Annotated in this window: 56 protein-coding genes and 1 pseudogene (1 of these 57 only partly in view); 19 read left to right on the forward strand and 38 right to left on the reverse strand. The window is 71.1% G+C overall.

Features of this window, described 5'->3' with window-relative positions; genetic code table 11:
• Together ACIA73_RS30080 and ACIA73_RS30085 are read right to left on the reverse strand one after the other, a co-directional pair.
• Window positions 1–71: the start of an SDR family oxidoreductase gene (locus ACIA73_RS30080; RefSeq protein WP_399441974.1), read on the reverse strand. Its footprint begins 850 nt before the window's first position; 71 of the gene's 921 nt are visible here — the first part of the coding sequence; the start codon lies at window positions 69–71; its stop codon lies off the left edge, out of view.
• Between the two features lies 1 nt (window position 72).
• Complete coding sequence (locus ACIA73_RS30085; protein ID WP_399441975.1) at window positions 73–837, reverse strand: SDR family oxidoreductase; 765 nt, start codon at window positions 835–837, stop codon at window positions 73–75.
• A 67-nt stretch (window positions 838–904) separates the two neighbouring features.
• Between ACIA73_RS30085 and ACIA73_RS30090 the strand changes: the two genes are divergently transcribed.
• From ACIA73_RS30090 to ACIA73_RS30110, 5 genes are read left to right on the forward strand one after another with little or no spacing between them, the layout of a single operon-like run.
• The gene (locus ACIA73_RS30090) at window positions 905–1,750 is read left to right on the forward strand and encodes an enoyl-CoA hydratase family protein (RefSeq protein ID WP_399441976.1); all 846 of its coding nucleotides are present in this window, start codon (window positions 905–907) and stop codon (window positions 1,748–1,750) included.
• Window positions 1,747–2,598, forward strand: coding sequence for a CoA transferase subunit A (locus ACIA73_RS30095; RefSeq protein WP_399441977.1), 852 nt, complete (start codon window positions 1,747–1,749; stop codon window positions 2,596–2,598). The genes ACIA73_RS30090 and ACIA73_RS30095 overlap by 4 nt, the downstream gene beginning before the upstream one ends.
• Window positions 2,595–3,353 (forward strand): CoA-transferase subunit beta, encoded by a 759-nt coding sequence (locus tag ACIA73_RS30100; RefSeq protein ID WP_399441978.1) that lies wholly within the window; start codon window positions 2,595–2,597, stop codon window positions 3,351–3,353. Before ACIA73_RS30095 ends, ACIA73_RS30100 begins: the two co-directional genes overlap by 4 nt.
• Before the next feature lie 53 nt (window positions 3,354–3,406).
• On the forward strand, window positions 3,407–4,474 hold the full coding sequence (locus ACIA73_RS30105; RefSeq protein ID WP_399442047.1) for an NAD(P)H-dependent flavin oxidoreductase: 1,068 nt from the start codon (window positions 3,407–3,409) through the stop codon (window positions 4,472–4,474).
• Window positions 4,475–4,505: 31 nt separating this feature from the next.
• Window positions 4,506–5,468, forward strand: coding sequence for a tyrosine-protein phosphatase (locus ACIA73_RS30110; protein WP_399441979.1), 963 nt, complete (start codon window positions 4,506–4,508; stop codon window positions 5,466–5,468).
• 133 nt (window positions 5,469–5,601) lie between these two features.
• Here ACIA73_RS30110 and ACIA73_RS30115 read toward each other — a convergent pair whose 3' ends face one another.
• Window positions 5,602–7,332, reverse strand: coding sequence for a DEAD/DEAH box helicase (locus ACIA73_RS30115; RefSeq protein WP_399441980.1), 1,731 nt, complete (start codon window positions 7,330–7,332; stop codon window positions 5,602–5,604).
• Window positions 7,333–7,458: 126 nt separating this feature from the next.
• Window positions 7,459–7,662 (reverse strand): cold-shock protein, encoded by a 204-nt coding sequence (locus tag ACIA73_RS30120; RefSeq protein WP_003969786.1) that lies wholly within the window; start codon window positions 7,660–7,662, stop codon window positions 7,459–7,461.
• Between the two features lie 379 nt (window positions 7,663–8,041).
• Between ACIA73_RS30120 and ACIA73_RS30125 the strand changes: the two genes are divergently transcribed.
• On the forward strand, window positions 8,042–8,677 hold the full coding sequence (locus tag ACIA73_RS30125) for an SIMPL domain-containing protein (RefSeq protein WP_399441981.1): 636 nt from the start codon (window positions 8,042–8,044) through the stop codon (window positions 8,675–8,677).
• A 125-nt stretch (window positions 8,678–8,802) separates the two neighbouring features.
• Here the strand turns inward: ACIA73_RS30125 and ACIA73_RS30130 are convergent, their stop codons facing one another.
• From ACIA73_RS30130 to ACIA73_RS30145, 4 genes are read right to left on the reverse strand one after another with little or no spacing between them, the layout of a single operon-like run.
• A complete protein-coding gene (locus ACIA73_RS30130) occupies window positions 8,803–9,960 on the reverse strand; it encodes an acetyl-CoA C-acetyltransferase (protein ID WP_399441982.1) in 1,158 nt (385 codons plus the stop codon).
• Between the two features lie 28 nt (window positions 9,961–9,988).
• Window positions 9,989–10,606, reverse strand: coding sequence for a TetR/AcrR family transcriptional regulator (locus ACIA73_RS30135; RefSeq protein ID WP_399441983.1), 618 nt, complete (start codon window positions 10,604–10,606; stop codon window positions 9,989–9,991).
• A 33-nt stretch (window positions 10,607–10,639) separates the two neighbouring features.
• Window positions 10,640–11,422 (reverse strand): SDR family oxidoreductase, encoded by a 783-nt coding sequence (locus ACIA73_RS30140; protein ID WP_399441984.1) that lies wholly within the window; start codon window positions 11,420–11,422, stop codon window positions 10,640–10,642.
• Entirely contained in the window at window positions 11,419–12,567 is a 1,149-nt protein-coding gene (locus ACIA73_RS30145; RefSeq protein ID WP_399441985.1) for an acyl-CoA dehydrogenase family protein, read from the reverse strand. The genes ACIA73_RS30140 and ACIA73_RS30145 overlap by 4 nt, the downstream gene beginning before the upstream one ends.
• Window positions 12,568–12,616: 49 nt before the next feature.
• On the opposite strand from ACIA73_RS30145, the pseudogene ACIA73_RS30150 reads away from it, so the two are divergent.
• The 6 genes and pseudogenes from ACIA73_RS30150 to ACIA73_RS30175 form a co-directional block, all read left to right on the forward strand.
• Window positions 12,617–13,480, forward strand: a pseudogene (locus ACIA73_RS30150) (enoyl-CoA hydratase); the annotation flags it as partial.
• Between the two features lie 157 nt (window positions 13,481–13,637).
• Window positions 13,638–14,783: an acyl-CoA dehydrogenase family protein gene (locus tag ACIA73_RS30155; RefSeq protein WP_399441987.1), complete on the forward strand. Its 1,146-nt coding sequence runs from the start codon at window positions 13,638–13,640 to the stop codon at window positions 14,781–14,783.
• On the forward strand, window positions 14,783–15,721 hold the full coding sequence (locus ACIA73_RS30160) for an acyl-CoA dehydrogenase family protein (protein ID WP_399441988.1): 939 nt from the start codon (window positions 14,783–14,785) through the stop codon (window positions 15,719–15,721). Before ACIA73_RS30155 ends, ACIA73_RS30160 begins: the two co-directional genes overlap by 1 nt.
• A 294-nt stretch (window positions 15,722–16,015) precedes the next feature.
• Window positions 16,016–16,726: a phosphatase PAP2 family protein gene (locus tag ACIA73_RS30165; protein WP_399441989.1), complete on the forward strand. Its 711-nt coding sequence runs from the start codon at window positions 16,016–16,018 to the stop codon at window positions 16,724–16,726.
• Window positions 16,727–16,735: 9 nt separating this feature from the next.
• Complete coding sequence (locus tag ACIA73_RS30170; protein WP_399441990.1) at window positions 16,736–17,131, forward strand: VOC family protein; 396 nt, start codon at window positions 16,736–16,738, stop codon at window positions 17,129–17,131.
• Window positions 17,132–17,176: 45 nt separating this feature from the next.
• On the forward strand, window positions 17,177–17,404 hold the full coding sequence (locus ACIA73_RS30175; protein WP_399441991.1) for a hypothetical protein: 228 nt from the start codon (window positions 17,177–17,179) through the stop codon (window positions 17,402–17,404).
• Window positions 17,405–17,473: 69 nt separating this feature from the next.
• On the opposite strand, the gene ACIA73_RS30180 is transcribed toward ACIA73_RS30175, so the two are convergent.
• The 4 genes from ACIA73_RS30180 to ACIA73_RS30195 all read right to left on the reverse strand — a co-directional run bounded on the left by ACIA73_RS30180 (window position 17,474) and on the right by ACIA73_RS30195 (window position 21,861).
• A complete protein-coding gene (locus ACIA73_RS30180) occupies window positions 17,474–18,079 on the reverse strand; it encodes a HutD family protein (RefSeq protein WP_399441992.1) in 606 nt (201 codons plus the stop codon).
• The gene (locus tag ACIA73_RS30185) at window positions 18,076–18,792 is read right to left on the reverse strand and encodes a vWA domain-containing protein (protein WP_399441993.1); all 717 of its coding nucleotides are present in this window, start codon (window positions 18,790–18,792) and stop codon (window positions 18,076–18,078) included. Before ACIA73_RS30185 ends, ACIA73_RS30180 begins: the two co-directional genes overlap by 4 nt.
• 76 nt (window positions 18,793–18,868) lie before the next feature.
• Entirely contained in the window at window positions 18,869–20,107 is a 1,239-nt protein-coding gene (locus ACIA73_RS30190; RefSeq protein ID WP_399441994.1) for an acyl-CoA dehydrogenase family protein, read from the reverse strand.
• Window positions 20,104–21,861 (reverse strand): AMP-binding protein, encoded by a 1,758-nt coding sequence (locus ACIA73_RS30195; RefSeq protein ID WP_399441995.1) that lies wholly within the window; start codon window positions 21,859–21,861, stop codon window positions 20,104–20,106. Before ACIA73_RS30195 ends, ACIA73_RS30190 begins: the two co-directional genes overlap by 4 nt.
• 314 nt (window positions 21,862–22,175) lie before the next feature.
• On the opposite strand from ACIA73_RS30195, the gene ACIA73_RS30200 reads away from it, so the two are divergent.
• Window positions 22,176–22,715 (forward strand): flavin reductase family protein, encoded by a 540-nt coding sequence (locus ACIA73_RS30200; protein WP_399441996.1) that lies wholly within the window; start codon window positions 22,176–22,178, stop codon window positions 22,713–22,715.
• An 80-nt stretch (window positions 22,716–22,795) separates the two neighbouring features.
• Here the strand turns inward: ACIA73_RS30200 and ACIA73_RS30205 are convergent, their stop codons facing one another.
• Window positions 22,796–23,347, reverse strand: a complete 552-nt coding sequence (locus tag ACIA73_RS30205; protein ID WP_399442048.1) for a helix-turn-helix transcriptional regulator — start codon at window positions 23,345–23,347, stop codon at window positions 22,796–22,798.
• 214 nt (window positions 23,348–23,561) lie between these two features.
• Between ACIA73_RS30205 and ACIA73_RS30210 the strand changes: the two genes are divergently transcribed.
• From ACIA73_RS30210 to ACIA73_RS30225, 4 genes are all read left to right on the forward strand, one after another.
• Window positions 23,562–24,713, forward strand: coding sequence for an LLM class flavin-dependent oxidoreductase (locus ACIA73_RS30210; protein ID WP_399441997.1), 1,152 nt, complete (start codon window positions 23,562–23,564; stop codon window positions 24,711–24,713).
• Window positions 24,714–24,715: 2 nt separating this feature from the next.
• Window positions 24,716–25,438 carry a glucose 1-dehydrogenase gene (locus ACIA73_RS30215; protein WP_399442049.1) on the forward strand — a complete coding sequence of 241 codons (723 nt, stop codon included), beginning with the start codon at window positions 24,716–24,718 and terminating at the stop codon, window positions 25,436–25,438.
• 47 nt (window positions 25,439–25,485) lie between these two features.
• Window positions 25,486–26,340, forward strand: a complete 855-nt coding sequence (locus tag ACIA73_RS30220; protein WP_399441998.1) for an alpha/beta hydrolase — start codon at window positions 25,486–25,488, stop codon at window positions 26,338–26,340.
• 158 nt (window positions 26,341–26,498) lie between these two features.
• Window positions 26,499–28,034 (forward strand): MFS transporter, encoded by a 1,536-nt coding sequence (locus ACIA73_RS30225; protein ID WP_399441999.1) that lies wholly within the window; start codon window positions 26,499–26,501, stop codon window positions 28,032–28,034.
• A gap of 179 nt (window positions 28,035–28,213) precedes the next feature.
• On the opposite strand, the gene ACIA73_RS30230 is transcribed toward ACIA73_RS30225, so the two are convergent.
• The 3 genes from ACIA73_RS30230 to ACIA73_RS30240 form a co-directional block, all read right to left on the reverse strand.
• Window positions 28,214–29,674, reverse strand: a complete 1,461-nt coding sequence (locus tag ACIA73_RS30230) for a glutamate synthase subunit beta (protein ID WP_399442000.1) — start codon at window positions 29,672–29,674, stop codon at window positions 28,214–28,216.
• Entirely contained in the window at window positions 29,667–34,238 is a 4,572-nt protein-coding gene (gltB, locus tag ACIA73_RS30235) for a glutamate synthase large subunit (RefSeq protein ID WP_399442001.1), read from the reverse strand. Before gltB ends, ACIA73_RS30230 begins: the two co-directional genes overlap by 8 nt.
• Window positions 34,239–34,707: 469 nt before the next feature.
• The gene (locus tag ACIA73_RS30240) at window positions 34,708–35,436 is read right to left on the reverse strand and encodes a VIT1/CCC1 transporter family protein (protein ID WP_399442002.1); all 729 of its coding nucleotides are present in this window, start codon (window positions 35,434–35,436) and stop codon (window positions 34,708–34,710) included.
• A 236-nt stretch (window positions 35,437–35,672) separates the two neighbouring features.
• Here ACIA73_RS30240 and ACIA73_RS30245 point away from each other — a divergent pair, with 236 nt between their 5' ends.
• Window positions 35,673–36,569 carry a ribokinase gene (locus ACIA73_RS30245; protein WP_399442003.1) on the forward strand — a complete coding sequence of 299 codons (897 nt, stop codon included), beginning with the start codon at window positions 35,673–35,675 and terminating at the stop codon, window positions 36,567–36,569.
• 107 nt (window positions 36,570–36,676) lie between these two features.
• Here ACIA73_RS30245 and lgt read toward each other — a convergent pair whose 3' ends face one another.
• The 11 genes from lgt to hisI form a co-directional block, all read right to left on the reverse strand.
• Window positions 36,677–37,744, reverse strand: coding sequence for a prolipoprotein diacylglyceryl transferase (lgt, locus tag ACIA73_RS30250; RefSeq protein ID WP_399442004.1), 1,068 nt, complete (start codon window positions 37,742–37,744; stop codon window positions 36,677–36,679).
• A gap of 126 nt (window positions 37,745–37,870) precedes the next feature.
• Window positions 37,871–38,719: a DsbA family protein gene (locus ACIA73_RS30255; RefSeq protein WP_399442005.1), complete on the reverse strand. Its 849-nt coding sequence runs from the start codon at window positions 38,717–38,719 to the stop codon at window positions 37,871–37,873.
• 99 nt (window positions 38,720–38,818) lie between these two features.
• Window positions 38,819–39,634, reverse strand: coding sequence for a tryptophan synthase subunit alpha (gene trpA, locus ACIA73_RS30260; RefSeq protein WP_399442006.1), 816 nt, complete (start codon window positions 39,632–39,634; stop codon window positions 38,819–38,821).
• Window positions 39,631–40,929: a tryptophan synthase subunit beta gene (gene trpB / locus ACIA73_RS30265; protein ID WP_399442007.1), complete on the reverse strand. Its 1,299-nt coding sequence runs from the start codon at window positions 40,927–40,929 to the stop codon at window positions 39,631–39,633. Before trpB ends, trpA begins: the two co-directional genes overlap by 4 nt.
• 99 nt (window positions 40,930–41,028) lie before the next feature.
• On the reverse strand, window positions 41,029–41,181 hold the full coding sequence (trpM, locus tag ACIA73_RS30270) for a tryptophan biosynthesis modulator TrpM (protein WP_399442050.1): 153 nt from the start codon (window positions 41,179–41,181) through the stop codon (window positions 41,029–41,031).
• On the reverse strand, window positions 41,178–41,987 hold the full coding sequence (gene trpC, locus ACIA73_RS30275; RefSeq protein WP_399442008.1) for an indole-3-glycerol phosphate synthase TrpC: 810 nt from the start codon (window positions 41,985–41,987) through the stop codon (window positions 41,178–41,180). The genes trpM and trpC overlap by 4 nt, the downstream gene beginning before the upstream one ends.
• A gap of 116 nt (window positions 41,988–42,103) precedes the next feature.
• Window positions 42,104–42,598, reverse strand: a complete 495-nt coding sequence (locus ACIA73_RS30280; RefSeq protein ID WP_399442009.1) for a DUF2752 domain-containing protein — start codon at window positions 42,596–42,598, stop codon at window positions 42,104–42,106.
• Window positions 42,599–42,770: 172 nt separating this feature from the next.
• Window positions 42,771–43,022, reverse strand: coding sequence for an HGxxPAAW family protein (locus tag ACIA73_RS30285; RefSeq protein WP_399442010.1), 252 nt, complete (start codon window positions 43,020–43,022; stop codon window positions 42,771–42,773).
• Between the two features lie 96 nt (window positions 43,023–43,118).
• Window positions 43,119–43,799, reverse strand: coding sequence for a TIGR02234 family membrane protein (locus ACIA73_RS30290; protein ID WP_399442011.1), 681 nt, complete (start codon window positions 43,797–43,799; stop codon window positions 43,119–43,121).
• A 6-nt stretch (window positions 43,800–43,805) separates the two neighbouring features.
• Window positions 43,806–45,302, reverse strand: coding sequence for an anthranilate synthase component I (locus ACIA73_RS30295; protein WP_399442012.1), 1,497 nt, complete (start codon window positions 45,300–45,302; stop codon window positions 43,806–43,808).
• Between the two features lie 11 nt (window positions 45,303–45,313).
• Entirely contained in the window at window positions 45,314–45,730 is a 417-nt protein-coding gene (hisI, locus tag ACIA73_RS30300; RefSeq protein WP_399442013.1) for a phosphoribosyl-AMP cyclohydrolase, read from the reverse strand.
• 83 nt (window positions 45,731–45,813) lie between these two features.
• Between hisI and ACIA73_RS30305 the strand changes: the two genes are divergently transcribed.
• Window positions 45,814–46,446: a TIGR03085 family metal-binding protein gene (locus ACIA73_RS30305; protein ID WP_399442014.1), complete on the forward strand. Its 633-nt coding sequence runs from the start codon at window positions 45,814–45,816 to the stop codon at window positions 46,444–46,446.
• A gap of 110 nt (window positions 46,447–46,556) precedes the next feature.
• Here ACIA73_RS30305 and ACIA73_RS30310 read toward each other — a convergent pair whose 3' ends face one another.
• The 11 genes from ACIA73_RS30310 to hisD all read right to left on the reverse strand — a co-directional run bounded on the left by ACIA73_RS30310 (window position 46,557) and on the right by hisD (window position 55,664).
• Window positions 46,557–47,819, reverse strand: a complete 1,263-nt coding sequence (locus tag ACIA73_RS30310) for an MFS transporter (protein ID WP_399442015.1) — start codon at window positions 47,817–47,819, stop codon at window positions 46,557–46,559.
• A 97-nt stretch (window positions 47,820–47,916) separates the two neighbouring features.
• Window positions 47,917–48,522 (reverse strand): helix-turn-helix domain-containing protein, encoded by a 606-nt coding sequence (locus ACIA73_RS30315; RefSeq protein ID WP_399442016.1) that lies wholly within the window; start codon window positions 48,520–48,522, stop codon window positions 47,917–47,919.
• 85 nt (window positions 48,523–48,607) lie between these two features.
• Entirely contained in the window at window positions 48,608–49,723 is a 1,116-nt protein-coding gene (locus ACIA73_RS30320) for a cytochrome P450 (protein ID WP_399442017.1), read from the reverse strand.
• Between the two features lie 216 nt (window positions 49,724–49,939).
• Window positions 49,940–50,695 carry an imidazole glycerol phosphate synthase subunit HisF gene (hisF, locus tag ACIA73_RS30325; protein ID WP_399442019.1) on the reverse strand — a complete coding sequence of 252 codons (756 nt, stop codon included), beginning with the start codon at window positions 50,693–50,695 and terminating at the stop codon, window positions 49,940–49,942.
• Window positions 50,692–51,090: a RidA family protein gene (locus ACIA73_RS30330; protein WP_399442020.1), complete on the reverse strand. Its 399-nt coding sequence runs from the start codon at window positions 51,088–51,090 to the stop codon at window positions 50,692–50,694. Before ACIA73_RS30330 ends, hisF begins: the two co-directional genes overlap by 4 nt.
• The gene (priA, locus tag ACIA73_RS30335; RefSeq protein WP_399442021.1) at window positions 51,087–51,812 is read right to left on the reverse strand and encodes a bifunctional 1-(5-phosphoribosyl)-5-((5-phosphoribosylamino)methylideneamino)imidazole-4-carboxamide isomerase/phosphoribosylanthranilate isomerase PriA; all 726 of its coding nucleotides are present in this window, start codon (window positions 51,810–51,812) and stop codon (window positions 51,087–51,089) included. Before priA ends, ACIA73_RS30330 begins: the two co-directional genes overlap by 4 nt.
• Window positions 51,812–52,453, reverse strand: a complete 642-nt coding sequence (hisH, locus tag ACIA73_RS30340; protein WP_399442022.1) for an imidazole glycerol phosphate synthase subunit HisH — start codon at window positions 52,451–52,453, stop codon at window positions 51,812–51,814. The genes priA and hisH overlap by 1 nt, the downstream gene beginning before the upstream one ends.
• Window positions 52,450–52,617 carry a hypothetical protein gene (locus ACIA73_RS30345; protein ID WP_399442023.1) on the reverse strand — a complete coding sequence of 56 codons (168 nt, stop codon included), beginning with the start codon at window positions 52,615–52,617 and terminating at the stop codon, window positions 52,450–52,452. Before ACIA73_RS30345 ends, hisH begins: the two co-directional genes overlap by 4 nt.
• 4 nt (window positions 52,618–52,621) lie before the next feature.
• The gene (gene hisB, locus ACIA73_RS30350) at window positions 52,622–53,215 is read right to left on the reverse strand and encodes an imidazoleglycerol-phosphate dehydratase HisB (protein ID WP_362414881.1); all 594 of its coding nucleotides are present in this window, start codon (window positions 53,213–53,215) and stop codon (window positions 52,622–52,624) included.
• A complete protein-coding gene (locus tag ACIA73_RS30355) occupies window positions 53,212–54,318 on the reverse strand; it encodes a histidinol-phosphate transaminase (protein WP_399442024.1) in 1,107 nt (368 codons plus the stop codon). The genes hisB and ACIA73_RS30355 overlap by 4 nt, the downstream gene beginning before the upstream one ends.
• On the reverse strand, window positions 54,315–55,664 hold the full coding sequence (gene hisD / locus ACIA73_RS30360) for a histidinol dehydrogenase (RefSeq protein WP_399442025.1): 1,350 nt from the start codon (window positions 55,662–55,664) through the stop codon (window positions 54,315–54,317). The genes ACIA73_RS30355 and hisD overlap by 4 nt, the downstream gene beginning before the upstream one ends.
• Between the last annotated feature and the right edge of the window lie 39 nt (window positions 55,665–55,703).

Consider the following 55,703-nt stretch of genomic DNA (forward strand, 5'->3'; position numbering starts at 1 on the left):
GCGCGGCCCAGCCCCCGGCCGGCGCCGGTGATCGCCACGACCCGTCCCGCACAGAGCAGTTGCTCGCTCATCTCAGACCTCCTTGTTGACATTTGCCGCATCGAGAAAGGCGGGGCGCTCGCCGCCGCCGTGGACCAGGAGCGAGGCTCCGGTGATGTACGCGGCCTTTGGCGAGGCCAGGAAGACCGCCGCGTCGCCGATGTCGGAGGGCTCGGCCAGCCGTCCGGCCGGGACGGTGCGGCCGACCGCCGCGATGCCGTCCTGGTCGCCGTAGTGCAGAGGGGAGAGTTCGGTCCGCACCATGCCCAGGACGAGGGTGTTGATCCGTACCTCCGGGGCCCATTCCACCGCCATCGAGCGGGCCAGGTTCTCCAGCCCCGCCTTGGCCGCCCCGTAGGCCGCCGTTCCGGGCGAGGGCCGGGCACCGCTCACACTGCCGATCATCACGATCGATCCGCGCGACTCCCGCAGATGCCTCAGCGCGGCCAGCGAGGCGGTCATCGGTGCCACCAGGTTCAGCGCCACCACCCGCGCGTGCTGCGCGGCCGCACCCTCACCGAGGAGCCGGTACGGCGTGCCGCCCGCGTTGTTGACCAGGACGTCCAGCCGCCCGAGATCGGCCACCACCCGGGCGAAGAACTCCTCCACCGCCTCGGCGTCGCGCAGGTCGACGGCCCTGAACCCGGCCGTGCGGCCGTCCAGTTCGACCGGTTCCTCCGGTGGCCTGCGCGCGCAGACGACGACCTGCGCGCCCGCCGCGAGAAAGGCCCGCGCGATGCCCGCGCCGACCCCCCGGGTGCCACCCGTGACGACGACTACCCTCCCGTCGAGTTCCATTCGCTGCTACCTTCCTGACACAACACGCACCTAACAAATGTTTGGTGGAAAGGTAGCTGATCCGCTCATGGGTGTCTCCACCTCCAACCCCTCCGGTTCCCACAAGGGCATCGCCGTCGTCACCGTCGACTTTCCGCCGGTCAACGCGCTGCCCGTGCAGGGCTGGTACGACCTGGCCGACGCGGTCCGCGCCGCGGGCCGCGACCCGGACGTACGCTGCGTCGTCCTCACCACCCCCGCCGGCTCGCGCGGCTTCAACGCGGGCGTGGACATCAAGGAGATGCAGCGCGAGACCGCTTCCGGCGGCGGTCACCAGGCCCTGATCGGTGCCAACAGCGGCTGCGCCGAGGCCTTCGCGGCCGTGTACGAGTGCGAGGTCCCGGTCGTCGCCGCGGTCGCCGGATTCTGTCTGGGCGGCGGCATCGGCCTGGTCGGCAACGCGGACGCCATCGTCGCCTCCGACGACGCCACCTTCGGCCTCCCCGAGCTGGACCGGGGCGCCCTCGGCGCCGCCACCCACCTCTCGCGGCTGGTCCCGCAGCACCTGATGCGTGCGCTGTACTACACCTCGCGGACCGCCACCGCCCAGGAGCTGCACCACCACGGCTCGGTCTGGAAGGTCGTCCCGCGCACCGAACTCCTGGACGCCGCGATGGAGTTGGCGCACGAGATCGCCCGGAAGGATCCCCATCTGATCCGCCTCGCCAAGGCCGCCATCAACGGCATCGACCCCGTGGACGTACGGCGCAGCTACCGCTTCGAGCAGGGCTTCACCTTCGAGGCCAACCTCAGCGGCACCGCCGACCGGGTCCGCTCCGCCTTCGGCCGCACAGCCGGCGGCGAGGAGAGCGCCACCGGGAAGAGCACCACCGGGAAAAGCGCCAGCGCGAAGAGCAAGGAGAACCCGGCATGACCGACAAGACGATGACCCCGCAAGACGTCGTCCAGCGGCTGCGCAGCGGCATGACGATCGGCATCGGCGGCTGGGGCTCACGCCGCAAGCCGATGGCCCTGGTCAGGGCGATCCTGCGGAGCGAGCTGACCGATCTGACCGTCGTCTCGTACGGCGGCCCCGACGTCGGCCTGCTCGCCGCTGCCGGGAAGGTCCGCAAGGTGGTCACCGCGTTCGCCACGCTGGACACCATCGCCCTGGAGCCGCACTTCCGCACCGCCCGCCAGTCCGGCGCCCTCGAACTGACCGAGGTGGACGAGGCGATGTTCATGTGGGGGCTGCACGCCGCCGCGAACCGCCTTCCCTTCCTCCCGGTGCGCGCGGGCATCGGCTCCGACGTGATGCGGGTCAACCCGGGTCTGCGGACGGTCACTTCGCCGTACGAGGACGGCGAGACCTTCGTCGCGATGCCCGCCCTGCGGCTGGACGCGGCCCTGGTCCACATGAACCGCTGCGACCGGCTCGGCAACGGCCAGTACCTGGGCCCCGACCCGTACTTCGACGACCTCTTCTGCGAGGCCGCCGACGAGGCCTACGTCTCCTGCGAACGGATCGTCGACACCGCCGAGCTGACCAAGGAGGCGGCGCCGCAGTCCCTGCTGCTCAACCGGACCTCCGTCACCGGCGTCGTCGAGACGCCCAACGGCGCCCACTTCACCACCTGCACCCCCGACTACGGGCGCGACGAGGCCTTCCAGAAGCTCTACGCGAGCACCCCCTGGCCCGAGTTCGCCGCGCGCTTCCTGAACGGCGACGACGAGGCGGCGTACCAGAGCGCCGTGAAGACCTGGCACGAGGAGCAGAGTTGAGTACCTCCACCACCCCCGCGGCAAGCACCGTCACCCGCGCCGAGTACTGCGTGATCGCCTGCGCCGAGGCTTGGCGCGACAACGGCGAGGTGCTGGCCAGCCCGATGGGCCTGATCCCCGGCATCGGCGCCCGGCTCGCCAAGCGCACCTTCGCCCCCGACCTGCTGCTCACCGACGGCGAGGCGCTGATCGTCGGCCTGGACGGCACGACGGAGGGCTGGCTTCCGTACCGCCGGCACCTGACCATGGTGACCGGCGGCAAGCGGCACGTGATGATGGGCGCCAGCCAGATCGACCGGTTCGGCAACCAGAACATCTCCTGCATCGGCGACTGGCAGCAGCCCACCCGCCAGCTGCTCGGCGTCCGCGGCGCCCCGGTCAACTCCCTGAACAATCCCACCAGTTACTGGGTCCCCAAGCACTCCACCCGGGTCTTCGTCGACAAGGTCGACATGATCTGCGGGGTGGGTTACGACAGCGCCGCAGCGGCCGGCCCCGCGGCCACCCGCTACCACCGGCTTCCCCGGGTGGTCAGCAACCTCGGGGCCTTCGACTTCGAGACCCCCGACCACTCGATGCGGCTGGCGTCCCTGCACCCGGGCGTCACCGTGGACGAGGTCCGCGAGGCCACCGGCTTCACCCTCGCGATCGCCGACGACGTGCCGTACACCCGCGAGCCGACCGCCGAGGAGCTGCATCTGATCCGCGAGGTCGTGGACCCCACGGGCACCCGCGACCGCGAGGTGAAGCCGTGAGCGAACCCGCCGCCGCGCCCCGGGCCGTGAGCGAACCCGCCGCCGCGCCCCGGATGGAGACGGCCCTGACCAGGCTGGTCGGCATCCAGCACCCCGTGGTCCAGACCGGGATGGGCTGGGTGGCGGGCCCCCGGCTGGTCTCCGCGACCGCCAACGCGGGCGCGCTGGGCATCCTCGCCTCCGCGACGATGACCGTCGAGCAGCTGCGCCTCGCGGTGCGCGAGGTCAGGTCCCGTACCGACAAGCCCTTCGGGGTCAATCTGCGGGCGGACGCCGGGGACGCCCGTGACCGGGTACGGATCATCATTGACGAGGGTGTGAAGGTGGCCTCCTTCGCGCTGGCCCCGTCCCGCGAGCTGATCGCCGAGCTCAAGGACGCCGGGGTGGTCGTGGTCCCGTCCATCGGGGCGCGGCGGCACGCCGAGAAGGTCGCGGCCTGGGGTGCGGACGCGGTGATCGTGCAGGGCGGCGAGGGCGGCGGCCACACCGGTGAGGTGGCAACCACCGTGCTGCTCCCCCAGGTTGTCGACTCGGTCGACATCCCGGTGATCGCGGCCGGCGGCTTCCACGACGGACGCGGTCTGATCGCCGCCCTCGCGTACGGCGCGGCCGGGATCGCCATGGGCACCCGCTTCCTGCTCACCTCCGACTCGACGGTGCCGGACGCGGTGAAGGCGAAGTACCTGGCGGCGACGGTGAAGGACGTCACCGTCACGACCGCCGTCGACGGACTCCCGCACCGGATGCTCCGCTCGGAGCTGGTGGAGGCCCTGGAGCGGTCCGGGCGGGCGAGGGCGCTGGCGCAGGCGGTGGTGCGCGCGGCGTCCTTCAAGAAGATCTCCGGGCTCGGCTGGTCGCAGATGGTCCGCGACGGGCTCGCCATGAAGCACGGCAAGAGTTTGTCCTGGAGTCAGGTCCTGTTGGCCGCCAACACCCCCATGTTGCTGAAGGCTTCGATGGTCGACGGCCGCACCGACCTCGGCGTCATGGCGTCGGGGCAGGTGGCGGGTCTGATCGAGGATCTGCCGAGCTGCGCCGAACTAGTGGCACGTGTCATGGCTGAGGCCGAAGCCGCACTCGGAGAGCTGCACGCGCTCCACACCCTGCCCACACCAGGGTGACATCCGCTCACACCAAAGGGAGTTGACCTCCATGAGCCGCAACCGAGTACGACTGGCCGCAGGCGCGGCCGTGAGCGCCCTGGCGCTCGGCGCGCTGCCCGGCACGGCCGTCGCCGAGGCACCCTCGCACAGCGCCGCCGTCTCCGCGCACCGCCCCGGGAACGGACACGGCCACGGCCACGGCCACCAACACGGCAGCACGATCCGGCAGATTCCCCTCCAGGGCGCGGTCAACGTCCGCGACCTGGGCGGCTACCGCACGTACGGCGGCGACACCGTCAAGTACGGCGCGGTCTACCGGGCGGACGCCCTCGGCAAGCTCACCGACGCCGACCTGGGGACCCTCGCGGGACTGCGGCTGGGCAAGGTCGTCGACTACCGGGTGCCGGTCGAGATCCAGTACGACGGCCAGGACAGGCTGCCCGCCGGACTCTCCGTCACCGCCCGCCCGGTCAACGACAGCGGCCTGTACGGGCAGATGATGGCGGCCATCGCCACCAGGGACCCGGTGCAGCAGGATGCGGCGCTCGGCGGGACGAAGGGCGCCGACCTGATGAAGAAGGTGTACGGGACGCTGATCAGCGACCCGGCGAACACGGCGCAGTTCGCGGCGACCTTCCAGGACATCGCCCGCAGCTCCACACGCTCCGCGGTCCTCTTCCACTGCACCTCGGGAAAGGACCGCACCGGCTGGACGAGCTATGTGCTGCTGCGCGCGCTCGGCGTCCCCGAGCAGACGGCCCGCCGCGACTACCTGGCGTCGAACACGATCAGGGCGGCCGCCGACAAGAGGGTCCGTGACGGTCTGAAGCAGGCCGGGATGATGCAGAACCCGGACCTCCTCATCCCCCTCCAGGAGGTGCGTGACGAGTACCTGGACACGGCCCTCGCGGAGGTGAAGAAGCGCTACGGCTCCCTGAACGGGTACCTGAAGAAGGGCCTGGGCGTGGACGCCCGCACCCTGGCCAAGCTCCAGGACCGCCTGGTCGACTGACGTGCCGGGGGCCGGCCGACCTGCCCGATGACGGCTGACCTGCCCGGGAGCGGCCGACCTTCCCGGGCACAGCGAAAAGCGGCCGGGCCCGATCTTCTCGGGCCCGGCCGCTTCACTGCTTGGGTGCTACTGCTCAGGCAGCGGTACGGCGGCCTCCCTGGCCACCGCCCTGCCGGCGCTGGCCCTGCCCCTGGCCCGCACCCGCTCGGGACTGGCCGCCACCGGCACGGGACTGCCCGCCCCCGGCACGCGACTGGCCGCCACCGCGGGACTGGCCCTGGCCGCCACCGGCCCCGGCGCCGCCACCGGCGCGCGCGGGACGCCCGCCCGTGCCCGTACCGGAACCGCCACCGGCGGGAGCGCCGCCGCCACTGCCACCACGGCGGCCGCGCGTCCGGCTGCGGCCGTCGGAGGAGGCGGAACCCGCCCCACCGCGGCTGCCGCCGGAGGGACGCCGCTTCGCGGGCTGCTGCTGGACCGCCACCGGCACCTCGACGACGACCGCGACACCGGACGGCTCGCGCGCGCCGGTGATCGAGGACAGTTCCTCGTCGGTGGACTTCACCCGGGCGGTGCGCGGAGCGATGCCGGCGTCGCTCATCAGCCGGGTCATCTCCCGCTTCTCCTCGGGGAGCACCAGCGTGACGACGCTGCCGGACTCACCGGCGCGCGCGGTACGGCCACCGCGGTGCAGGTAGTCCTTGTGGTCGGTCGGCGGGTCCACGTTCACGACCAGGTCCAGGTCGTCCACGTGGATGCCACGGGCCGCGACATTGGTCGCCACCAGCGCGGTGACCTGCCCGTTCTTGAACTGCTCCAGGGTGCGGTTGCGCTGCGGCTGCGAACGGCCGCCGTGCAGCGCGGCCGCGTACACACCGGCGGCGAGCAGCCGCTTGGCGAAGCGGTCGGCCGCGCGCTTGGTGTCCACGAACATGATCACGCGACCCTCGCGGGCGGCGATCCGGGCCGCGACGGCCTTCTTCTCGGTCTCGTCCATGACGTAGAGCACGTGGTGCTCCATCGTCGTGACGGCGCCCGCGGACGGGTCCACCGAGTGCACGACCGGGTCGGTCAGGAACATCTTGACGAGCTTGTCGATGTTCTTGTCCAGCGTGGCGGAGAACAGCATCCGCTGCCCGCCCGGCTCGACCTGCTTGAGCAGCCCGACGACCTGCGGCATGAAGCCCATGTCGGCCATCTGGTCGGCCTCGTCGAGAACGGTGATGGCGACCTGGTCCAGGCGCGCGTCACCCCGCTCGATGAGGTCCTTCAGCCGGCCGGGGGTGGCCACCAGGATCTCGGCGCCACGGCGCAGCGCGTTGGACTGCTTGGTGATCGACATGCCGCCGACGACCGTGGTCAGACGCAGATTGACGGCCGTGGCGTACGGCGTCAGCGCGTCCGTGACCTGCTGCGCGAGCTCACGCGTCGGGACCAGGACCAGCGCGAGCGGCGCGTGCGGCTCGGAGCGGCGGCCCGCGGTACGGGCCAGCATCGCCAGACCGAAGGCGAGCGTCTTGCCCGAACCCGTACGGCCGCGGCCGAGGATGTCGCGACCGGCGAGCGAGTTGGGGAGCGTCGCACCCTGGATCGGGAACGGCTCCGTCACCCCCTGCGCGGTGAGCGTCTTCAGGAGAGCGGCAGGCATGTCCAGCGCTTCGAAAGCCTCGACCGACGGCAGCGCGGGGGTGATGGTCTCCGGCAGAGCGAATTCACCCGTGGGCGGCGTGGACCGGCGGGCGGGGCCCTTGCCGGAATTCTTCGTCGAAGCCTTGCCGCGGCCCCGGGACGGGGCGGCACTCGACGGTCGGTTGCGCGCCGGACGGCCGGTGCGCTCGGAGGAGGATCGTTCGAAACGGGTCATGCAGTAATTGCCTTCTTCCTGGGGGAGGGCCATGAGGCGGCCCCGGCACAGCTTGCGAACACAACACAAGCCGGGGCCCGCACCTTCACGGTGCGGGCCCCGGCAGGGAGGTTCGCGTCCGGGCGATTAGGCCGGGACGATGTTCTCCGCCTGCGGGCCCTTCTGGCCCTGCGTGACGTCGAAGGAAACCTTCTGGCCTTCCTGGAGCTCACGGAAGCCCGAGGTGGCGATGTTGGAGTAGTGGGCGAAGACGTCGGCGCCGCCGCCGTCCTGCTCAATGAAGCCGAAGCCCTTTTCCGAGTTGAACCACTTCACGGTGCCAGTAGCCATTTTGTATCTCCTAAAACAGGGGCAGAGCCGGAAATCCGCACTTTACGAATTCCTCGTCGCCGCAATGACCCCATCCGGAGAGCCGGTAAACGGCAAAGACCGGAAAAAAACAAATGTGCACCTGCCGAAGTTCTCGTCAGGCGCACATAAAGTTCATGGGTACCAAAACTGCAACTCGGCTACCGTAGCACGCCCCCGCGGGAGGCGCGCGGGGGAACGTTCCCGGCCGGACGCCGTATGGCCCGTCACCCCTTTCATGCCGCCACCGATGGCGGTCGCGCCACCGCCGGAGCCGATGACCGGGGCGTCCGTCACTGCGCCCCAACTCATGTTCAGTTCCTGCCTGTTGAAGACCGCCTGCCGGTGGTTCAATCCGGGGATGAGCCGAGAGATCAAAGAGCCCTGGGGCCTCAGCGTGTTCGGTGCGGGCAGCATCAAGGTCGCGCCGCAACTGGTACGGATCAGGCTGGCGATCGACGTACTGGAACCGACCGCCGGCAAGGCGTTCACGGAGGCGAACACGGCGGTGAGCCTGCTGCGCGAGACCCTGCGGCGCTACGGGATACCGGACGCGTCGGTGTCCGGGTCGCATCTGGTGCTGCGCTCGGAACACGATCACACCCGCAAGTTCCTGGGGTACCGCTGCGAGGCGGCGTACATCGTGGAGACGACGGAGATCGACCGCCTCCAGGAACTGCTGGTGGACACGGTGGACGCGGGCGCGAACCGGGTCGACGACGTCGCCTTCGACGTACGGGACAAGCAGGCGATCCGTGACGAGGCACGCCGCAAGGCGGTGGAGGCGGCCCGTCGCAAGGCAGAGGTGTACGCACAGGCCGCGGGCGTCTCGCTGGGCCCCGTGATCCACATCCAGGACGTGGATCCGGAGGCCTACGAATTCAGCAGCTACCGGGGCCACGGAAGCGCGACGGGCGCGGGTACGGAGTCGGACCTGGCTCCGGGGATGGTGGAGGTGCAGGCGGGCGTGGTGCTGGGATTCGCGGTGGGGAGGTAGGCGAATGCCACCGCCCGGGGGCCGGGGCCGGGACGGAGCTCCGGTGCGCGGGGCCGTGGCGGTCGCCGGTGAGGCGCCGGCCGCTGGACGCGCCCACGGCGGGCCCGCCCCCACCGCGCCCGCCCCTACAGACGCTCGATGATCGTCACGTTCGCCTGGCCGCCGCCCTCGCACATGGTCTGGAGGCCGTAGCGGCCGCCCGTGCGCTCCAGTTCGTGCAGGAGGGTGGTCATCAGCTTGACGCCGGTGGCGCCCAGCGGGTGGCCGAGGGCGATGGCGCCGCCGTTGACGTTGACCCGGTCGGGGTCGGCGCCGGTCTCCTTCAGCCAGGCCAGGGCGACCGGGGCGAAGGCCTCGTTGATCTCCACCAGGTCGATGTCGTGAATCGACATGCCGGTCTTCTTGAGGGCATGGGCGGTCGCGGGGATGGGCGCGGACAGCATCCGGATCGGGTCCTCGCCGCGGACCGACAGGTGGTGGATGCGGGCGCGCGGGGTCAGCCCGTGCTCGCGGACCGCGCGCTCGGAGGCGATCAGCATGGCCGCCGCGCCGTCGGAGACCTGCGAGGAGCAGGCGGCAGTGATGGTGCCGCCCTCCATGACCGGCTTGAGGCCGGCCATCTTCTCCAGGGTGGTGTCGCGGCGCGGCCCCTCGTCCACCGTCACGTCGCCGTAGGCGGCCGTCTCGCGGGCGAAGCGGCCCTCGTCGATGGCCCGCAGCGCCCGCTGGTGAGAGCGCAGGGCGAACTCCTCCATGTCGCGGCGGGAGATTCCCCACTTCTCGGCGATCAGCTGGGCGCCGTGGAACTGGTTGACCGGGGCGTCCTTGTAGCGGGCGCGCCAGCCTTCGGAGCCGAGGTAGGGGCCGTCGGTGAGGCCGAGGGGTTCGGCGGCCTGGCGGGAGGCGAAGGCGATGGGGATCATCGTCATGTTCTGGGTGCCGCCGGCGACGACCAGGTCCTGGGTGCCGGACAGGACGCCCTGGGCGGCGAAGTGGACAGCCTGCTGGGAGGAGCCGCACTGGCGGTCGATGGTCACGCCGGGCACCTCCTCGGGGAGTCCGGCCGCCAGCCACGACGTACGGGCGATGTCTCCGGCCTGGGGTCCGACCGTGTCCAGGCAGCCGAAGACGACGTCCTCGACCGCGCCGGGGTCGATTCCGGAGCGCTCGACGAGCGCCTTCAGGACGTGGGCGCCGAGGTCGGCCGGGTGGACGGCGCCGAGGCCGCCCTTCCGCCGGCCGACCGGGGTGCGTACCGCATCGACTATGTAGGCCTCGGCCATGACGAACTCCTCTTATTCCATAAGGGACTTACTCGGTACGTACGGCAATGCCGTCCAGCACCATCGACAGGTACTGACGGGCGATCTCCTCGGGGCTGTGCTGCCCGCCGGGCCGGTACCAGGACGCCGCGACCCACACCGTGTCGCGCACGAAGCGGTAGGTGAGCCGGATGTCGAGGTCGTCCCGGAAGGCCCCGTCGGCGACCCCGCGCTCCAGCGTGCCGAGCCAGGCCTTCTCGAACTTGGTCTGCGAGTCGGCGAGGTAGTGGAAGCGGGGCTGGGCGGAGAGGTGGCGGGACTCCTTCTGGTAGATGGCGACCGCGGCGCGGTGCCGGTCGATCTCCCGGAAGGACTCGGTGACCAGGGCCTCGATGGTCTCCCTGGGGTCGAGCGAGGAGGCGAGTACGGCGTCGTACCCCTCCCACAGCTCGGTCAGGAAGGACGAGAGGATCTCGTCGAGCATCGATTCCTTGGAGTCGAAGTGGTAGTAGAGGCTGCCGGCGAGCATGCCGGCCGCGTCGGCGATCTTGCGGACGGTGGTGGCGTTGTACCCCTGCGCGGCGAAGACCTCGGCTGCGGTGTCGAGGAGTTCGCGGCGGCGCTGGGGGGACGCGGTCACCTGGGGCTTCTTCTTGGTGGGAGGCACGCGCCCATTGTCCGGCAGGGCCCGAAAGGGGCCTCACGCATGCTGGCTGCTGACCGGGACCGTTTCCCCGGTCATGTAGGAGGAGTAGCCGCTGGCCAGGAAGACGATGACATTGGCGATCTCCCACGGCTCGGCGTACCGGCCGAAGGCCTCGCGTGCGGTGAGTTCTTCCAGGAGTTCGGGGGTGGTGACCTTCACCAGGTGCGGGTGCATGGCGAGGCTGGGGGCGACCGCGTTGACACGTACGCCGAACTCGGCCGCCTCGACGGCCGCGCACCGGGTGAGTGCCATGACACCCGCCTTGGCGGCGGCGTAGTGGGCCTGCCCGGCCTGGGCGCGCCAGCCGATGACGGAGGCGTTGTTGACGATGACTCCCCGGCCCGCGGGCCGCATGGCGCGCAGGGCGGCGCGGGTGCAGCGGAAGGTGCCGTTCAGGGTGACGTCGAGGACCTTGGACCACTGGTCGTCGGTCATGTCGACGAGGTGCGCGGTGCCGCCGAGACCGGCGTTGTTGACGACGACGTCGAGTCCGCCGTGGGTCTGCTCGGCGAGTGCGAAGAGTGCCTGGACCTGGGTCTCGTCGGTGACGTCGCAGGGCAGGGAGGCGACCCGGTCCGCCCCGAACTCCTCGGCGAGCGCGGCCTGCGACTCCTTGAGGCGGCGGGCGTGTGCGTCACTGATGACGATCCGCGCCCCCTCCTGGAGGAACTTCCGCGCGGTGGCCCCGCCGATACCCGCGCCGGCCGCCGCGGTGATGACGGCGGTACGCCCGTCCAGCAGGCCGTGCCCCAACACGTACTCGGGTGCGGCGCTCATGTCCTGGTCCCCTTCGCTTCCCTGGGCAGACCGAGCTCGCGCTCGGCGATGATGTTGCGCTGGATCTCGTCCGAGCCCGCGTAGAGGGTGTCGGCGCGCGAGAAGAGGAACAGCCGTTGCCAGTCGTCGAGTTCGTACGGCGCGGACTCGGCCACCAGTGAGGCGGCGCCGCGCACCTCCATGGCCAGTTCGCCGAGGTCACGGTGCCAGGTCGCCCAGTAGAGCTTGGCCACCGAGGGGGACACGTCGCCGCGCTGGAAGTGCGCACGCATGACCTCCAGGCCGGTCCAGGCGCGGACGAGGCGGTCCTGGACGAGGGGGTCGGACAGGGCGCCGTTGCGCCGGGCCACCTCCACCAGAGCGTCCAGCTCTCGTGTGAATCCCACCTGCTGGCCGAGGGTCGAGACACCGCGCTCGAAGCCGAGAGTGGCCATCGCGATGCGCCAGCCGTCGCCTGCCTCGCCGACGACATGGGCGGCGTCGGCGCGCGCGTCGTCGAAGAAGACCTCGTTGAACTCGCTGGTGCCGGTGAGCTGGACGATGGGCCTGACCTCGACACCCGGCTGATCCATGGGGACCAGGAGGTAGGAGAGACCCGAGTGGCGGCTGCTGCCGGGTTCGGTGCGGGCGACCACGAAGCACCACTGGGATTCGTGGGCGAGCGAGGTCCAGATCTTCTGGCCGTTCACCACCCAGCCGTCCTGCGAAGGGGAAGCCCTGGTACGTACGTTGGCGAGGTCGGATCCCGCGTCCGGCTCGCTGTACCCCTGGCACCACAGTTCCTCGACCGCGACGATCGGGGGCAGGAAGCGGTCCTTCTGCCGCTGGGTCCCGTACGCGATCAGGGTCGGCCCGAGCAGCTGCTCACCGATGTGATTGACCCGGGCGGGGGCGTTGGCGAGGGCGTACTCCTCGTGGAAGGCGATCTGTTCCCCGATGCTCGCGCCGCGGCCTCCGTACTCCTTGGGCCAGCCGATGCAGGTCCAGCCGTGGGCGGCCATGTGCCGTTCCCAGGCGAGGCGTTCGGCGAAAACCTCGTGCTCCCGGCCCGGACCGCCGCGGCCCACCAGATCCGCGAACTCACCGCGGAGGTTGGCCTGCAACCAGGTCCGAACCTCGGTGCGGAACTCCTCGACGCTGCTCATGGCCGTACGTTAACCTACCAAACACTTGTTAGGGAAGGATGGTTCCGCCATGACGGCCGACACAGCCGTGACGCCCGAGACCGCTGCCGGTGAGCCCGTTCTGTACGCGCGCCGGGGCCCGGTCGCGTATGTGACCCTCAACCGCCCCCGCTACCGCAACGCCCAGAACTCCGCGATGACCTACGCCCTCGACGCCGCCCTCTACCAAGCCTCGGAGGACAACGAGGTCAAGGTGATCGTGCTGGCCGGCGCGGGCGAGCACTTCTCCGCCGGGCACGACATCGGCACCCCCGAGCGCGACGCCCACCTCCCCTTCGAGCGGAGGGCGGGCCTGTGGTGGGACCACTCGGACAAGGCGGGCGCGGAGAGCCGGTTCGCCCGTGAGTCCGAGGTGTATCTGGGGATGTGCCGGCGCTGGCGCGAACTGCCGAAGCCGGTGGTGGCCTCGGTGCAGGGGGCGTGCGTGGCGGGCGGGCTGATGCTCGCCTGGGTGTGCGACCTGATCGTCGCCTCCGACGACGCGTTCTTCGCCGATCCGGTCGTACGGATGGGGATACCCGGCGTGGAGTACTTCGCGCACCCGTGGGTGATGCCGCCACGCATCGCCAAGGAGTTCCTCTTCACCGGCGACCGGATGAGCGCCCGGCGCGCGTACGAGGTCGGAATGGTGAACCGGGTGGTACAGCGGGCCGAACTCGCTGACAGGACAAGGGAGTTGGCGGAACGTATCGCCGAGATGCCGCGCCTGGGCCTCGCCCTCACCAAGCGCGCCGTCAACCAGGCGGAGGACCTCCAGGGCCTGCACACCGGCATGGACTCGGTCTTCGGCCTGCACCACCTGGCACACGCGCACAACGCGGAGACGGCGAAGGACTCGCTGGGAGGGATGGATGTGGCGGCCATGAAGAAGTCGGCTCGGGGGGAGCCCGGGGCCCGGGAGGGGGCTGAGGTGCGTGAGAAGTCCCGGACGCAGGGACAGTCCCGGACGCAGGAGCAACCCGGGGCGCAGGAGCAGCCCGGGACGCAGGAGCAGTCTCGCTGTCAGCAGAAGTCGGGGAGTTGATCCGCGCATGGACCTTGACTTCACTCCCGAGCAGGACGCCTTCCGCGCCGAGGCACGCGCCTGGCTCGCCGCCCACGTCCCCGCCACCCCCCTGCCCTCCCTGGAGACCGAGGAGGGCTTCGCCGCCCACCGCGAGTGGGAGGCACGGCTCGCGGCCGACCGCTGGTCGGTGGTCTCGTGGCCCGAGGAGTACGGCGGCCGGGGCGCCGACATCCTCCAGTGGCTGATCTTCGAGGAGGAGTACTTCGCGGCGGGCGCGCCCGGCCGGGTCTCCCAGAACGGCATCAACCTCCTCGCCCCCACCCTCTTCGACCACGCCACCGAGGAGCAGCGGGCACGCGTGCTGCCGTCGATGGCGACCGGGGAGACCATCTGGGCGCAGGCCTGGTCCGAGCCCGAGGCCGGCTCCGACCTCGCGTCCCTGCGCTCAACCGCCGTACGCACGGAGGGTGGCTGGCTGCTCTCGGGGCAGAAGACCTGGTCGTCGCGGGCCGCCTTCGCGGACCGGGCGTTCGGCATCTTCCGCACCGACCCGCACGCGGACAAGCCGCACCGGGGGCTGACGTATCTGATGTTCGACCTGCACGCCCCCGGCGTCACGGTCCGCCCCATCGGCCGCCTCGACGGCAAGCCCGCCTTCGCGGAACTCTTTCTCGACGAGGTCTTCGTCCCGGACGCCGACATCATCGGCGAGCCCGGCCAGGGCTGGCGGATCGCCATGTCCACCACCGGCAACGAGCGCGGACTGATGCTCCGATCCCCCGGCCGCTTCCTGGCCGCCGCGGACCGCCTCGCCGCCGACTGGCACACGCACGGCGACCCGGCGGACACCGCGATGCGGGACCGGATCGCCGACGCGGTGATCGGCGCCCGCGCGTACCAGCTGTTCACCTGGGGCAACGCGTCGCGCTTCGCCGCCGGGCAGACCATCGGCGCCGAGTCCAGCCTGAACAAGGTCTTCTGGTCCGAGTACGACATCGAGCTGCACGAGACCGCGCTGGAACTCCTGGGCGCGGACGGGGAGCTGGCGGAGGGCGAGTGGGCGCAGGGGTATGTCTTCTCACTCGCCGGGCCCCTCTACGCCGGCACCAACGAGATCCAGCGCGACATCATCGCCGAGCGGCTGCTCGGCCTCCCGAAGGGCCGGCGCTGATGCGTTTCCTCCTCACCGAAGAGCAGCAGGACTTCGCCCGCTCGCTGCGCGCGATGCTGTCCGCCGCCGAGGTGCCCGCGGTGGTACGGGCCTGGGAACGTGGCGACCACTCCCCCGGGCGGGCGCTGTGGCAGCGGGTCGCGGAGGCGGGCGTGTTCGCGCTCGCGGTGCCTCAGGAGCACGAAGGGGCGGGGGTGCTGCCGGTCGAACTGGCTCTGGCCTTCCTGGAGTTGGGGCGCCACGCGGCCCCGGGGCCGTATGTGGAGACAGCCGCCGTCGCTGCGCTGCTGAACGGGACACCGCTCGCCAAGGAGTGGCTGCCGAGGATCGCGGCGGGCGAGGCGGTGGTGACGCTGTCCGATGGGGGGTACGCGTTGGACGCGGACGCGGCCGAGGCGGTCTTCCTGCTGGCGCCGGCTGTTGCGGTCGCGCCGTCGGGCGGTGAGCTGCGGGTCTCGGCGGACACGGCGCGGCGGCTCTACCGGCCGTTGGCCGGGGAATCGATCGCGGTCGGGGCCGAGCGGGTCGCGGCGGCGCGGGATCTGGCGCGGTTGCTGACGGCCGCGCAGGCGCTCGGGGTCGGTGAAGCGCTGCTCGCGGAGACGGTGTCGTATGCCAAGCAGCGCACGCAGTTCGGCAGCCCGATCGGGGCGTTCCAGGCGGTCAAGCACCGGTTGGCGGACACGCTGGTGGGGCTCGAATTCGCGCGTCCGCTGTTGTTCGGGGCGGCGTTGAGCATGCGGCCGGGGGATATCGCGGCGGCGAAGGTGGGGGCGGGGGAGGCGGCGTACGCGGCAGCGCGGGCGGCACTGCAGTTGCACGGGGCGGTGGGGTATACGCAGGAGCTGGATCTGTCGCTCTGGCTACGCAAGGCGAGGCCGTTGCGGGACGCGTGGGGGGCGCCGGGGGTGTGCCGGGGGCGGGTGATGGAGGACTGACGCCGGCCACCCGCCACGGCTGGAGACCACCCCCCTCACGGGCCCACCCGGACGCTTTGCGCCTGCGGCGGGCCTTGCCCCCTCGCCATGCCGCCGCTCCCTGGGGCGGCGGGGCCCCACGGAGTCGCATCCACCGCACCCCGGCCCACCCCGTCCCCGCTCCCCCCCGGCCCCCACCCCCTTGCCACGCCCGCTTACACGTGTCACCATCCCGCATGAACCCCGCATGACCGGATTCACCCCACCCCCGGGCGGACGCCCGCACGCTCCCGCCCCTCCCCCGGAGGCACCCTCATGGCCACCGCCGCACCCGCCACCCCCGCCGCCGGCCCACCGGCCCCACCCGCCCCACCCCGCCGGTCCCGCACCCTCCTCTCCCTCGCCGCAGCCCTCATCGCGCTGCCCGTGCTCGCCGGCCTCCTCATGCGCGGCGACCTCAGGAACCCGCCCTTCCAGGACATCGACAGCACCTGGCTCCGCTGGATGGGCGGCCCCCACGACGGCATCCCGGAAGCCCTCGCGATGGCCCTCAACTGGTTCGGCGGACCCTTCGGCGCCCCCGTCCAGCTCCTCGCGGTCATCGTGCTCCTCGCCCTGAGGCGCCGGCGCTCCGCCCTCTTCGTGCTCGCGGCCGTGTTCTTCGGCCAACTGGTCATCCAGGGGCTGAAGAACGTCGTCGACCGGCCCCGCCCGGCCAATCCCCTGATCACCGTCGACCACGGCTCGTTCCCGTCCGGCCACGTCGCGACGATGGCGATGGTGGTCATCGTGATCGGCGTGCTGTGCGTCCCGGGCGCGGCCCGGCGCCGCTGGTGGTGGCCGGTGGCCACGCTGCTCGTACTGGCCATGATGTGGAGCCGCACCTGGCTGCACGCCCACTGGCTCTCCGACACGGCGGCCGGAGCGGTCGCGGGCGCGGGTGCCACGCTGCTGGTGTGGTGGGCGTTCGCTCCCCTGCTGGCGAAGGAGAAGGCCGCCAGGGCGGCGTCACCTCAATCCCTCTAGGCTCCGCCCATGATCGCTACCCTTCAGTGCACCGTCATCGACTGCCCCGACCCGCTTCACCTCGCCGCCTTCTACGGGGAGTTGACGGGCGGAGCGGTCAACCGTCCGGACCGGCAGTGGGCCGTGGACGAGAGCTGGGCGACGGTCCACACCCCGCAGGGGCAGGTCCTCGCCTTCCAGCGCGCCACGGACTTCCACCCGCCGCGGTGGCCGGATCCCGAACATCCGCAGCAGTTCCACCTGGACTTCACGGTCCCGGACCTGGCCGCCGCACACACCGAGGTGCTGGCCATCGGCGCCCGCGTCCTGGACCACGCCGGGACCACCCGCGGATGGAACGTGTACGCCGATCCGGCGGGCCACCCGTTCTGCCTGGTCGGGCACGGAAGTCCGGCTACTGCGTGACCCATCGCGCCTTGGCGCGTTGGGCAGGGTATGAAGAAACGAAGCATGGCCGCCGCAGCCTCCCTCGCCGCCGGGTTCCTCGCCGCCCTGGTCTCGCCCGCCCCCGGAGCACACGCCGCCGAGCCCGCGGACCAGCTCGGTTCGCTGCCCGTCTCGGGTGAACTGCTCGACGAGGTGACCGGTACCGCGACCGACACCGTCGCCGGCAACGTCACCAACACCGCGCAGACCACGGCCAACGGTGTCGGGTCGGGCCCGGCCGCCGCGAAGTAACCCGGCCGCCCGCGTCCGTGCCCCCGTTCCGTGTTCCGCACGGAACGGGGGCACGGTCATGCCGGGCCCTCAGTCGTGGTGCAGTGTGATGACCGCCGTACGGCCGGTGGTCAGGAACGTGCCCGGCGGGTCGTACGACGCGGGGTCGACACCGGCGAAGAGCACGGCGTCGTACCTCTCCAGGGTTGACGCCACATGGCGGTAGAGGACGACCCGGCCGTCCAGCGGGAGGGCGATCCGGGTGCCCTGCTCGGGGGCGGTGATCGTCACATCACCGCGCACCACCTCGACCTGCGCGGAGGCCCGGCCCCTGCGGTGCATGACATTGAGGTTGACCACGGTTCCGTTGAGGAGACGGCAGTGGGTGGGGACGTCGCCGGGGAAGTGCTGCGGGACGTACCGGGTGTCGACCAGGCGGGTGCCGGGGCCGGGGACGTCGCCCGTGCCGGGGTCCTCCAGGGTGAGGTCCATGCCCATGCCCTCGACCATCGTCAGGATCCGGTCGACGCCGGGGAACACCGAGAACGGGCCGTCGGCGGCGACGTTCGCCAGGCTGACCCGCCAGAGGAAGTCGGTCATGCCCGCGCCCTCGGGCCCGCCGGCGATCTCGCGGGTGACTCCGCCGCCGTTCTTCCAGGCGACGGCGGTGCGGTCGGCGGCGCGCAGCAGCTTCATCGGACGATCCCCTCGGCGCGGGCCGCCGCCAGCCAGACCGGGAACTCGCCGACCAGATGGTCGTAGAGCTGCGCGTCCGGCACCTGGCGGGGGTCCTCGCCGGCGTGGAAGTACCCCGCGTTGTCCACCACTCGCTGTGCCGGTACGGCGAGTTCGTCCAGTTTGCGCAGGAAGTCGAACTGGGTACTGCGGGTGTTCCCGAAGCCCACGAACTGCCAGAAGAGCGGCAGGCGGGCGGCCTTGCAGACGTACTTTTCGGCCGCGAGCTTGTTGATCGGCCCGCCATCGGTCTGGAAGATCACCAGGGCCGGATCGGTGGATCCGCTGTCCAGGTAGTGGTCGATGACCGCGTCCATGGCCAGGTGGTAGCTGGTCTTCCCCATGTGGCCGAGGGAGGCGACGATCGTCTCGATGCGGCCGCGGTGGTTGACGAGTCCGATGTCGGTGACCGCGTCGACGTCCGTGGAGAAGAAGACGACGGGGACGGTGCCGTCGTCATCGAAGTGGGCGGACAGACCGAGGACGCGGTCGGCCAGGGCCTGCACGCTGCCGTCCTTGTAGTACGGCTTCATCGAGCCGGAGTAGTCGATGACGAGATAGACGGCGGCGCGCTGCCCGTGCAGACCGTGCTTGGTGAGCGAGACGCCGGCGCTCTTGTAGAGGCTGACGAGCGCGGGCGCGCTCTCCTCCACCTTGCGGAGGTCGATGGGCATGCGCGGACCCGCTTTCCGTCGTCTCGTACGTCGCGTACCTCACGTACGCCCCGTGGCCGTCCCCCGCCCGCCGAGGTTACGCGATCACGGCGGACCGGTCCCCGGCCGCGGACCCGTCCGGGCGCCCTGCCTCGTACCCGAGCAGTCTGGCGAGCCGGCGGCGGTGCGAGGCGGGGGCGCCGAGGAACTGGGCGCTTCCGTGGGCGCGTTTGAAGAAGTCGTGGGCGGGATGCTCCCAGGTGATGCCGATGCCGCCGTGCAGTTGGATCATTTCGCCCGCGACCTTCTCGTACGCCTCGGAGCAGGCCGCCTTGGCAGCCGCCGCCGCCTCGGGTGCGGCGCCCGCGTCGGAGGCGGCGAGGGCGAGTGAGCGTGCGCCCTCGACCAGTACGTGGAGATCCGCGAGCCGGTGCTTGACGGCCTGGAAGGAGCCGATGGGGCGGCCGAACTGGACCCGGTCCTTGGCGTACTGGACGGTGATCTCCAGGGCCCGCGCCGCCGCCCCGACCTGCTCGGCGGCGAGCGCGGTGCAGGCCAGGTCGCGGACCCGGGCGAGCACCCGGGCGCCCTCGGTGCTGATCAGCCGGGCGGGCGTACGGTCCAGGGTCACCCGGCCCAGCGGGCGGGTGCGGTCCATGGCGGGGAGTGGCTCGAACCGCCATGAATCCTGGGCCACTTCGAAGAGAGCGAGCCCGGCGGGCGTACGGGCCAGGGCGAGCAGGACACCGGGGGCCGCGGGGGCGTTCGCGGACTCCGCCGCGGGGGCGCGCCGGGCGTTCGCGGACTCCACTGCGAGGGCTGCCGGTTCGTTCGCGGACGTTACGGGAGCTTTGGCCGCCTCCGCCCCCAGCGGGTCCCGGACCGGACCGCCCAGGACGTACTCCTTCTCCCCCGTCAGCAGCCAGTCGCCGCTCGTCCTCGACTCCTCGGCCCGGGTGGCGAGTTCGCCCGCCTCCCAGGTGCCCCGTCCGTCACCGGCCTCGGCCCAGGCGAGGGCGGCGGTGGCTCTGCCTTCGGCGAGGGGCGGGAGCAGGCGGGCGCAGACCTCCTCGTTGGCGGCGACGAGCAGCGCCTCCGTGGCGAGGACGGCCGAGCCCAGATACGGAACGGGGCTCAGGGCGCGGCCCAACTCCTCCATCACGACGTGCACTTCACCCCGTCCGGGGCAGCCCACGCCGCCGTACTCCTCGGGGACGGTCAGTGCGGCGATGCCGATGTCTTGGGTGAGGGGGCGCCAGGCGGCCATTCCCTCGTGGCGGGCGAGGACCGACCGGACGGCGACCCTCAGCTCTTCCTGCTCCTCGGTGGGGTTCATGTTCCTGGGGTGTCCTCTCCTCTTGCGGCGCGCCGCAGTTCGCCCTTGAGGAGCTTGCCGCCGGCGTTGCGCGGCAGGGACTCGACGGGGACGAAGCGGCGCGGAACCTTGAAGTTGGCGAGCCGTTCTCGGGTCCAGGCGGTGAGTGCTTCGGGGGAGACGTCGTGGGCCCCGGCCGTGGGCGTACCCGGGGAGGCGTTCATCGATGCGTTGTCAGCGGTGCTCGTGGTCGCGTTGGCCGCCGAGTTCCTGGTCGCGTTGGCCGCCGTGGTCGTGGCCGCGTTCGTGTTGGTGACGAAGAAGGCGACTCCCACCTCGCCGAGGCGTGCGTCGGGGGCGCCGACCACCGCGACATCGGCGATCGCCTCGTGACCGAGGAGGACGTTCTCCACCTCGGCGGGGTAGGCGTTGAAGCCGCCGACCACGTACATGTCCTTGAGGCGGTCGGTGATGACGAGGAATCCGCGCGCGTCGAGGAAACCGATGTCGCCCGTGCGCAGCCAGCCGTCGGGCAGCACCGCCTCGGCCGTGGCCGCCGCGTCGTCCAGGTAACCGCGCATGACGTGGTACCCACGGACCTGCACCTCGCCGTGGTCCCCCGGGGGCAGCGCATCGCCCAGGGGGTCGGCGATCCGCACCTCGGTGCCGGGCAGCGGGAGCCCGACGGTGTGGGCCACGGTCCAGGCGTCGGCGTCCGTGGGGCAGACCGAGACGACGCCGCCCGACTCCGTGAGTCCGTATGCGGTGAAAACGTCCGGTGCGCCGAGCGAGTTCCTGATCTGCTCGACGAGTTCGGTGGGAACGGCGGCGGCGCCGGTTCCGGCCAGGCGCAGCGCGGAGAGATCGTGGGCGGCGCGCTCGGGGTGGTGGAGCAGGCCGTGGAAGACGGTCGGCGGGCCCATCAGGGTGGTGACCTGTTCGGCGGCCATGCGCTTCAGGATGCGGTCCGCGTCGTACACCGACTCGGGGAGCATGGTGGCGCCGCGCAGCAGACAGGCGATGATGCCCGCCTTGTAGCCGAAGGTGTGGAAGAACGGGTTGACCAGGAGATAGCGGTCGCCCTCGCGGAGGGTGACCAGCCGCGACCAGTCCCCGAAGAGGCGGACGGTCTGGGAGTGGGTGGTGGTGACTCCCTTGGGGCGGCCGGTGGTTCCCGAGGTGTAGAGGATGTCGGAGAGGTTCTCGGGGGCGACTTCGGCGATACGGGCGAGGCGCTCCGTATCGCCGACGCGGGCGCCCGCCGCGAGATAGCCGTCCCAGCCGGTGGCCTGCGAGCCCGGCTCGCCGCGCAGGACGACGGTGGAGCGCAGGGCGCCCAGGTCCTCGCCGGATGCGTGGAGGGCGGCGACGTAGTCCGTGCCCAGGAAACCGCGCTCGGTGAGCAGCACGGAGGCGCCGCTGCGGCGGATGATGTCGGCCGCTTCGGCAGCCTTGTAGCGGGTGTTGACCGGGACCAGTACCCCGCCCGCGCAGACCGCACCGAGGGCGGCGGTGATCCATTGGCGGCTGTTCGGCGCCCAGACGGCGACCCGGTCGCCGCGCCGGACCCCGTGCGCGAGGGCGGCCCGGGTGGCGGCGGCGATCTCCTCGTTCAGCCGGGTGAAGGTCCAGCGGACCTCTCCGTCGGCAAGCGCCTCCCGCTGCCCGTACGCGTCGGCCGCGTACTGCGGGAGGGCGGCGAGGGTCGCGGGGGGTGTCCGGGGGGACAGGGGTGGCGTGGGTGACGGAGGTGGCTGGTGCGGGGAGCTGCTCAAGGAACCCTCCTACATGCCTACTTGACGTGCGAGCGTGGCCGGTATCCAATCACAGGTGTTTCGGTTAGGCATATACCTAGTAGAAACAATCCGTGACCGGGACGCGGCCGCGAACAGCGCACCCTCGTCACCGCCGGAGCCGTACGACCGTCACCCACGGCCCCCCGGCCCCAGGAACCCAGGGCCCGTACGACCCCGCCACCACGGCCCCGAGCGAGGCCATCACCGCCCTCACACGCACAGGCACCGCCGCCACGACCGCCACAGCCACGACTACCGCCACTACCGCCACTACCGCCGAGAGGACCCACACCATGACCGCCGCAACGGCAACGACACGAGCCACCCTTACCCCCACCCTTGCCGACCCGCACTGCACAGTCGAGGGGATCGACATGCGGACCGCGATGAGTTCCTTCTGTACCGGGGTCGCGATCATCACCGCACTCGGCACCGACGGCCGCCCGGCCGGCATGGCCGTGCAGTCCTTCTCCTCGGTCTCCCTGGACCCGCCGCTGGTCTGCTTCTGCCCCGCGCACACTTCGTCGACCTGGCCCCGGATCCGGGAGGCGGGCCGGTTCGCGGTGAACATCCTGGGCGCCGACCAGCAGGAGCTGTGCCGCCGGTTCGCGGTGACCGGCGCGGACAAGTTCGCCGGGACCCACTGGACGCCCGGAAGGTACGGGGCGCCACTGCTCGACGGGGTGCTCGCCACCATCGAGTGCGACCTGGAGGACGTCTTGGACGGCGGCGACCACGCGATCGCGCTCGGCCGCGTCACGGACCTGACGGCCCACCGCGAGGGAGAGCCGCTGGTGTACTTCCGGCGGAGCTACGGCCGGGTGGCGTGCTGAGAACCCACCTCCGAGCAGGACCTCACGCCCCAACCGCCCCGCACGCGCAAAAAAGGGGGGCCATCCAGCCCCCGTACCGCCTACTTCCCCCGCCGCTCCACTTCCTCGATGTCGGCCAGCATCTCGCTCGCCAGGTCCCGCTCGGAGGCGTAGTATCGCTCGGCCCACTTGAGGGTCAGCGTCGGGTACGCCCAGGCCGCCTCGCCCTGCGCACCCTCGACGTCCGCGACCGCGCGCCGGCGCATCTTCTCCGCGAACTCCCGGTGCTGGACCAGCACTTCACGCATCTGCTCCGGTTCCAGCAGGTGACCGAGCCACAGCCGCAGCATCGGCCCGTGCTTGAGCACCGGCGGATCGACGGGCGCCTCGCGCGCCCACCTGCGCACCGCGTCCATCCCCGGATCCGTGATCCGGTAGACCCGCTTGTCGCGGCTCCCGGTCTCCTGCGCGACCATCCTGGACGTGGCGAAACCGGCCTTCTCCAGCCGCTTCAGCTCGCTGTAGATCTGGCTGAACGAGGGGCTCCAGTAGAAGAAGCGCAACGACCAGTCGGACCACTTCTTCAGGTCGTAACCGGACAGCTCCTCCCCGAAGGAGAGCAGTCCGAGCACCGCCCAGCTCGTGGCCGGCAGCGCTGGGAGCGCCTCAGCGGACTCCCCCGCCCCGCCGGTCTCCCCCGCACCACCGTCGCGCACCGCGTCGTCCGCCGCTACCGCTTCCTTCTTCGCCACGCCGGGAAGTCTATGCGCGAACACCTCGCACCCCCTTCCCCCGTTCCCGTATGCCTGCTAGAAGTATTTCTATTAGAAATAACTCAGTCTGGAACGACCCCGGGAGGACCGCACCGTGAAGTTCTCGATGATCTTCGAGGCCCAGCTCGCCAACCCGACCCCCGAGCGCGAGCGCCAGGTGATCAACGACTGTGTCGAGCAGGCCGTGTTCGCCGAGGAGATGGGCTTCGACCGCATCTGGGCCGTGGAGCACCACTCGCTCACCCAGTACGCGCACATGTCCGCCTCCGAGATCTTCCTGACCTGGGTCGCCGCCCGGACGAAGAAGATCCGCATCGGCCACGGCGTCGTCACCATGCCGTTCGGCTACCAGCACCCGGTGCGCGTCGCCGAGCGCGCGGCCATGCTCGACGTCCTCTCCGGCGGCCGGGTCGACATCGGTGCGGGCCGGGGCGCGACCCGCCAGGAGATGTCCATGTACGGGGTCGAGCCCGAGGACACGTACCCCCAGATGGAAGAAGCCCTGCGGATCTTCTCCAGCGCCTGGCGCGAGGAGCGGTTCGAGTGGCACGGCTCCCTCGACATCGGCCCGGGGGCCGTCCTCCCGCGCCCCGTCCAGGACCCGCACCCGCCCCTCTTCATGGCCTGTTCCAAGCACGACACCCTCAAGCTGGCCGCCGAACTCGGCATCGGCGCACTGGTGATGGGCTTCGCCGGCGCGGACGACGTACGCGAGATGCGCAAGGTGTACGACGAGGCCATCGCGACCCGCAGCGGCGACCGCTTCGTCTCCACCGAGGTCAACAACCACCTCTCCGCCCTCTGCCCGACCATCGTCCTGGACGACGCCGAACAGGCCCTGCGCATCGGCACGCGCGGTCAGCGCTTCTTCGCCGAGTCGATCGCGCACTGGTACGGCAACGCCCCCGCGCCGTCCGGCTACGAGGACTCCGACACCGCCGCCGACCACATCGCCGCCCTGGCGAAGGACCGCGAGACGCTGGTCGCCAGACTGCACGACGCCAGGATCCCGGCCCGCCCGGTCGACACCGGCACCTACAACGCCGAGCACGCCTACGGCGACGCGCAGACCGCGATCTCCTACGTGGAGCAGCTGCGCGAGATCGGCGTCGACGAGGTGATGTGCCTGATCCAGATGGGCACGGTGCCGCAGGAGGCGTGCATGGAGACCATTCGCCAGTGGGGCGAGACGGTGATTCCCCACTTCCGGTCCACCGGCACCACCCCGGCGCAGGAGGGCGAGTGAGCATCAGCCTGGACGGGAAAGTCGTCGTCGTCACGGGTGCCGGACGGGGCCAGGGCGCGGCGGAGGCCGCACTCTTCGCCGAGGCGGGCGCCCGGGTCGTGGTCACGGACATCGCCCAGGAGGCGGGCCGCGCGGTCGCCACGTCCCTCGGCACGCAAGGGCTGTTCGTACGGCACGACGTGTCGGACGCGGCGAGCTGGGCGGAGGTGACGGCAGCCGCACTGTCCTCCTTCGGCCGCATCGACGCCCTCGTCAACAACGCCGCCCTGTGGCGCACCGCCTCCGTCGAGAACGAGACCCCGGAGAACTTCGAGGCCCTCTTCCGGGTCAACCTGCTGGGCCCCTTCCTCGGCATCCAGGCCGTGCTCCCCGCGCTCAAGGAGGCGGGCGGCGGCTCCATCGTCAACGTCTCCTCCACCGCCGGACTGGTCGGCATCAAGGGCCACGCCGCCTACGGCTCCACCAAGTTCGGCCTGCGCGGGCTGACCCGCTCCTCCGCGCTCGACCTCGCCAAGTACAGGATCCGCGTCAACTCCGTTCATCCCGGCGCGATCGACACACCGATGATCGCGAGCACGGCGGGCCGGGACTGGTCGCACCTTCCGCTGGGCCGGATGGGCAGACCGGAGGAGGTCGGGGAGCTGGTGCGCTTCCTGGTGTCGGACGCGTCCTCGTACATCACGGGTACGGAGTTCACGGTCGACGGCGGGTCGACGGCCGGATGACAGCGGCCGACCCCCTGACCCCGAGGGCCCGGAAGCTGTGCGACGCCATGGCGAAGGGGTTCCCGGGACCGGGGGACGTGGCGGCGCTGCGGCTGGCGTCGAAGGCGGGGGTCCACCCGGCCGGCCCCCAAGAATCGTCCCTGCGCAACGAGTTGGCCGACGGCATCCCGGTCCGCATCTACGGGCCCGACTCCCCCACCCCCACCACCCCCGTCGTCGTCTTCGCCCACGGGGGCGGCTGGGTCATGTGCGACCTCGATACCCACGAGGCCCTCTGCCGCGAGCTCGCCACCCGGTCCGGTGCAACGGTCGTCTCGGTGGACTACCGCCGGGCCCCCGAACACCGCTTCCCGGCGGCGGCCGACGACTTCTTCACGGCGGTGAGGTGGGCGTACGGGAAATGGGGCCGTCCTGTGGTGGTCGCCGGGGACTCCAGCGGCGGCAACCTGGCAGCGGCGGCCGCACTGCGCGCCCGAGACCAGCAACTGCCCTGCATCGCCGCACAACTGCTCCTCTACCCGGTACTCGACCACCGACTGGAGAGCCCCTCGGCAACGGAGTACGCGGAGGGCTTCTTCCACACCGCCGCGCACATGCGCTGGTACTGGGAGCAGTACCTGGGCCCGGACGCCGACCCCTCCACCCCGTACGCCTCACCGGGCCTCGCCCCGGATCTGTCAGACATGCCCCCCGCCTTCCTCCTCCTCGCGGACTGCGACCTCCTCCGCGACGAGGCCCTCGCCTACGGCCGCGCACTGGCCCGCAACGGAATCCCGGTCCAGGTGAACCTCTACCCCGGAATGTTCCACGGCTTCCTCGGCGGCCTGGGCTACTTGCCGGAGGCGGAAGCAGCGGTAAACGCGACAACAGAATGGCTCACCAACTTGCCCCGCCGGGGCTAACCGCCCCTGGAGCGGCCGCAGGCCGCCTCCCAGGGGCGCGGGGAACTGCGCGAGCAACCACAACACCCCCCGCACATCCCCACCCGCTCCCACCCCCAACAGCTCCCACACCCAAACCCCTTGACCTAAAGCACGCTTCAGGTACAAAGCTCGACCTCATGAAGCCGATACACGTATCCCGCCCCGCCCTCACCTTGCTGATCGTCCTGCTCGGATACCTCACCCTCCCCATGTCCATGTCCGGCACCACCATCGCCCTCCCCGAAATCGGCCGCGATCTCGACGCCTCGGGCCCGGCCCTCCAGTGGGTGGTCACCGGATACTTCCTGACCGCGTCCGCCGTGATGCTCGTCGCAGGCTCACTGGGCGACCTGTTCGGACGGCGGAAGGTGTACGCCGCGGGCGCCGCCCTCTACACGGCGGGGACCTTCGCCGCCGCGTCCTCGCAGGACATCCTGCTGCTCGACCTGGCCCGCACCCTGGCCGGCATCGGGGCGGCCGGAGTAATGGCGGGCGGCGGTGCGATCCTCGCCGCGACCTTCGAAGGGGCGGCCAGGACCAAGGTGTTCGCGGCGGTCGGCACGGTGGCCGGCATCGGCATCGCGGTGGGACCCTCCCTCTCCGGGCTGCTGGTGGGCTCGTTCGGCTGGCGTACGACGTTCCTGGTGTTCGCCGTCGCCGGGATCGTGATCATCTCCGCGACCTTCTTCATGCAGGAGTCGAAGGCCGCCACCCGCCCGAAGCTGGACCGGCCGGGCGCCGTCACCTTCATCGGGGCCCTCGGCCTGATCATGTTCTCGATCACCCAGAGCGGCACCTCCCGCTGGGCCGGACTCGCGGCCGGAGCCGCCCTGCTCGCCCTCTTCGTCCGCATCGAGCGCCGCAGCGACCACCCCATGCTGGACCTGGGACTGATCCGCAACCGCGGCTTCATGGGCTGGATCGTCGGCGGCACGACGATCGCGGTCGGCTCCTCCGGCGTCATGATCTTCTTCCCGACCTACCTCCAGGGCGCCAACAGCCTGAGCGCGAGCGCAGCGGGACTGGTGATGCTCCTGATGACGGCACCGGTGTTCGTCGTCCCACAGATCACCGCCCGGTTGATCAACCGGGGCGTCCGCCCCCGCCATCTGATCGTCACCGCCCTGGCCCTCTCCGCCACCGGCAACACGCTCCTCGCCGTCCTCCTCCACCCGGGCATCGGCCCCGTCGGCCTGGCAGCCCCGCTCGCCCTGATCGGCGTCGCCAACGGCCTCGCCATGGGCCTCGTCGACGGCCAGGCCATGAGCCTGGTCGACCCGTCCCGAGTGGGCATGGCCTCCGGACTCCTCAACACCGTCCGGGCCGGCTCCAACTCCCTGATGCTCGCCGTCTTCGGCGCCGCCCTGATCGCCCTGCTCCAGTCCCGCCTCGGCGATCCCGCCCTGGCCGCGGACGTGGCGGCGGGCAAGCTGACCGGCCCCCAACACGCGTCCCTGGCAAGCGAGTTCACGGACGTATGGAAGATCGCGGTAGCCGCAGTAGCGCTCATCATGATCGCGGCAACGGTCCTGGTGTGGCGGATGCTGCGCCCGGGGTCCTCGACCCCCGCCTCCGGGACGGATCAGGACACCACGGCCCCCGACTCCACCACCGTCACCGAGGCCACTCCCCCGGCCCTCCAGGCAGCGTCCGGCCCGGCTCCCCGGGCGTGAACTGCCGGGCCACCCCCCACAGGCCCCGGACGCGCCGCAGCGCCCGCCCCTTGTCCGGTCGGGGACGAGGTGGGGCAGGCGCTGCGATCAGTTCCGCACGACGCTGTACGGGACATCTGGGGGGTTGCTCCCGGCCGGTTCGGCCGAGGGGAACAACGTGGGTACCACCGTACGCCAGGTCAGGCCATCAGCGCACGGTCGGTGGGCTTGACCGGGGCGGGGAGGGCGCTCACACCGGTGAGGTAGCGGTCCACGCCGCGGGCGGCGGAGCGGCCCTCGGCGATGGCCCAGACGATGAGCGACTGGCCGCGGCCGGCGTCACCGGCGACGAAGACGCCGTCGACGTTGGTCGCGTAGTCGCCGTCGCGGGCGATGTTGCCGCGCTCGTCGAGGTCCAGGCCGAACTGCTGGACCAGGCCGTTCGCCTGGTCGGTGCCCGTGAAGCCCATGGCGAGGGTGACCAGCTGGGCGGGAATGACGCGCTCGGTGCCCGCCTTCTGGTTCAGCTTGCCGTCCTTGAACTCCACCTCGATGAGGTGCAGGGACTGGACGTTGCCGTCCTCGTCACCCTCGAAGTGGGTGGTGGAGACGGAGTAGACCCGCTCGCCGCCCTCCTCGTGCGCGGAGGTGACCTTGTAGAGCATGGGGAAGGTGGGCCAGGGCTGGCCCGGGTTCCGCTCCTCGCCCGGCTTGGGCATGATCTCCAGCTGGGTGACCGAGGCGGCACCCTGCCGGTGTGCGGTGCCGACGCAGTCGGCACCGGTGTCGCCGCCGCCGATGACGACGACGTGCTTGCCCTCGGCGCTGATCGGGGCCACCGTGAGGTCGCCCTCCTGCACCTTGTTGGCCAGCGGCAGGTACTCCATGGCGAAGTGGATGCCGTTCAGGTCCCGGCCCGGGACGGGAAGGTCGCGGGAGACGGTGGCTCCGGCGGCGACGACCACCGCGTCGTACCGGCGGCGCAGCTTGGCCGCGTCGACGTCACGGCCGATCTCCACCTCGGTGCGGAACTTGGTGCCCTCGGCACGCATCTGCTCGATGCGCCGGTTGATGTGGGACTTCTCCATCTTGAACTCGGGGATGCCGTAGCGCAGCAGTCCACCGATGCGGTCGGCGCGCTCGTACACGGCGACGGTGTGGCCCGCCCGGGTGAGCTGCTGCGCGGCGGCGAGGCCGGCCGGGCCCGAGCCGATGACCGCGACGGTCTTGCCGGACAGGCGCTCCGGCGGCTGCGGGGTGACGTCGCCGCTGTCCCACGCCTTGTCGATGATGGTGACTTCGACGTTCTTGATGGTGACGGCGGGCTGGTTGATGCCGAGCACGCACGCCGACTCGCAGGGGGCCGGGCACAGCCGCCCGGTGAACTCCGGGAAGTTGTTGGTGGCGTGCAGCCGCTCGGAGGCGGCGGTCCAGTCCTCGCGGTAGGCGTAGTCGTTCCACTCGGGGATGAGGTTTCCGAGCGGGCAGCCGTTGTGGCAGAACGGGATGCCGCAGTCCATGCAGCGGCCGGCCTGCTTGCTGATGATGGGGAGGAGGGACTTGGGAACGTAGACCTCGTTCCAGTCCTTCACGCGCTCCGCGGCCGGGCGGGTCTTGGCGACTTCGCGTCCGGTGGTCAGAAAGCCCTTGGGGTCAGCCATTGGTCGCCGCCTCCATCATCTTCTCGGTGGTCTCCTGCTCGGAGAGCCCGGCTGTCTCAGCGGCGTCCTTGGCGGCGAGCACTGCCTTGTACGTGGACGGGATGATCCTGCTGAATCGTGCGGCGGCGGCGGGCCAGTCGGCCAGCAGCTTCGCCGCGACGGTCGATCCGGTCTCCTCCTGGTGGCGGCGCACCACGTCGTGCAGCCACTGCTGTTCGGAGGTGGACAGGGTTTCGACGGCGTCCAGGTTGCCCGGGTTGACGTTGTCCCGGTCGAGGTCGATGACGTACGCGATGCCGCCGGACATGCCGGCCGCGAAGTTGCGTCCGGTCTCGCCCAGGACGACGGCGTGGCCGCCGGTCATGTACTCGCAGCCGTGGTCGCCCACGCCCTCGGAGACCACGGTGGCACCGGAGTTGCGGACGCAGAAGCGTTCGCCGGTACGGCCGCGGAGGAAGATCTCGCCGCCGGTCGCGCCGTAGCCGATGGTGTTGCCGGCGATGGTGGAGTACTCGGCGAGGTGGTCGGCGCCACGGTCCGGGCGGACGACGACCCGGCCGCCGGAGAGGCCCTTGCCGACGTAGTCGTTGGCGTCGCCCTCCAGCCGCAGCGTGATGCCGCTCGGCACGAAGGCGCCGAAGGACTGGCCCGCCGAGCCGGTGAAGGTGATGTCGATGGTGTCGTCGGGCAGGCCCGCACCGCCGAACTTCTTGGTCACCTCGTGGCCGAGCATGGTGCCGACGGTGCGGTTGATGTTGCGGATGGCGACCTGCGCGCGGACCGGGCGGGCGTCCTCGGCGGTGTCGGCGGTGAGGGCGTCGACGGAGAGCTTGATCAGCTCGTTGTCGAGGGCCTTCTCCAAGGCGTGGTCCTGGGTGACGATCTGGTGGCGGACCGCACCGTCCGGCAGCGCGGGCACGTGGAAGAGCGGCTCCAGGTCGAGGCCCTGGGCCTTCCAGTGGGTGACCGCGCGGTCGGTGTCGAGGAGTTCGGCGTGGCCGACCGCCTCTTCGATGGTACGGAAGCCCAGCCCGGCCAGGATCTCGCGGACCTCTTCGGCGATGAAGCGGAAGAAGTTGACGATGTACTCGGCCTTGCCCGCGAACCTCTCGCGCAGCACCGGGTTCTGGGTGGCGATGCCGACCGGGCAGGTGTCCAGGTGGCAGACGCGCATCATGACGCAGCCGGAGACGACGAGCGGCGCGGTCGCGAAACCGAACTCCTCGGCGCCGAGCAGCGCCGCGATGACCACATCGCGGCCGGTCTTGAGCTGGCCGTCGGTCTGCACGACGATGCGGTCGCGCAGGCCGTTGAGCAGCAGCGTCTGCTGGGTCTCGGCGAGGCCGAGCTCCCAGGGGCCACCGGCGTGCTTCAGCGAGGTGAGCGGGGAGGCGCCCGTTCCGCCGTCGTGGCCGGAGATCAGGACGACGTCCGCGTGGGCCTTGGAGACACCGGCCGCGACCGTACCGACGCCGACCTCGGAGACCAGCTTCACGTGGATGCGGGCCGCCGGGTTGGCGTTCTTGAGGTCGTGGATCAGCTGAGCCAGGTCCTCGATGGAGTAGATGTCGTGGTGCGGCGGCGGCGAGATGAGGCCGACGCCGGGCGTCGAGTGACGCGTCTTGGCGACCCACGGGTACACCTTGTGGCCGGGCAGCTGGCCGCCCTCACCGGGCTTGGCGCCCTGCGCCATCTTGATCTGGATGTCGTCCGCGTTGACCAGGTATTCGCTGGTCACACCGAAGCGGCCGGAGGCGACCTGCTTGATGGAGGAGCGGCGTGCCGGGTCGTAGAGACGCTCCGGGTCCTCACCGCCCTCACCGGTGTTGGACTTGCCGCCCAGCTGGTTCATCGCGATGGCGAGGGTCTCGTGCGCCTCCTGCGAGATGGAGCCGTACGACATGGCGCCCGTGGAGAAGCGCTTGACGATGTCCTCGACCGACTCGACCTCGTCGACGGAGATCGGCGCCCGGTCCTCGGACTTGAAGCCGAAGAGGCCGCGCAGCGTCATCAGCCGCTCGGACTGCTCGTTCACCCGGTCCGTGTACTTCTTGAAGATGTCGTACCGGTTGTTGCGGGTCGCGTGCTGGAGGCGGAAGACCGTCTCCGGGTCGAACAGGTGCGGCTCGCCCTCACGGCGCCACTGGTACTCGCCGCCGATCTCCAGGCGGCGGTGCGAGGCGGCGATGCCGGAGGCCGGGTAGCCCTTGGCGTGCCGGGCGGCGACCTCCTTGGCGATGACGTCCAGACCGGCGCCGCCGATCTTGGTCGCCGTACCGTTGAAGTACTTGGCGACGAACTCCTCGTCCAGGCCGACCGCTTCGAAGACCTGGGCGCCGCGGTAGGAGGCGACCGTCGAGATGCCCATCTTGGACATGACCTTCAGGACACCCTTGCCGAGGGCGTAGATCAGGTGCCGGATGGCCTGTTCGGCGTCGTCCGTCTCCATGAAGGTGCCCGCGCGGACCAGGTCCTCGACGGACTCCATCGCGAGGTACGGGTTGACGGCCGCGGCCCCGTAGCCGATGAGCAGTGCGACGTGGTGCACCTCGCGGACGTCACCGGCCTCGACCAGCAGGCCCACCTGGGTGCGCTGCTTGGTGCGGATGAGGTGGTGGTGCACCGCGGAGGTGAGCAGCAGCGAGGGGATCGGGGCGTGCTCGGCGTCGGAGTGCCGGTCGGAGAGCACGATCAGCCGGGCACCGGCCTCTATCGCGGCGTCCGCCTCGGTGCAGATCTCCTCGATACGGGCGGCGAGCGCGTCGCCGCCGCCGGAGACCCGGTACAGGCCGGAAAGCGTCGCCGCCTTCATGCCCGGCATGTCGCCGTCGGCGTTGATGTGGATGAGCTTGGCCAGCTCGTCGTTGTCGATCACCGGGAAGGGCAGGGTGACCGAGCGACAGGACGCGGCGGTGGGCTCCAGCAGGTTGCCCGCCGGGCCGAGCGAGGAGCGCAGCGAGGTGACGAGCTCCTCGCGGATGGCGTCCAGCGGCGGGTTGGTGACCTGCGCGAACAGCTGGGTGAAGTAGTCGAAGAGCAGCCGGGGACGCTCGGAGAGCGCCGCGATCGGCGAGTCCGTCCCCATCGAGCCGAGCGGCTCGCCTCCGGTCCGCGCCATCGGCGCGAGGATCACCCGCAGCTCTTCCTCGGTGTACCCGAAGGTCTGCTGGCGGCGGGTGACGGAGGCGTGGGTGTGCACGATGTGCTCGCGCTCGGGGAGATCCTCCAGCTCGATCTCACCGATTTCCAGCCACTGCTGGTACGGGTTCTCCGCAGCCAGCGACGCCTTGATCTCGTCGTCCTCGACGATGCGGTGCTCGGCGGTGTCGACCAGGAACATCTTGCCGGGCTGGAGCCGGCCCTTGCGGACCACCTTCGCGGGGTCGATGTCCAGGACGCCGACCTCGGAGGAGAGCACCACGAGGCCGTCGTCGGTGACCCAGTAGCGGCCGGGGCGCAGACCGTTGCGGTCGAGCACCGCGCCGACCTGGATGCCGTCGGTGAAGGTGACACAGGCCGGGCCGTCCCAGGGCTCCATCATCGTGGAGTGGTACTGGTAGAACGCGCGCCGGGCCGGGTCCATCGACTCGTGGTTCTCCCACGCCTCGGGAACCATCATCAGCACCGAGTGCGGCAGCGAGCGCCCGCCCAGGTGCAGCAGCTCCAGCACCTCGTCGAAGGACGCGGAGTCGGAGGCGTCCGGCGTGCAGACGGGGAAGATCCGGTCCAGCTTCTCGGCCCCGAAGAGGTCCGAGGCGAGCTGGGACTCGCGCGCCTTCATCCAGTTCCGGTTGCCCTTGACGGTGTTGATCTCACCGTTGTGCGCGACGAAACGGTACGGGTGGGCCAGCGGCCAGGACGGGAAGGTGTTCGTCGAGAACCGGGAGTGCACGAGCGCGACGGCGGTGGCCAGCCGGCGGTCGGAGAGGTCCGGGAAGAACGGCTCCAGCTGTCCGGTGGTGAGCATGCCCTTGTAGACCAGGGTGCGCGCGGAGAGCGACGGGAAGTAGACACCGGCCTCCCGCTCGGCGCGCTTGCGCAGCACGAAGGCCTTGCGGTCCAGCGCGATTCCGGTGCTGGCGCCGCCGTTGGCGACGAAGAGCTGCTTGAAGGCGGGCATCGTGGCGCGCGCGCCGTTGCCCAGCAGACCCGGGGTGACGGGCACGTCACGCCACCCGAGGACGGTGAGGCCTTCCTGGTCCGCGAGGGTTTCGAGCTGCGAGAGGGCATCGGCGCCCGCGGCCTCTTCGGCAGGCAGAAACGCGATGCCCACCGCATACGCACCGGCCGCCGGCAGGTCGAATTCCGTGACCTCGCGGAAGAAGGCGTCCGGAACCTGGAGCAGGATGCCGGCGCCGTCGCCGGAGTCCGGCTCGGAGCCGGTGGCGCCACGGTGTTCGAGGTTGCGCAATACGGTCAGCGCCTGCTCGACCATGTCATGGCTGGCCACACCGGTAAGGGTGGCCACAAAGCCGACGCCGCAGGCGTCGTGCTCATTGCGGGGGTCGTACAGGCCCTGCGGGGCGGGGCGACCCTCCATGGGCGACCAGGCGTGGGTACGCATCGGCACTCCCGTCGTCGTCGTGGCATATGGAACTACCGAGGGACGACACTGGCCCTCCGCGAAATTTCGTGCAGGTTACATGATGGCTGGCTTCTCAGAAAGCGGAAAGCCCATTCCACAATGCGGACACCGCCCAGAGCGGTGGATGTGGTGCGGATGCAGGCATATCGCCGTACACCGGACCGTAGCGGAGCGGGCATCGTTGCCAGCGGCGCTTACGGCTCATGCCCTGCCGTCAACTAGACGAAACCGATGGGTAACGACTACTTATGCGACACCTTGCATATAGCCACATCCTACGGGGCGTGCCCGGGATCCGTGCCGGGGCGTACGTCACACTCTGACAGCCGGCCACGGCGGGCGCACGACGAAACCCCTGGCGGGAGGCCCGCCAGGGGTTTCCGGCACATTTCGGCTGATCTCCCGGCGGAACTCCCGACGGACCTCCCGACCGGCCTCCCGGCAGAAGTCAGACCGCCGCGCCGAAGAGCGTTCCGAGTCCGTACGTCACCGCCGCGGCCGCCCCGCCGAGCGCCAGCTGCCGCAGCCCGCTGAACCACCACGTCCGCGCGGTCACCCGGGCCACCACCGCACCGCACCCGAAGAGCCCGAGCAGCGCGAGCAGGACGGCGGGCAGCAGCGAGGTCGCCCCGAGCAGGTAGGGCAGCAGCGGCAGCAGCGCGCCGAGGGCGAACGCGCCGAACGAGGAGACGGCGGCCACCAGCGGGGAGGGCAGGTCGTCGGGGTCGATCCCCAACTCCTCCCGGGCGTGGATCTCCAGGGCCTGCTCGGGGTCGCGCGACAACTGCTCGGCGACCTGCCGGGCGAGGTGGGGCTCGACGCCGCGCGACTCGTAGAGCGCGGCCAGCTCCTCCATCTCGTCCTGCGGGTGCTTCCTCAACTCCCGCCTCTCGACGTCGAGTTCGGCCTCCACCAGCTCCCGCTGGGAGGCCACCGAGGTGTACTCCCCCGCCGCCATCGAGAACGCGCCGGCCGCCAGCCCGGCCAGACCGGTGATGACGATGGTCTGCTGGGACACCGCCCCACCAGCCACACCCGTCATCAGCGCCAGGTTCGACACCAGTCCGTCCATCGCCCCGAACACGGCGGGGCGCAGCCAGCCGCCGTTCACATCGCGGTGGGTGTGGTTGTCGCGGTGCGCCTCGTGCAGCGTCGCTTCGGTCTCAATGATGGCCATGCGTGAATCCCCGTGCCCCTCTTGCCACTTGCGGCCGGGGGACGCCCCGACACCCCCTGAAGATACGTACGATTCGAAGGGTGCGCCAGCAAGGAAGGCCATACTTACCTGGTCAGAGCACCTCTCGACCAACTAATCAAAGCCTTACCTTTCTCCGGCCGACAGACACCGGCCCCGACCGGGTGACTCCCGTCCCGGTACGGGTCGTGGCGGGCCCCTCGTGGCACACATCCCCCATGCACCCGATCCGCCTCACCGTCCTCGGCAGCACCAATATGGACCTCGTCGCGTACGCCCCCAAGGCCCCCGCCGTCGGCGAGACCGTCGCGGGCCGGGCGTTTCGAACCGTCCCCGGCGGCAAAGGCGCCAACCAGGCGGTCGCGGCCGCCCGCGCGGGCGGGGACGTGACGATCATCGGCGCGGTCGGCACCGACGACTTCGGCCCCCGCCTGCGCACCGCCCTCGAACACTCCGGTGTCGGCACCGACTTCCTGCGTTCCGCCGAGGGCCCCTCCGGCACCGCCCACATCGTCGTGGACGACCGCGGCGGCAACTCCATCGTGGTCGTCCCCGGCGCCAATGACCTCGTCACCGGCCTCACCCCGGGCGACGAGGCCGTGATCACCGGCGCCTACGCCCTTCTCCTCCAGTTCGAGCTCCCCCTCTCCGCCGTCACCGCGGGTGCCCTGGCCGCCCGCCGGCACGGCGTCCGCACCATCCTCACCCCGGCCCCCGCAGGTCCGATGCCGGCCGAACTGCTCGCCGCCACCGACCTGTTGGTCCCCAACGAGCACGAGGCCGCCGCCCTCACCGGCCTGCACGACCCGCTGCTGGCCGCCCGCACCCTCCTCGACCACGTCCCCGAGGTGGTCGTCACCCTCGGCGCCGCGGGCAGCGCCTACGTCGCCCGCAGCGCCCCGGACCCGGTCTTCGTCCCGGCCGTCCCCGCCAGACCCGTGGACACCACCGCCGCCGGGGACACCTTCGTCGGCGCCCTCGCCGTCGCCCTCGGCGAGGGCAGACCCATGCCGGACGCCATGGCGTGGGCCTCGGCGGCAGCGGCCCTGTCCGTCCAGCGGCACGGGGCGTCGACCTCGATGCCGTACCGGAAGGAGATCGACGGGGCGGTGTGAGGAACCAGCGGGGCGAGGGCGGGGCGGGAGCGGCACGGCGGACGAAAGGGCCGCCCGGACCAGTTCGGTCCGGGCGGCCCTTCTCGCAGCGCTCACGCCACGAGGGTTCAGCCCTTCTTGGCCGCGTCCTCGGTGTCCGCGTCCTTCACTTCCGCGTTCTTCTCCGGCGCGCTCTTCTCCGGCGCGCTCTTCTCCGGCGCGCTCTTCTCCGGCGTGTTCTTCGCGTCCTTCTTCAGGTCCGCAGCAGCACCCTTGGCCGTCCTGGCCGCCGCAACCTCGGTACTGCCCTTGTCCGCCCCGTCGGCCCCGGAGCCGTCCGAACCCTCAGGTCCCTCGGCCCCCTTGGCACCGTCCGGGCCGTCCGCGTCGCGGTCCGGCTCCACGACGTCCTCGCGGCCCGGGCGCAGTCGCGCCGAGATGACCAGGAAGACGACCGCCAGGACGAAGCCGATGATCGCGGTCCACACGTTGAGGCGCAGGCCGAGGATGTGGTGGGCGTCGTCGACGCGCAGGTACTCGACCCAGCCACGTCCGAGGCAGTACAGGGCGACGTACAGCCCGAAGACCCGGCCGTGTCCGAGCTTGAAGCGGCGGTCGGCCCAGATCAGGACGGCGGCGACGCCGAGGCACCACAACGACTCGTAGAGGAAGGTCGGGTGGTAGAGACCCGGCTCGTCACCCTTGGTGATCTTCAGCGCCCAGGGGAGGTCGGTGGCCCGGCCGTACAGCTCCTGGTTGAACCAGTTGCCCCAGCGTCCGATGGCCTGCGCGATGACCAGCGCGGGGGCCATGGCGTCGGCCCAGGCCGGGAGCGGGATGCCACGACGGCGGCAGCCGATCCAGGCGCCGACCGCGCCGAGGGCGACGGCGCCCCAGATACCGAGGCCGCCTTCCCAGATCTTGAAGGCGTTGACCCAGTTCTTGCCTTCGGAGAAGTAGAGCTGGTAGTCGGTGATGACGTGGTAGAGCCGTCCGCCGACGAGGCCGAAGGGCACTGCCCAGACGGCGATGTCCGCAACCGTTCCCGGCTTACCGCCGCGGGCGATCCAGCGCTTGTTGCCGTACCAGACGGCTACGAAGACACCGATGATGATGCAGAGGGCGTAGCCGCGCAGCGGGATGGGACCGAGGTGGATCTCACCGGCCGCCGGGCTGGGAATGTAGGCAAGGTTCATGGCGGGGTCGACGCTACCTTGCCGGGCGGGGGGCGGGACAACCCACCCGGCAACGTATGGGTAACGAGGAGCTGGGCCCGGCCCGCCGCGCAACCGCGAGCGGGCACCGGCCCCGCCCCCGGGTTGCTAGCGCCCCACCGGACTCCCCGCCCCGGGCGCCGCCGGCGCCACCGTCCCCACGCTCTTCCCCTTGTTCGCCTCATCCACCCACTTCGTCAGGTTCTGAGGCGAGATCTGCTCGCTCCCCTTCTGCGGGAACACCGGAGTCCCGTTCAGCAGCACCGTCGGCGTCGCCTTGTACTCCGACTTGTCGAAATCCGCCTGGACGCGGCTCACCCACCCCGCGTACTTCTCCTTCTGCACGCAGGTGTCGAAGCCCGCGCCGCGCAGCCCCGGCACCTTGCCGGCCAGTGCCAGCAGGTTGCTCTTCTGGCCGAAGGCGTCGTCCTGCTCCCCGGGCTGGTTCTCGAAGAGGACGTCGTGGTACGCGTGGAACTTCCCCGCGTCCTGCGAGCAGCCCAGCGCGTTCGCCGCGTACTTCGATCCGTTGCCCTTGACCGCGTTGTCGATGAACGACACCAGGTGGTACTCGGCCCGGATCTTCCCCTCCTTCTCCAGCTTGTTGATGGTGGCGCGCATGCTCTTCTCGAAGGCCCCGCACGCGGGGCAGCGCATGTCCTCGTACACCGTCAGTACCGAGGGGGCGTCGGTCATGCCGACGGGGATGGTGACCTTGCCCTCCCCGACCGTTCCGGCCGGAGACACCACGGGGCCGGAGGCCGCCGGGTCGGGGGCCTTGTCCTTGCCGCTGCCGGCGGCGACCACACCGGCCACGGCGGCCAGGCCGAGTACCCCGACCACGGCGCTGGCGACGATCAGCGTGCGCCGTCGTTTGTCGCGCGACTTCTGTGCTTCGCGTTCCTGGATGAGCCGCTCTCGGGCGGTTCGCTTGCCTGCAGTGTTCTTCTCGCTCACACCCGCAGCAACGAACCGGGGCGGCACCGATGTGCCACCCCGGCCGTGATTCCCTCAAATGGACTACGGAACCTTAAAGTTACGCATCCGAACGCGTGATCAGCTCATCCGCCGTACGCCCGCTGCCAGCTCCGCGGCCAACTCCCTTACGGCAGCCAGTCCGGACGCCTCGTCCGCGGCGTCCAGCATCCGCTTCACGAAGGCCGAACCGACGATGACGCCGTCCGCGAAGGCCGCAACTTCCTTGGCCTGCACGGCATTCGAGACACCGAGCCCCACGCACACCGGGATCGAGGTGGTCGCCTTCGTCCGGCGTACCAGGTCCTGCGCCTGCTCGCCCACGGACTCCCGGGTACCGGTCACGCCCATCAGCGACGCCGCGTAGACGAAGCCCGAGCCGGCGGCCGTGATGGTCGCCAGCCGTTCGTCCTTGCTGCTCGGCGCGACGACGAACACCGTGGCCAGGCCGTGCTTCTCGGCGTGCTCGCGCCACAGCGCGGACTCCTGGACGGGCAGGTCGGGCAGGATGCAGCCCGCGCCGCCCGCCTCGGCCAGTTCGGCGGTGAAACGCTCGACGCCGTAGCGGTCGATGGGGTTCCAGTACGTCATGACCAGCACCGGCACCCCGGTCGCGGCGTGTGCCTCGCGGACCGTGCGCATCACGTCGGCGATCTTGACGCCGCCGCGCAGGGCGATGTCGTCCGCGGTCTGGATGACCGGACCGTCCAGCACCGGGTCACTGTGCGGCAGCCCGACCTCGACGATGTCCGCACCGCCCGCGACGACCGCCTTGACGGCCTCGATACCGCCGTCGACCGTGGGGAATCCGGCGGGCAGATACGCGATCAGCGCGGCCCGGCCGGCGGCCTTGGTGGCGGCCAGGGTCTCGTCCAACAGCCTTACGTTGCCGCTCACTTGGCGTCCCCCGTGATCTCCGCGACCGCGGCCGCACTGTCCGTGGGCCCGGTGGACGCGACCTCGGCGTCCGTGTCGTACAGCCCGAAGTAACGGGCCGCCGTGTCCATGTCCTTGTCGCCGCGCCCGGACAGGTTGATCAGGATCAGCCCGTCCGTGCCCAGTTCCCTGCCGAGTTCCAGCGCGCCGGCGAGCGCGTGGGCGCTCTCGATGGCCGGGATGATGCCCTCGGTGCGGGAGAGCAGCCGCAGCGCCTGCATGGCGGCGTCGTCGGTGACCGCGCGGTACTCGCCGCGGCCGATGTCCTTGAGGTACGAGTGCTCGGGGCCGATGCCCGGGTAGTCGAGGCCGGCCGAGATGGAGTACGGCTCGGTGATCTGGCCCTCCTCGTCCTGGAGGACGTACGACCGCGAGCCGTGCAGGATGCCCGGCTCACCGGCGCTGAGGGTGGCCGCGTGCTCGCCGGTCCCGATGCCGTGCCCGGCGGGCTCGCAGCCCACCAGACGTACCTGCGTGTCGGGGATGAACGCGTGGAACAGGCCGATCGCGTTCGACCCGCCGCCCACGCACGCCACCGCGGCGTCCGGCAGCCGGCCCGTCCGCTCCAGGATCTGGCGGCGCGCCTCCACACCGATCACCCGGTGGAAGTCGCGGACCATCGCCGGGAAGGGGTGCGGGCCCGCGACCGTGCCGAAGAGGTAGTGGGTGCGGTCGACGTTGGCGACCCAGTCGCGGAACGCCTCGTTGATGGCGTCCTTCAGCGTCCGGCTGCCGGACTTCACGGCGACCACCTCGGCGCCGAGCATCCGCATCCGTGCGACGTTCAGCGCCTGGCGCTCGGTGTCGATCTCGCCCATGTAGATGGTGCATTCGAGGCCGAAGAGGGCGCAGGCGGTGGCGGTGGCGACGCCGTGCTGGCCCGCTCCGGTCTCCGCGATGACGCGGGTCTTGCCCATCCGCTTCGTCAGCAGCGCCTGGCCGAGCACATTGTTGATCTTGTGCGAGCCGGTGTGGTTGAGGTCCTCGCGCTTGAGGAACACGCGGGCGCCGCCCGCGTGTTCGGCGAAGCGCGGCACCTCGGTGAGGGAGCTGGGGCGGCCGGTGTAGTGGACCATCAGGTCGTCCAGCTCGGCGGCGAACGCCGGGTCCGCCTTCGCCTTCTCGTACTCGACGGCGACCTCGTCGACCGCGGCGACCAGCGCCTCGGGAATGAACTTGCCACCGAACTCACCGAAGTAGCCCTCGGGGGTGGGGACCTGACCCTGCGGGTCGGGAATGAAGAACTCACTGGGCATGCGGAAACTCCTCGTACGCGATGCGTGAATCGGGAGGAAGCTCCGGGAAGGGAAGGTCCCGGAAGTGGTGTCACCGAGTGAAACGTCGGAACCGACGTTTCAGGGACGCCATCGCATGCCGTTGATCTGACCCGGCTCGGAGCCGATGTGGTACCTGACCCGCCGGCCCCGCACCCGCCGCGCGGGCGCGCGACAGCCGCGAGGGAGGCAACCGCGGGCGAGACGGGCGTGCGGGGTCATGGTGCGGGTCAGCCCCGTCCGTGGCGCAGCGCCGGGTGGGCGCCCGCGGCGACCAGGTCGGCGACGGCCGACCGGGGGTCACGGCCGGTGACCAGCGATTCGCCGACGAGCACGGCGTCCGCGCCCGCGTTGGCGTACGCGATCAGGTCGTGCGGTCCGCGCACACCGGACTCGGCGATCTTCACGATGTGGTCGGGGATCTCCGGGGCGACGCGCTCGAAGGTGCCGCGGTCGACCTTGAGGGTCTTGAGGTTGCGGGCGTTCACGCCGATGATCCTGGCTCCGGCGGCGACGGCCCGGTCCACCTCGTCCTCGTCGTGCACCTCGACCAGCGGGGTGAGACCGATGGACTCGGCCCGCTCGATGAGGGAGACCAGCGCGTCCTGCTCCAGGGCTGCGACGATCAGCAGCACCAGGTCGGCGCCGTAGGCACGGGCTTCCCAGAGCTGGTAGGCGGTGACGATGAAGTCCTTGCGCAGCACCGGGATGTCGACCTTGGCCCGGACGGCTTCCAGGTCGGCCAGCGAACCGCCGAAGCGGCGCTCCTCGGTGAGCACGGAGATGACGGCGGCGCCACCGGCCTCGTAGTCGGCGGCCAGGGCGGCGGGGTCGGCGATGGCGGCGAGCGCCCCCTTGGAGGGGCTGGACCGCTTGACCTCACAGATGACCTTGACGCTGTCGCCGCGCAGGGCCGCGACGCCGTCCTTGGCGACGGGCGCCTTGGCAGCCCGCTCCTTGAGCTCCTCCAGGCTGACACGTGCCTGCCGCTCTGCGAGGTCGGCGCGTACGCCTTCGATGATCTCGTCGAGCACACTCACGCGAGCTGCCCCCTTCCGGGACGGTGGTGGAGGACCAGGATCGGCCATGGTCGATGGTATCCGCACCCGGGCGAAGGACCCGCATCCGGTTGACGTCTGTCCCACTACCTGGGCATTCAGGGCGCGAGGGCGGAACCGAACGGCAGGTTCCGGACAATGCTGAAGACCGCGAAAAGACTTCCCACGACCCACCATTGGACGGATGTCAGCGCGATCCGCATGCTCCTGCCGCGCACTGCTCGTGTGATCCACGCCACCATCAGTACGGCGAAAACGGCGTACCCGGCGACGGCCATCGCATTGGCCCCCAGCGCAGTCACCAGGTCTCCGTTCGCCACCGCGTGCGCGCTGCGCAGCCCGCCGCAGCCGGGACAGTAGATGCCGGTGGTGGCCAGCAGCGGGCAGACGGGGTAGTGGCCCGGCTGGTTGGGGTCGACGGTCCCGACGTACACGAAGGCGGCGACGACCCCGGCGAGCGTCCCGAGAGGGGCCGCCAGGCGGCGCGCCAGGGAGCGGGGCGGGGGCGGCCCCGGCGGGGCGGGGTGCGGGACGTGTCCGGGCGGGCCGGGGTGCGGGGGAACCGATGCGGTGTTCGGCGAGGTGGCGTCCACCCGGCGATTGTCTCCGCTGCGTCCCCTCGGCGCACGCGTCAGGGCCCGGTGGGACGCGAAAAGGCGCAGCCCCGCTGGGCTGCGCCTGGTGCGTCGTACGTACGTCGGGCCCTGAGGCGGGCCGCCGTCCTGCCCTGAGGCGGGCGCCGTACGTCGTGCCGTCCGGCAAGGACTACTGAAGCTGGGCCCGGCCGGCTGCCGCCCGCGCGTCGACCAGCGACTGCGACTCCTTCGGCATGCCCATACCGGCCTTGCGCATGGCCAGGCCGATCACGCCGCCGACCAGCGAGACGCCGATGCCGACCCAGAAACCGACCGAGTTGGCCATCACCATGTAGGCGCTGGAGACGCAGATGCCGATGAAGGCGATGACTACGCCGGTCCAGGCGGCCGGGGTGTGTCCGTGGTGTCCGCGGCTGGGCATGAGGTGCTCCTTGTTGTCTTCAAACACTTCAGCTTCGAGAGCTTCGAGATGCTCGGGCTCATTGTTCCCCACCCGGGCACCGCGCGTGACTTCGGGTCACCCTTCGCGCGTCGGCGCCCGTCCGCCGTCGGGGGCGGTCGGGTCCTCGCCGCGGTCGAGGGCCTTCCAGAGTTCCTCGGGCCGTTCGGGGTCGGCGGGCCTGCGGGTACGGGCGCGGGGTCCGCCCTCGCGCTCGTACCGGCCGCCCATGCCCGGCCACTTGCCGCCGAACCGCAGGGCGAGAAGTCCGGCGACCAGGAGGAGCAGGCCGCCGAACGCGGTCACGTACGGCCAGCCCGTTCGGGTGATGTCGGTGACGGTGGCGGCCAGGTCGCCGGAGAGCTTGGCGGCCTGCTCGTCGAGTGCCGCGTGGTCACCGGCGCCGATCAGGGCGGCGGCGACGGCTCCGGCGCCGCTCAGCGCGAGCAGTGCGGAGACCAGGACGCGGCCGGCCCGGCGGACGGCGAAGATCGCCACCAGGGCGGCCAGGCCGACGATGGCGAGGGCGGCGGGCGCGCCGGTGATCGACTGGCCGTCGGCGTCCAGGGTCTTGGCTCCGATGCCCGCGACGGTCGCGGTGCCGGAGGCCCAGATCTGCCCGGAGGCGATCAGGACGACGGTCGCGCCGAGCGCGCCGAGCAGCAGGGCGGCGGCGAGACTGCGCCTGCCGCCGCCCCGGCTCGGGGCGGGCTCTGCGGGGGTCTGGGGTGTGGGGGGTACGGCGCTCACACCCCCCACTATCCCTCACGCCCGTGCGCCGCCACCGAGCCGGTTGGCCGTGTGGACCGCGCGCAGTACTGCGGCGGCCTTGTTGCGGCACTCGGTGTCCTCGGCCACCGGGTCGGAATCGGCGACCACACCGGCTCCGGCCTGCACATATGCGGTTCCGTCGCGCAGCAGCGCGGTGCGGATGGCGATCGCGGTGTCGGAGTCCCCGGCGAAGTCGAGGTAGCCGACGCAGCCGCCGTACAGTCCGCGCCGGGTCGGCTCCAGCTCCTCGATGATCTGCATGGCGCGCGGCTTGGGGGCGCCGGAGAGGGTGCCCGCCGGGAAGCACGCCGTGAGGACGTCGAAGGCGGTCCGTCCGGCGGCGACGCGTCCCGTCACCGTGGAGACGATGTGCATCACGTGCGAGTACCGCTCGATCGACATGAAGTCGACGACCTCCACCGACCCCGGTTCGCAGACCCTGCCGAGGTCGTTGCGGCCGAGGTCGACGAGCATCAGGTGCTCGGCGCGTTCCTTGGGGTCGGCCAGCAGTTCGTCGGCGAGTGCCTGGTCCTGCTGCGGGGTGGCGCCGCGGTGCCGGGTGCCGGCGATCGGGTGGACCATCGCGCGCCCGTCCTCGACCTTGACCAGCGCCTCCGGGCTGGACCCGACGACATCGAACCCGTCAAGGCGGAAAAGGTACATGTACGGGGACGGGTTGGTGGCCCTGAGCACCCGGTAGACGTCCAACGCGCTTGCGTGGCAAGGAGTTTCGAAGCGCTGGGAGGGGACGACCTGGAAGGCCTCGCCCGCCCGGATGCGCTCCTTGATGTCGTCGACGGCGGCCTGGTACTTCTCCCCGCCCCAGCCCTCGGTGTACACCGGCACCTCGGAGGGCGGGAGCACGGCGGGCGCGGTGGGCACGGCCCGCGAGAGGTCGGCCTCCATCGCGTCCAGCCGGGCGACGGCGTCCGCGTAGGCCTCGTCGACGCCGGTGTCGAGGTCGTTGTGGTTGATCGCGTTGGCGATCAGCAGGACGGTGCCGTACCGGTGGTCGAGTACCGCGAGGTCCGAGGTGAGCAGCATGGTCAGCTCGGGGAGCCGGAGATCGTCGGTGCCGTGGTCGCCGATCCGCTCCAGGCGGCGCACGATGTCGTACCCGAGGTAGCCGACCATCCCTCCCGTGAACGGCGGCAGGTCCCCGGCCAGGTCGCGCGGGGTGTGCAGGGTTTCGACGGTCGCCCGGAGCGCGTCCAGCGGATCACCGTCCTGCGGTACGCCGACGGGAGGCGTCCCCAGCCAGTGGGCCTGCCCGTCGCGGGCGGTGAGGGTGGCGGCGGAGCGGACGCCGACGAAGGAGTAGCGGGACCAGGAGCGGCCGTTCTCGGCGGACTCCAGGAGGAAGGTGCCGGGGCGTTCGGCCGCGAGTTTGCGGTAGAGCCCGACGGGGGTGTCGCCGTCCGCGAGGAGCCGGCGGCTGACGGGGATGACGCGGCGGTCGGCCGCCAGCTTGCGGAAGGTCTCCAGATCCATGCGCGTTGACCCTACTTGCCGTCGGAGAGCGGAGGGACGTCGACCGGGGGGACGTCGCCCCGGGGGGCGTCGACCGGGAGGACGTCGGCGTCGAAGCAGGTCCGCTCGCCGGTGTGGCACGCCGCGCCCGTCTGGTCGACCTTGACCAGCAGCGTGTCGCCGTCGCAGTCCAGCGCGACCGACTTCACCCGCTGGACGTGCCCGGACGTGTCCCCCTTGACCCAGTACTCGCCCCGGCTGCGCGACCAGTAGGTGCAGCGGCCGGTGGTGAGGGTGCGGTGCAGGGCCTCGTCGTCCATCCAGCCGAGCATCAGCACCTCGCCGGTGTCGTACTGCTGGGCGATCGCGGGGACCAGCCCGTCGGAGGTGCGCTTGAGCCGGGCGGCGACGGCCGGGTCGAGGGAGCTGTGGGGCGTGGGCGTACTCATAGGGCAATTGTGCCGGTACGCGGGCGGGTGCCGACCGGATGTCCACTGTGCGGACGGCCCCGGGCGGTCGTACGCTGGCCGACATGTCGACCCATGCGAAGCGTGAACGGCTCCTCCTCGCCGACCTGTTGGAGGCCGCGGGCCCCGACGCGCCGACCCTGTGCGAGGGGTGGAGCACCCGTGATCTCGCGGCCCATGTGGTGGTGCGCGAGCGACGTCCGGACGCGGCGGCGGGCATTTTGGTGTCCGCCCTGAAGAACCGGCTGGACCGTGTGCAGTCGGAGTTCGCCGCGAAGCCGTACGAGGAACTGATCCAGCTCATCCGTACGGGTCCGCCGCGGCGCTCCCCGTACTCCCTGAAGCAGGTGGACGAGGCGGCGAACACGGTCGAGTTCTACGTCCACGCCGAGGATGTGCGCCGCGCCCAGCCGGACTGGACCCCGCGCGAGCTGGACCCGGTCTTCGCTGACGCGCTGTGGTCCCGGGTGGAGAAGATGTCCCGGGTGCTGGGCCGCCGCTCCCCCGTCGGCCTGGTCCTGCGCCGCCCCGACGGACAGACCGCGGTCGCGCACCGGGGGACGCCGGTGGTGACGGTCACCGGCGAACCCGGCGAACTGATCCTCTTCGGCTTCGGCCGGCAGGACGCGGCCAGGGTGGAGCTGGAGGGTGAGAAGGAGGCGGTGACCCGCGCCCACGAGGCCAGGCTGGGGCTCTGAGCAGGGCGAGTCGAGCGGGGCGCCGAGGCGCCTCGCTCGCAGGGGGCACGCGCCGTGTCACTGCGCGACCACTTCGCGCGGATGCGGCCCGTGCCGCCCGGGCAGGCCCGCTACCCCACCGGCAGCTCCGCCCCCCGAACCTCCCCGTAGGTGACGCCGACCACCGCCGCGCTCCCGCACACCACCGCACATCCCGCGAAGACCGCCCCCGCCCCCCACAGGTCGACCGCCAGCCCCATCACCGGATACATCAGCGGTGCGAACCCCAGGCTGACCAGTGACGTCACCGAGGTGACCCGCCCCAGGTAGGCGGGGTCCGCCGACGTCTGGATCAGGCCCGCCGTCAGACCTCCGCTGAGTGCCACCAGGAACCCCATCGGCGCGGCGACCGCCACCGCCCACCCCAGCGCCGGGACCGCTCCCAGCACACCGACCAGCACCGATCCCCCCATCAGGGCGACCAGCCGTACCGTCCCGGCCCTTGCGACCCGCCCCCGTACCGTCAGCAGCATCGCGCTGCTCGCCGCGCCCACGCTGAACGCGCCCAGCATCCACGCCACGCCCGGCGCACCCCAGCCCCGCTCCATCGACAGCAGCACGAGGCCGACGTTGAGCAGCGGGATGCCGCCCAGTTCGAAGAGGACGTTGGACAGGACCAGGGGGCCGATCAGCCGGTGGCGGCGGATGTAGCCGAGTCCGCCGGTCAGGTCCCCCCAGACGGAGCGGGGCTGCTTCGCGACCGTTCCCCCCGCCTCCGCCTCCTCCGGCAGCGGTGCCACCCGGAGCGCGAGGAGCAGCACCAGCGACACCGCGAACAGCCCGCCCGCCACCGCGAAGGCCGCCGCGGGTCCGCCCAGGCCCATCGCGAGCCCGGCCACCGGTGCCCCGACGATCCCGCCGAACCGGCTGGTCAGCGCCTTCATCCCCTGGACCCGGACGAGTTGGCCGGGTCCGGTGATCCGGGGCGGCAGCGCACCCACCGCGGGCAGGAACAGCGCGTCGACCGCGCCGAAGACCAGCGCCACCACCACCAGCAGCCACACAGCGGGCCCGGTCACCATCAGGGTCACCGCGATCCCGATGATCACCGCGCAGCGCACCAGGTCGGAGCCGATGACGATCCGGCGGGGGCCGATGCGGTCGGCGATCACACCGCCGCCGAGCATCAGGACGGCCCGGGGTATCGCCCCCATCGCCATGATCATGCCGACCTCGGCGGGCCGGCCGGCCTGCGACGCGGCCCAGCCGAGGGCCAGGAAGTAGATGGTGTCGCCGACGAGGGAGGCGGCGTACGCGCCGAGCCAGCGCAGGACATTGGGATCGCGGTGGGCGGCCTTGCCCGGCGCCACCGGTTCCACGCGTGGTTCAGTCATCGCAGTGCTGCCCTCTCAGGGACGGATCTCAGGAATTCTTGGTGACCTTCACGGGTGACCGTCACGGGGCTCTCACACCACTCACCGGCCGGGCCGCTCACGGACGGAACGGAAAGCCGAACATCTGGACGGAGACGCGCTCCCGCCCCTCCGTGTCCCCGGCCGCCTCCGCGTCCCGCCCGCGCTCCCGCCAGGCGAGGATCACCTCGCGGAGCTCCGCGGACATCCGCTGCACCTCCGGGGCGGTCAGCCGGGGCATGTACTCCCAGTTGAACGCCGCGTCCCGCCACTCACTGCCCCAACTCCCGCTGTGGTCCAGGTAGAGGGAGTGACGGTCCCGGCGGGCCTGGAGAAGTTGCCGGGTGACCTGCCCGACGACGGCCACGCTCTCCGGCGCGTCGCCGAAGTCGGAGTGCCGGAAGGTGAACCCCTGCTCGGTGGCCACCTTCCACCAGCGCTCGCGGCCGTCGGTGCCCTGCTCGGGGGCCTCCACGATGAAGCCGTGGGCGGCCATCTTGCGCAGGTGGTAACTGATCAGCGAGACGGCCTCGTCGACCTGGTCGGAGAGGTGCGACGCGGTGGCCGCGCCGCCGGTGAAGAGCGCGCGGTAGAGGTCGATCCGCAGGGGGTGGGCGAACACCTTGAGGGCATCGAGATCCGTAATGCGCCGGGGTTCGGGCGGATGTTCGGGTTCCGGTGCCATGTGCGCACCCTAAAGAGGGAAGGAAAAGTTGCGCAATATCCTTTGCGCAACTTTACCTTCCCAACTCATCCGCCCCAGCGGCCAGTTACCAGCGCACGGGCAGCTTGCGCACCCCCCTGATCAGCTCGCCGGGGATCCAGGGGCCCGCGTCCGGCGACCCGTCGGCGGCCAGCTCCGGGAAGCGTTCGAGCAGCGTACGCAGAGCGACCCGGCCCTCCACGCGGGCCAGCGGGGCGCCCAGGCAGAAGTGGATGCCGTGCCCGAAGGCGATGTGGCCGCGGGCGTCGCGGCGGATGTCGAAGCGGTCCGGGTCGTCGAAACGCGTCCCGTCGCGGTCGGCGTCGGCCATCACGATCACCACCGAGGAGCCCGCCGGGATGTGCGCCCCGCCGAACTCGATGTCCTCGCGGGCGATCCGCGGCGTGGAGCCCTCCACGGGACCGTCGTACCGCAGCGCCTCCTCGATCGCCCCGTCGATCAGCCCGTCCAGGTCGGAGCGGAGCAGGGCGAGCTGGTCGGGGTGGTGGAAGAGTGCGCGCAGCCCGTTGCCGATCAGGTTCACCGTGGTCTCGTGGCCCGCGACGATCAACAGGAAGGCCATGGAGAGGAGTTCGTCCTCGCTGAGCCGGTCACCCTCCTCGTCGGCGGTGTGGATCAGCGCGCTGAGCAGGTCCTCGCCCGGGGCCTTGCGCTTGGCCTGGATGAGCCCGGTGAGATACGGCATGGCCGCGCCGTACGCGGCCTGCTCGGCCTCCTCACTGGTGGGCGCCACCGCCTCGTTGGACCAGGCCCGGAAGGCGTCCCGGTCCAGGTCGGGCACGCCGAGCAGGTCACAGATGACGGTCATCGGGAGCGGGAAGGCGAGCGCGTCGATCACGTCGGCGGCGCGCGCCCCGTCCGCGGCCCCCGCCGCCTCCATCGCGTCGATCAGCTCATCGGTGATCCGCTGGACGCGGGGCGCGAGCGCCTCGATGCGGCGTGAGGTGAATTCACGGGCCACCAGCCGGCGCATCCGGGTGTGGTCCGGCGGGTCGCTCAGCAGGACGTGGGCGTTGCCGGGTCCGTAGGCGTAGGCGGGCAGTTGCGGGGCGAGGTGCCCGTACGTACGCCAGTCGCGGCTGAAGCGGGGGTCGGTGAAGGCGGCGCGGCACGCCTCGTGGCCGACGATCAGCCAGAGGTCTTCACCGTTGGAGGTCACCACCCGGTGGACGGGGCCCTGTTCACGGAGCCGGGCATAGACGGGCTAGGGGTCGGCGACGAAGTCGGGGCTGAGGCTCAGCAGTTCCACAGGTGGCGTTCCGGACACGGACGGCGACATGACTGTTCCCCCTCGAAAAGACTCTTCCGAGGGGGAAACGCTGGCCATTGACGATCTCCACCACAGCCGTTTTGCGACAGCTGCACGCAACGCGGGAGCTCAGCGCACCGGATGCCCGGACTGCCCCAGTACTGCCTTGACCTCGGAGATCTTCAGGTCGCCGAAGTGGAAGACGGAGGCGGCCAGTACGGCGTTGGCACCCGCGTCGACGGCCGGGGCGAAGTGCTCCAGCCTGCCCGCACCGCCGGAGGCGATCACCGGCACCGTGACGTGCTCGCGCACCGCGGCGATCATCTCGGTGTCGTAGCCGTCCTTGGTCCCGTCGGCGTCCATCGAGTTGAGCAGGATCTCGCCCGCGCCCAACTCGGCGGCCCGGTGCGCCCATTCGACGGCGTCGATACCGGCGGACTTGCGGCCACCGTGCGTGGTGACCTCGAAGGAACCCGACTCGGTGCGCCGCGCGTCGACGGACAGCACCAGCACCTGCCGTCCGAACCGCTCGGCGATCTCGCGGATCAGCTCGGGGCGGGCGATCGCGGCCGTGTTCACGCCCACCTTGTCCGCCCCTGCCCGCAGCAGCCTGTCGACGTCGTCCGCGGTGCGTACGCCGCCGCCGACGGTGAGCGGGATGAAGACCTGCTCGGCGGTGCGGCGCACCACGTCGTAGGTGGTCTCCCGGTCGCCGGAGGAAGCGGTGATGTCGAGGAAGGTCAGCTCGTCGGCGCCCTCGGCGTCGTAGAGCTTGGCCATCTCGACGGGGTCGCCCGCGTCCCGCAGGTTCTGGAAGTTGACGCCCTTGACGACCCGGCCCCTGTCCACGTCAAGGCAGGGGATGACCCGTACGGCGAGGCTCACGCGGCCCCTCCCCGGTAGGCCTCGACCTCGACCTCGACGACCAGCGAGGGGTCGACGAAGCCGGAGACGATCAGCATGGTGGCGACCGGGCGGACGGAGTCGAAGAGTTCCTTGTGGGCGCGGCCCACCTCGTCGACGTCCCGGGCGTGGGTGAGGTACATCCGGGTGCGGACCACATCGGCGGGTCCCAGGCCCAGTTCCTCCAGTGCCTTGAAGGCGACCCCGAAGGCGGTCGTCGCCTGCTCGTACGGGGTCCCGGCGTCTATCACGCCGTCCACCACGGACGTACATCCGGCGACCAGTACGAGGCCGCCGGGCAGCTCGACGGCACGCGAGTAACCGAACCGCTCCTCCCAGGGAGCGCCGGTCTGCACCTTGCGTACGGACTCACTCATCGTGCGACCGCCTCCAGGGCTTCTTCCAGGGTGAACGCCTTCGCGTACAGCGCCTTGCCCACGATCGCACCCTCGACGCCGTCCGGCACCAGGGAGGAGATCGCGCGCAGGTCGTCGAGCGAGGAGACGCCGCCCGAGGCGACGACGGGCTTGTCGGTGGCGGCGCAGACGTCTCGGAGCAGCTCCAGATTGGGGCCCTGGAGGGTGCCGTCCTTGGCGATGTCGGTGACGACGTAGCGGGCGCAGCCCTCGGCGTCGAGGCGGGCGAGCGTCTCGTAGAGGTCACCGCCGTCGCGGGTCCAGCCACGGCCCCGCAGGGTGGTGCCGCGCACGTCCAGGCCGACCGCGATCTTGTCGCCGTACTGCGCGATGACCTTGGCGACCCACTCCGGGGTCTCCAGCGCCGCCGTACCGAGGTTGACGCGCTTGCAGCCGGTGGCGAGGGCCGCCTCCAGCGAGGCGTCGTCGCGAATGCCTCCGGAGAGTTCGACCTTGATGTCCATGGCGGCGGCGACCTCGGCGATCACCTTGCGGTTGTCGCCGGTACCGAAGGCGGCGTCCAGGTCGACCAGGTGCAGCCACTCGGCGCCGGAGCGCTGCCAGGCGAGGGCGGCTTCCAGCGGGGAGCCGTACGAGGTCTCGGAGCCGGACTCGCCGTGCACCAGCCGGACGGCCTGTCCGTCGCGGACGTCGACGGCGGGGAGGAGTTCGAGCTTGGGCATCAGAGGGTTCCGATCCAGTTGGTCAGCAGCTGGGCTCCGGCGTCGCCGGACTTCTCGGGGTGGAACTGGGTGGCCCACAGTGCCCCGTTCTCCACGGCGGCGACGAAGGGCTCACCGTGGGTGGCCCAGCTGACGCGCGGGGAGGCGATGCGGGCGTTGGTGACTTCGAGGGTCCAGTCGTGGACGGCGTAGGAGTGCACGAAGTAGTAGCGCGCCTCGGCGTCCAGACCGGCGAACAGCCGCGAGTCCGCGGGCGCGTCGACGGTGTTCCACCCCATGTGCGGTACGACGTCGGCCTTGAGCGGCCCGACCTCGCCGGGCCACTCGTCCAGGCCCTCGCTCTCCACGCCGTGCTCGATGCCGCGTTCGAAGAGGATCTGCATACCGACGCAGATGCCCATCACGGGGCGCCCGCCGGACAGCCGGCGGCCGATGATCCAGTCACCGCGCGCCTCGCGCAGGCCCTTCATGCAGGCGGCGAACGCGCCGACGCCGGGGACGAGCAGCCCGTCGGCGTTCATCGCGGTGTCGTAGTCGCGGGTGATCTCGACGTCCGCGCCGACCCGGGCCAGTGCCCGCTCGGCCGAACGCACATTGCCGAAGCCGTAGTCGAAGACGACGACCTTCTTCTGATCGCTCATTCCCAGATTCCCTGAATACGCATGATTCCGGCGGCGAGGCACATCACCGCGGCGAGGCCGAGCAGCACGATGACGCCCTTGGGCATCTTCTGCTTGGAGAAGGAGATGACGCCGCCGATCAGGAACAGCCCGACGACGATGAGGATGGTGTTGAGGCCGTTCATGGGTTTACAGGGCGCCCTTGGTCGACGGGAGGATTCCGGCCGCGCGCGGGTCGCGCTCGGCGGCGTATCGCAGTGCCCTGGCGAGGGCCTTGAACTGGCACTCCACGATGTGGTGGGCGTTGCGCCCGTAGGGCACGTGGATGTGCAGCGCGATCTGGGCCTGCGCGACGAAGGACTCGAAGATGTGCCGGGTCATCGTGGTGTCGTACGCGCCGATCATGGGCGCCATGTTCTCGGGCTCGGTGTGCACCAGGTACGGGCGGCCGGAGAGGTCGACGGTGACCTGGGCGAGCGACTCGTCCAGCGGGACGGTGCAGTTGCCGAAGCGGTAGATGCCGACCTTGTCGCCGAGGGCCTGCTTGAAGGCGGCGCCCAGCGCGAGGGCGGTGTCCTCGATGGTGTGGTGGGTGTCGATGTGCAGGTCGCCGTCCGTCTTGACCGTGAGGTCGAAGAGGCCGTGGCGGCCGAGCTGGTCGAGCATGTGGTCGTAGAAGCCGACACCGGTCGCGACATCGACCTTGCCGGTGCCGTCGAGGTCGATCTCGACGACGACGGAGGTCTCCTTGGTGGTGCGCTCGACGCGTCCAACGCGGCTCATGAGCTCTGCTCCTTCATAAGGTCGCGTACCGCTTGCAGGAACGCGTCGTTCTCGTCGGGGGTGCCGGCCGACACACGCAGCCAGCCGGGTACGCCGTTGTCCCTGACCAGGACGCCCCGGTCGAGGATCTGCTGCCAGACGGCGTGGGAGTCGTCGAAGCGCCCGAACTGCACGAAATTGGCGTCGGAGTCGGTCACCTCGCAGCCGGCCGCGCGCAGTTCGGTGACCAGCCGGTCCCGCTCGGACTTCAGCTGCTCCACGTATCCGAGCAGCGTGTCGGTGTGCTCCAGGGCGGCCAGCGCGGTCGCCTGGGTGACCGAGGAGAGGTGGTACGGAAGACGCACCAGCTGTACGGCGTCGACGACCGCCGGGTCGGCGGCGAGATAGCCGAGCCGGAGCCCCGCCGCGCCGAAGGCCTTGGACATGGTGCGCGAGAGCACCAGGTTCGGGCGGCCCTCGATGAGCGGCAGCAGCGAGGCGTGATGGCTGAATTCGCCGTACGCCTCGTCGACGACCACCAGGGAGGGCTTGGCCTCCTGAGCCGCTTCGTACAGGGCCAGGACGGTGTCGGCCTCGACCGCGGTGCCGGTGGGGTTGTTGGGGGAGGTGATGAAGACGACGTCGGGCCGGTGCTCGGCGATGGCCTTCCGGGCGGCTTCGACGTCGATGGTGAAGTCGTCGTTGCGGGGCCCGGAGAGCCAGTGCGTGCCGGTGCCGCGCGAGATGAGCGCGTGCATGGAGTACGAGGGCTCGAAGCCGATCGCACAGCGGCCGGGGCCGCCGAAGGCCTGGAGGAGCTGCTGGAGCACCTCGTTGGAGCCGTTGGCGGCCCAGACGTTCGCCGTGGAGACCTGGTGGCCCGCGGTCTTCGTCAGGTACTTGGCCAGTTCGGTACGCAGCTCGACCGCGTCCCGGTCGGGGTAGCGGTTGAGGTCGCGGGCGGCCTCGCGGACGCGCTCGGCGATCCGGTCGACCAGCGCCTCGGGGAGCGGGTACGGGTTCTCGTTGGTGTTGAGGCGGACCGGGACGTCCAACTGGGGCGCGCCGTAGGGGGACTTGCCGCGCAGCTCGTCGCGGATGGGGAGATCGTCGATGTGCGTCATGCCTGCGGGACCTTCCAGCCACCGTGCTCGTCCTGTCCGCCCCCGGGGAAACGTGCCTTGACGGCCGCGCCGTGGGCCGGCAGATCCTCCGCCTCCGCGAGCGTCACCACGTGGTGCGCGACGTCCGCCAGGGCTTCTCGCGTGTAGTCCACGATGTGGATGCCGCGCAGGAAGGACTGCACGGAGAGGCCGGAGGAGTGGCAGGCGCAGCCACCGGTCGGCAGGACGTGGTTGGAGCCCGCGCAGTAGTCGCCCAGCGAGACCGGGGCGTACGCGCCGACGAAGATCGCGCCCGCGTTGCGCACCCGGCCGGCCACGGCGGCGGCGTCGCGGGTCTGGATCTCCAGGTGCTCGGCGCCGTACGCGTCGACCACCTTGAGCCCGTCCTCCAGGGACTCCACCAGCACGATCGCGGACTGGCGTCCGGCGAGCGCCGGAATGATCCGGTCCGCGCCGTGCTTGCTGGCCTCGACCTGCGGGGCCAGTTCCTTCACGACCGCGTCGGCCAGTTCGGCCGAGTCGGTGACCAGGACGGCGGCGGCCAGCGGGTCGTGCTCGGCCTGGGAGATCAGGTCGGCGGCGACGTGCACCGGGTCGGCGGTGTCGTCCGCGAGTACGGCGATCTCGGTGGGGCCTGCCTCGGTGTCGATGCCGATGCGGCCGGTGAAGTAGCGCTTGGCGGCGGCGACCCAGATGTTGCCGGGTCCGGTCACCATGTTGGCGCTCGGGCAGGACTCGGTGCCGTACGCGAACATCGCCACGGCCTGGGCGCCTCCGGCGGCGTACACCTCGTCGATGCCCAGCAGCGCGCAGGCGGCCAGGATGGTGGGGTGCGGCAGGCCGCCGAACTCGCGCTGCGGCGGGGAGGCCAGCGCGATCGACTTGACGCCCGCCTCCTGCGCCGGAACCACGTTCATGATCACGGACGACGGATAGACGGAGAGCCCGCCGGGTGCGTAGAGCCCGACGCGGTCGACCGGCACCCACTTCTCGGCCACGGTGCCGCCGGGGACGACCTGGGTGACGTGGGTGGTGCGGCGCTGTGCGCGGTGGACCAGCCTGGCCCGCCGGATCGACTCTTCGAGCGCGGCCCTGACCTGGGGGTCGAGCCCGGTGAGCGCATCCGCGAGCGCCCGGGCCGGAACCCGGACCTCGGTCAGCCGCACACCGTCGAACCTCTCCGCGAGGTCGATCAGTGCCGCGTCGCCACGATGATGCACGTCCTCGCAGATCGGCCGCACCTTCTCCAGGGCGGCCGTGACGTCGAAGTCGGCTCGGGGCAGCAGGTCGCGCAGGGCTCCACCCTCGGGGAGGGCGTCACCGCGCAGATCGATTCGTGAGATCACGCGGTCAATTCTCTCAGACCGGTTCCGGCCGACGGTCGC

This window comes from Streptomyces sp. NPDC051561 (assembly GCF_044454195.1).
In the GTDB taxonomy this organism is placed as follows: Bacteria; Actinomycetota; Actinomycetes; order Streptomycetales; family Streptomycetaceae; genus Streptomyces.

Bases quoted from the DNA above. Each gene is read 5' to 3' on its own strand.
- ACIA73_RS30315 (WP_399442016.1), bottom strand. From the start codon at position 48,522: ATGGCACCGGAACCCGAACATCCGCCCGAACCCCGGCGCATTACGGAT.
- ACIA73_RS30175 (WP_399441991.1), top strand. From the start codon at position 17,177: ATGGCCGCCGCAGCCTCCCTCGCCGCCGGGTTCCTCGCCGCCCTGGTC.
- trpB (WP_399442007.1), bottom strand. From the start codon at position 40,929: ATGCCCAGTGAGTTCTTCATTCCCGACCCGCAGGGTCAGGTCCCCACC.
- ACIA73_RS30095 (WP_399441977.1), top strand. From the start codon at position 1,747: ATGACCGACAAGACGATGACCCCGCAAGACGTCGTCCAGCGGCTGCGC.
- ACIA73_RS30180 (WP_399441992.1), bottom strand. From the start codon at position 18,079: ATGAAGCTGCTGCGCGCCGCCGACCGCACCGCCGTCGCCTGGAAGAAC.
- ACIA73_RS30130 (WP_399441982.1), bottom strand. From the start codon at position 9,960: ATGGCCGAGGCCTACATAGTCGATGCGGTACGCACCCCGGTCGGCCGG.
- ACIA73_RS30110 (WP_399441979.1), top strand. From the start codon at position 4,506: ATGAGCCGCAACCGAGTACGACTGGCCGCAGGCGCGGCCGTGAGCGCC.
- ACIA73_RS30245 (WP_399442003.1), top strand. From the start codon at position 35,673: ATGCACCCGATCCGCCTCACCGTCCTCGGCAGCACCAATATGGACCTC.
- hisB (WP_362414881.1), bottom strand. From the start codon at position 53,215: ATGAGCCGCGTTGGACGCGTCGAGCGCACCACCAAGGAGACCTCCGTC.
- ACIA73_RS30230 (WP_399442000.1), bottom strand. From the start codon at position 29,674: ATGGCTGACCCCAAGGGCTTTCTGACCACCGGACGCGAAGTCGCCAAG.
- ACIA73_RS30115 (WP_399441980.1), bottom strand. From the start codon at position 7,332: ATGACCCGTTTCGAACGATCCTCCTCCGAGCGCACCGGCCGTCCGGCG.
- ACIA73_RS30220 (WP_399441998.1), top strand. From the start codon at position 25,486: ATGGCGAAGGGGTTCCCGGGACCGGGGGACGTGGCGGCGCTGCGGCTG.
- ACIA73_RS30085 (WP_399441975.1), bottom strand. From the start codon at position 837: ATGGAACTCGACGGGAGGGTAGTCGTCGTCACGGGTGGCACCCGGGGG.
- gltB (WP_399442001.1), bottom strand. From the start codon at position 34,238: ATGCGTACCCACGCCTGGTCGCCCATGGAGGGTCGCCCCGCCCCGCAG.
- hisH (WP_399442022.1), bottom strand. From the start codon at position 52,453: ATGAGCGATCAGAAGAAGGTCGTCGTCTTCGACTACGGCTTCGGCAAT.
- ACIA73_RS30190 (WP_399441994.1), bottom strand. From the start codon at position 20,107: ATGAACCCCACCGAGGAGCAGGAAGAGCTGAGGGTCGCCGTCCGGTCG.
- ACIA73_RS30165 (WP_399441989.1), top strand. From the start codon at position 16,016: ATGGCCACCGCCGCACCCGCCACCCCCGCCGCCGGCCCACCGGCCCCA.
- ACIA73_RS30185 (WP_399441993.1), bottom strand. From the start codon at position 18,792: ATGCCCATCGACCTCCGCAAGGTGGAGGAGAGCGCGCCCGCGCTCGTC.
- ACIA73_RS30145 (WP_399441985.1), bottom strand. From the start codon at position 12,567: ATGAGCAGCGTCGAGGAGTTCCGCACCGAGGTTCGGACCTGGTTGCAG.
- ACIA73_RS30240 (WP_399442002.1), bottom strand. From the start codon at position 35,436: ATGGCCATCATTGAGACCGAAGCGACGCTGCACGAGGCGCACCGCGAC.
- hisI (WP_399442013.1), bottom strand. From the start codon at position 45,730: ATGAGTACGCCCACGCCCCACAGCTCCCTCGACCCGGCCGTCGCCGCC.
- ACIA73_RS30120 (WP_003969786.1), bottom strand. From the start codon at position 7,662: ATGGCTACTGGCACCGTGAAGTGGTTCAACTCGGAAAAGGGCTTCGGC.
- ACIA73_RS30140 (WP_399441984.1), bottom strand. From the start codon at position 11,422: ATGAGCGCCGCACCCGAGTACGTGTTGGGGCACGGCCTGCTGGACGGG.
- ACIA73_RS30125 (WP_399441981.1), top strand. From the start codon at position 8,042: ATGAGCCGAGAGATCAAAGAGCCCTGGGGCCTCAGCGTGTTCGGTGCG.
- ACIA73_RS30285 (WP_399442010.1), bottom strand. From the start codon at position 43,022: ATGCCCAGCCGCGGACACCACGGACACACCCCGGCCGCCTGGACCGGC.
- ACIA73_RS30170 (WP_399441990.1), top strand. From the start codon at position 16,736: ATGATCGCTACCCTTCAGTGCACCGTCATCGACTGCCCCGACCCGCTT.
- ACIA73_RS30355 (WP_399442024.1), bottom strand. From the start codon at position 54,318: ATGACGCACATCGACGATCTCCCCATCCGCGACGAGCTGCGCGGCAAG.
- lgt (WP_399442004.1), bottom strand. From the start codon at position 37,744: ATGAACCTTGCCTACATTCCCAGCCCGGCGGCCGGTGAGATCCACCTC.
- ACIA73_RS30090 (WP_399441976.1), top strand. From the start codon at position 905: ATGGGTGTCTCCACCTCCAACCCCTCCGGTTCCCACAAGGGCATCGCC.
- ACIA73_RS30200 (WP_399441996.1), top strand. From the start codon at position 22,176: ATGACCGCCGCAACGGCAACGACACGAGCCACCCTTACCCCCACCCTT.
- ACIA73_RS30310 (WP_399442015.1), bottom strand. From the start codon at position 47,819: ATGACTGAACCACGCGTGGAACCGGTGGCGCCGGGCAAGGCCGCCCAC.
- ACIA73_RS30155 (WP_399441987.1), top strand. From the start codon at position 13,638: ATGGACCTTGACTTCACTCCCGAGCAGGACGCCTTCCGCGCCGAGGCA.
- ACIA73_RS30305 (WP_399442014.1), top strand. From the start codon at position 45,814: ATGTCGACCCATGCGAAGCGTGAACGGCTCCTCCTCGCCGACCTGTTG.
- ACIA73_RS30105 (WP_399442047.1), top strand. From the start codon at position 3,407: ATGGAGACGGCCCTGACCAGGCTGGTCGGCATCCAGCACCCCGTGGTC.
- ACIA73_RS30345 (WP_399442023.1), bottom strand. From the start codon at position 52,617: ATGAACGGCCTCAACACCATCCTCATCGTCGTCGGGCTGTTCCTGATC.
- priA (WP_399442021.1), bottom strand. From the start codon at position 51,812: ATGCCCAAGCTCGAACTCCTCCCCGCCGTCGACGTCCGCGACGGACAG.
- ACIA73_RS30160 (WP_399441988.1), top strand. From the start codon at position 14,783: ATGCGTTTCCTCCTCACCGAAGAGCAGCAGGACTTCGCCCGCTCGCTG.
- ACIA73_RS30330 (WP_399442020.1), bottom strand. From the start codon at position 51,090: ATGAGTGAGTCCGTACGCAAGGTGCAGACCGGCGCTCCCTGGGAGGAG.
- ACIA73_RS30225 (WP_399441999.1), top strand. From the start codon at position 26,499: ATGAAGCCGATACACGTATCCCGCCCCGCCCTCACCTTGCTGATCGTC.
- ACIA73_RS30295 (WP_399442012.1), bottom strand. From the start codon at position 45,302: ATGGATCTGGAGACCTTCCGCAAGCTGGCGGCCGACCGCCGCGTCATC.